This is a genomic window from Rhodococcus jostii NBRC 16295 (assembly GCF_001894825.1).
Taxonomy (GTDB): domain Bacteria; phylum Actinomycetota; class Actinomycetes; order Mycobacteriales; family Mycobacteriaceae; genus Rhodococcus_F; species Rhodococcus_F jostii.
This window is the reverse complement of record NZ_BCWY01000014.1, coordinates 1-55,577: the sequence shown is the minus strand read 5'-3', so window position 1 is coordinate 55,577 and position 55,577 is coordinate 1. Positions and strand designations below refer to the sequence as shown.

59 protein-coding genes and 1 tRNA gene (1 of these 60 running past the window's edge) are annotated in these 55,577 nt (G+C 67.7%); 25 read left to right on the top strand and 35 right to left on the bottom strand.

What is annotated here, in order from left to right; translation table 11 throughout:
• From RJ1_RS11720 to RJ1_RS11685, 8 genes are all read right to left on the bottom strand, one after another.
• Positions 1–814, bottom strand: the beginning of a protein-coding gene (locus RJ1_RS11720; RefSeq protein ID WP_073360089.1) for an ABC-F family ATP-binding cassette domain-containing protein. Its footprint begins 971 nt before the window's first position; the window shows 814 of its 1,785 coding nt (coding positions 1–814); the start codon lies at positions 812–814; the stop codon falls past the left edge of the window.
• Positions 814–1,749: a 4-(cytidine 5'-diphospho)-2-C-methyl-D-erythritol kinase gene (locus RJ1_RS11715; protein ID WP_073360088.1), complete on the bottom strand. Its 936-nt coding sequence runs from the start codon at positions 1,747–1,749 to the stop codon at positions 814–816. Before RJ1_RS11715 ends, RJ1_RS11720 begins: the two co-directional genes overlap by 1 nt.
• A 73-nt stretch (positions 1,750–1,822) precedes the next feature.
• Complete coding sequence (locus RJ1_RS11710; RefSeq protein ID WP_073360087.1) at positions 1,823–2,476, bottom strand: urease accessory protein UreD; 654 nt, start codon at positions 2,474–2,476, stop codon at positions 1,823–1,825.
• The gene (gene ureG / locus RJ1_RS11705; protein ID WP_073360086.1) at positions 2,476–3,165 is read right to left on the bottom strand and encodes an urease accessory protein UreG; all 690 of its coding nucleotides are present in this window, start codon (positions 3,163–3,165) and stop codon (positions 2,476–2,478) included. The genes RJ1_RS11710 and ureG overlap by 1 nt, the downstream gene beginning before the upstream one ends.
• A gap of 33 nt (positions 3,166–3,198) precedes the next feature.
• Positions 3,199–3,831 (bottom strand): urease accessory protein UreF, encoded by a 633-nt coding sequence (locus RJ1_RS11700; protein ID WP_073360085.1) that lies wholly within the window; start codon positions 3,829–3,831, stop codon positions 3,199–3,201.
• On the bottom strand, positions 3,831–5,552 hold the full coding sequence (locus RJ1_RS11695; RefSeq protein ID WP_073360084.1) for an urease subunit alpha: 1,722 nt from the start codon (positions 5,550–5,552) through the stop codon (positions 3,831–3,833). The genes RJ1_RS11700 and RJ1_RS11695 overlap by 1 nt, the downstream gene beginning before the upstream one ends.
• Entirely contained in the window at positions 5,549–5,863 is a 315-nt protein-coding gene (locus tag RJ1_RS11690) for an urease subunit beta (protein ID WP_073360182.1), read from the bottom strand. The genes RJ1_RS11695 and RJ1_RS11690 overlap by 4 nt, the downstream gene beginning before the upstream one ends.
• An 8-nt stretch (positions 5,864–5,871) precedes the next feature.
• A complete protein-coding gene (locus tag RJ1_RS11685) occupies positions 5,872–6,174 on the bottom strand; it encodes an urease subunit gamma (RefSeq protein ID WP_073360083.1) in 303 nt (100 codons plus the stop codon).
• A 152-nt stretch (positions 6,175–6,326) separates the two neighbouring features.
• Here RJ1_RS11685 and dctA point away from each other — a divergent pair, with 152 nt between their 5' ends.
• Positions 6,327–7,712: a C4-dicarboxylate transporter DctA gene (gene dctA / locus RJ1_RS11680; protein WP_073360082.1), complete on the top strand. Its 1,386-nt coding sequence runs from the start codon at positions 6,327–6,329 to the stop codon at positions 7,710–7,712.
• Here dctA and RJ1_RS11675 read toward each other — a convergent pair.
• Positions 7,706–8,548 carry a YdcF family protein gene (locus tag RJ1_RS11675; RefSeq protein WP_073360180.1) on the bottom strand — a complete coding sequence of 281 codons (843 nt, stop codon included), beginning with the start codon at positions 8,546–8,548 and terminating at the stop codon, positions 7,706–7,708. The genes dctA and RJ1_RS11675 overlap by 7 nt on opposite strands.
• A gap of 226 nt (positions 8,549–8,774) precedes the next feature.
• On the opposite strand from RJ1_RS11675, the gene RJ1_RS11670 reads away from it, so the two are divergent.
• Complete coding sequence (locus tag RJ1_RS11670) at positions 8,775–9,743, top strand: helix-turn-helix transcriptional regulator (protein ID WP_073360179.1); 969 nt, start codon at positions 8,775–8,777, stop codon at positions 9,741–9,743.
• 108 nt (positions 9,744–9,851) lie between these two features.
• Positions 9,852–10,286: a hypothetical protein gene (locus RJ1_RS11665; protein WP_073360081.1), complete on the top strand. Its 435-nt coding sequence runs from the start codon at positions 9,852–9,854 to the stop codon at positions 10,284–10,286.
• 94 nt (positions 10,287–10,380) lie between these two features.
• Here RJ1_RS11665 and RJ1_RS11660 read toward each other — a convergent pair whose 3' ends face one another.
• The 4 genes from RJ1_RS11660 to RJ1_RS11645 form a co-directional block, all read right to left on the bottom strand.
• The gene (locus RJ1_RS11660; RefSeq protein ID WP_005255446.1) at positions 10,381–10,584 is read right to left on the bottom strand and encodes a cold-shock protein; all 204 of its coding nucleotides are present in this window, start codon (positions 10,582–10,584) and stop codon (positions 10,381–10,383) included.
• 248 nt (positions 10,585–10,832) lie between these two features.
• Positions 10,833–11,723: a 16S rRNA (adenine(1518)-N(6)/adenine(1519)-N(6))-dimethyltransferase RsmA gene (gene rsmA, locus RJ1_RS11655; RefSeq protein ID WP_073360080.1), complete on the bottom strand. Its 891-nt coding sequence runs from the start codon at positions 11,721–11,723 to the stop codon at positions 10,833–10,835.
• Positions 11,724–11,733: 10 nt separating this feature from the next.
• Positions 11,734–12,861, bottom strand: coding sequence for a resuscitation-promoting factor (locus RJ1_RS11650; RefSeq protein ID WP_073360079.1), 1,128 nt, complete (start codon positions 12,859–12,861; stop codon positions 11,734–11,736).
• Between the two features lie 22 nt (positions 12,862–12,883).
• The gene (locus tag RJ1_RS11645; RefSeq protein WP_073360177.1) at positions 12,884–13,999 is read right to left on the bottom strand and encodes a resuscitation-promoting factor; all 1,116 of its coding nucleotides are present in this window, start codon (positions 13,997–13,999) and stop codon (positions 12,884–12,886) included.
• A 241-nt stretch (positions 14,000–14,240) separates the two neighbouring features.
• Between RJ1_RS11645 and RJ1_RS11640 the strand changes: the two genes are divergently transcribed.
• Positions 14,241–15,710 carry an amino acid ABC transporter substrate-binding protein/permease gene (locus RJ1_RS11640; RefSeq protein ID WP_378379986.1) on the top strand — a complete coding sequence of 490 codons (1,470 nt, stop codon included), beginning with the start codon at positions 14,241–14,243 and terminating at the stop codon, positions 15,708–15,710.
• Positions 15,707–16,477: an amino acid ABC transporter ATP-binding protein gene (locus RJ1_RS11635; protein WP_073360077.1), complete on the top strand. Its 771-nt coding sequence runs from the start codon at positions 15,707–15,709 to the stop codon at positions 16,475–16,477. Before RJ1_RS11640 ends, RJ1_RS11635 begins: the two co-directional genes overlap by 4 nt.
• Before the next feature lie 51 nt (positions 16,478–16,528).
• On the opposite strand, the gene RJ1_RS11630 is transcribed toward RJ1_RS11635, so the two are convergent.
• Positions 16,529–16,969 (bottom strand): DoxX family protein, encoded by a 441-nt coding sequence (locus RJ1_RS11630; protein WP_073360076.1) that lies wholly within the window; start codon positions 16,967–16,969, stop codon positions 16,529–16,531.
• 138 nt (positions 16,970–17,107) lie between these two features.
• A complete protein-coding gene (locus RJ1_RS11625; RefSeq protein WP_073360175.1) occupies positions 17,108–17,950 on the bottom strand; it encodes a TatD family hydrolase in 843 nt (280 codons plus the stop codon).
• A 36-nt stretch (positions 17,951–17,986) separates the two neighbouring features.
• Between RJ1_RS11625 and RJ1_RS11620 the strand changes: the two genes are divergently transcribed.
• Genes RJ1_RS11620 through RJ1_RS11610 form a run of 3 tightly spaced genes read left to right on the top strand, consistent with a single transcriptional unit; the run spans position 17,987 to position 21,774 of the window.
• On the top strand, positions 17,987–18,880 hold the full coding sequence (locus tag RJ1_RS11620) for an SDR family oxidoreductase (protein ID WP_073360075.1): 894 nt from the start codon (positions 17,987–17,989) through the stop codon (positions 18,878–18,880).
• Between the two features lie 52 nt (positions 18,881–18,932).
• Positions 18,933–20,492 carry a methionine--tRNA ligase gene (metG, locus tag RJ1_RS11615; RefSeq protein ID WP_073360074.1) on the top strand — a complete coding sequence of 520 codons (1,560 nt, stop codon included), beginning with the start codon at positions 18,933–18,935 and terminating at the stop codon, positions 20,490–20,492.
• 46 nt (positions 20,493–20,538) lie between these two features.
• Positions 20,539–21,774 carry a DUF2786 domain-containing protein gene (locus RJ1_RS11610; RefSeq protein ID WP_378379990.1) on the top strand — a complete coding sequence of 412 codons (1,236 nt, stop codon included), beginning with the start codon at positions 20,539–20,541 and terminating at the stop codon, positions 21,772–21,774.
• 4 nt (positions 21,775–21,778) lie between these two features.
• Here RJ1_RS11610 and rsmI read toward each other — a convergent pair whose 3' ends face one another.
• A complete protein-coding gene (gene rsmI, locus RJ1_RS11605) occupies positions 21,779–22,609 on the bottom strand; it encodes a 16S rRNA (cytidine(1402)-2'-O)-methyltransferase (protein ID WP_073360072.1) in 831 nt (276 codons plus the stop codon).
• 29 nt (positions 22,610–22,638) lie between these two features.
• Here rsmI and RJ1_RS11600 point away from each other — a divergent pair, with 29 nt between their 5' ends.
• Entirely contained in the window at positions 22,639–24,192 is a 1,554-nt protein-coding gene (locus RJ1_RS11600; RefSeq protein ID WP_073360173.1) for a dolichyl-phosphate-mannose--protein mannosyltransferase, read from the top strand.
• 92 nt (positions 24,193–24,284) lie between these two features.
• Here RJ1_RS11600 and RJ1_RS11595 read toward each other — a convergent pair whose 3' ends face one another.
• The 4 genes from RJ1_RS11595 to RJ1_RS11580 form a co-directional block, all read right to left on the bottom strand.
• Positions 24,285–25,916, bottom strand: coding sequence for a BCCT family transporter (locus tag RJ1_RS11595; protein ID WP_378380010.1), 1,632 nt, complete (start codon positions 25,914–25,916; stop codon positions 24,285–24,287).
• A gap of 90 nt (positions 25,917–26,006) precedes the next feature.
• On the bottom strand, positions 26,007–26,438 hold the full coding sequence (locus RJ1_RS11590) for a DoxX family protein (protein ID WP_073360070.1): 432 nt from the start codon (positions 26,436–26,438) through the stop codon (positions 26,007–26,009).
• Between the two features lie 63 nt (positions 26,439–26,501).
• Positions 26,502–26,876, bottom strand: coding sequence for a GntR family transcriptional regulator (locus RJ1_RS11585; protein ID WP_083400667.1), 375 nt, complete (start codon positions 26,874–26,876; stop codon positions 26,502–26,504).
• Positions 26,877–26,934: 58 nt separating this feature from the next.
• Positions 26,935–27,618 carry an NAD(P)H-binding protein gene (locus tag RJ1_RS11580; protein ID WP_073360069.1) on the bottom strand — a complete coding sequence of 228 codons (684 nt, stop codon included), beginning with the start codon at positions 27,616–27,618 and terminating at the stop codon, positions 26,935–26,937.
• Positions 27,619–27,705: 87 nt separating this feature from the next.
• On the opposite strand from RJ1_RS11580, the gene arsC reads away from it, so the two are divergent.
• Positions 27,706–28,053, top strand: a complete 348-nt coding sequence (gene arsC / locus RJ1_RS11575) for an arsenate reductase (glutaredoxin) (RefSeq protein WP_476705497.1) — start codon at positions 27,706–27,708, stop codon at positions 28,051–28,053.
• Between the two features lie 68 nt (positions 28,054–28,121).
• On the opposite strand, the gene arcA is transcribed toward arsC, so the two are convergent.
• Positions 28,122–29,339 (bottom strand): arginine deiminase, encoded by a 1,218-nt coding sequence (gene arcA, locus RJ1_RS11570; RefSeq protein ID WP_073360067.1) that lies wholly within the window; start codon positions 29,337–29,339, stop codon positions 28,122–28,124.
• 107 nt (positions 29,340–29,446) lie between these two features.
• On the opposite strand from arcA, the gene RJ1_RS11565 reads away from it, so the two are divergent.
• Together RJ1_RS11565 and soxR are read left to right on the top strand one after the other, a co-directional pair.
• A complete protein-coding gene (locus RJ1_RS11565) occupies positions 29,447–29,977 on the top strand; it encodes a heme-binding beta-barrel domain-containing protein (RefSeq protein ID WP_073360066.1) in 531 nt (176 codons plus the stop codon).
• A gap of 42 nt (positions 29,978–30,019) precedes the next feature.
• Entirely contained in the window at positions 30,020–30,499 is a 480-nt protein-coding gene (gene soxR / locus RJ1_RS11560) for a redox-sensitive transcriptional activator SoxR (RefSeq protein ID WP_073360065.1), read from the top strand.
• Between the two features lie 3 nt (positions 30,500–30,502).
• Here soxR and RJ1_RS11555 read toward each other — a convergent pair whose 3' ends face one another.
• Positions 30,503–30,997 carry a DUF2505 domain-containing protein gene (locus RJ1_RS11555; protein WP_073360064.1) on the bottom strand — a complete coding sequence of 165 codons (495 nt, stop codon included), beginning with the start codon at positions 30,995–30,997 and terminating at the stop codon, positions 30,503–30,505.
• Between the two features lie 50 nt (positions 30,998–31,047).
• Entirely contained in the window at positions 31,048–31,491 is a 444-nt protein-coding gene (locus RJ1_RS11550; protein WP_073360063.1) for a GNAT family N-acetyltransferase, read from the bottom strand.
• A gap of 124 nt (positions 31,492–31,615) precedes the next feature.
• Between RJ1_RS11550 and RJ1_RS11545 the strand changes: the two genes are divergently transcribed.
• From RJ1_RS11545 to RJ1_RS11525, 5 genes are all read left to right on the top strand, one after another.
• On the top strand, positions 31,616–33,070 hold the full coding sequence (locus RJ1_RS11545) for a wax ester/triacylglycerol synthase domain-containing protein (RefSeq protein WP_073360062.1): 1,455 nt from the start codon (positions 31,616–31,618) through the stop codon (positions 33,068–33,070).
• Positions 33,071–33,086: 16 nt separating this feature from the next.
• Positions 33,087–35,345, top strand: coding sequence for a glycerol-3-phosphate 1-O-acyltransferase (locus RJ1_RS11540; protein WP_073360061.1), 2,259 nt, complete (start codon positions 33,087–33,089; stop codon positions 35,343–35,345).
• 4 nt (positions 35,346–35,349) lie between these two features.
• Positions 35,350–36,789, top strand: a complete 1,440-nt coding sequence (locus RJ1_RS11535) for an HAD-IB family hydrolase (protein ID WP_073360060.1) — start codon at positions 35,350–35,352, stop codon at positions 36,787–36,789.
• A gap of 106 nt (positions 36,790–36,895) precedes the next feature.
• A complete protein-coding gene (locus tag RJ1_RS11530; RefSeq protein WP_073360059.1) occupies positions 36,896–37,300 on the top strand; it encodes a YciI family protein in 405 nt (134 codons plus the stop codon).
• A complete protein-coding gene (locus tag RJ1_RS11525; RefSeq protein ID WP_073360058.1) occupies positions 37,297–38,553 on the top strand; it encodes an RNA polymerase sigma factor in 1,257 nt (418 codons plus the stop codon). The genes RJ1_RS11530 and RJ1_RS11525 overlap by 4 nt, the downstream gene beginning before the upstream one ends.
• Positions 38,554–38,606: 53 nt before the next feature.
• Here RJ1_RS11525 and RJ1_RS11520 read toward each other — a convergent pair whose 3' ends face one another.
• On the bottom strand, positions 38,607–38,909 hold the full coding sequence (locus RJ1_RS11520) for a hypothetical protein (protein WP_073360057.1): 303 nt from the start codon (positions 38,907–38,909) through the stop codon (positions 38,607–38,609).
• Positions 38,910–39,132: 223 nt separating this feature from the next.
• Here RJ1_RS11520 and RJ1_RS11515 point away from each other — a divergent pair, with 223 nt between their 5' ends.
• Together RJ1_RS11515 and RJ1_RS11510 are read left to right on the top strand one after the other, a co-directional pair.
• On the top strand, positions 39,133–39,801 hold the full coding sequence (locus tag RJ1_RS11515) for a hypothetical protein (RefSeq protein WP_240319948.1): 669 nt from the start codon (positions 39,133–39,135) through the stop codon (positions 39,799–39,801).
• A 45-nt stretch (positions 39,802–39,846) separates the two neighbouring features.
• Positions 39,847–41,889 carry an ABC transporter ATP-binding protein gene (locus tag RJ1_RS11510; protein WP_073360055.1) on the top strand — a complete coding sequence of 681 codons (2,043 nt, stop codon included), beginning with the start codon at positions 39,847–39,849 and terminating at the stop codon, positions 41,887–41,889.
• A gap of 3 nt (positions 41,890–41,892) precedes the next feature.
• Here RJ1_RS11510 and RJ1_RS11505 read toward each other — a convergent pair whose 3' ends face one another.
• Both RJ1_RS11505 and RJ1_RS46710 read right to left on the bottom strand, forming a co-directional pair.
• A complete protein-coding gene (locus tag RJ1_RS11505; RefSeq protein WP_073360054.1) occupies positions 41,893–42,732 on the bottom strand; it encodes an SDR family oxidoreductase in 840 nt (279 codons plus the stop codon).
• A 142-nt stretch (positions 42,733–42,874) separates the two neighbouring features.
• Positions 42,875–43,018, bottom strand: a complete 144-nt coding sequence (locus tag RJ1_RS46710) for a hypothetical protein (protein WP_162850290.1) — start codon at positions 43,016–43,018, stop codon at positions 42,875–42,877.
• Between the two features lie 643 nt (positions 43,019–43,661).
• Between RJ1_RS46710 and RJ1_RS11500 the strand changes: the two genes are divergently transcribed.
• A complete protein-coding gene (locus RJ1_RS11500; RefSeq protein WP_073360053.1) occupies positions 43,662–44,078 on the top strand; it encodes a helix-turn-helix domain-containing protein in 417 nt (138 codons plus the stop codon).
• Between the two features lie 134 nt (positions 44,079–44,212).
• Positions 44,213–45,631 carry a glucose-6-phosphate dehydrogenase gene (locus tag RJ1_RS11495; RefSeq protein ID WP_073360052.1) on the top strand — a complete coding sequence of 473 codons (1,419 nt, stop codon included), beginning with the start codon at positions 44,213–44,215 and terminating at the stop codon, positions 45,629–45,631.
• A gap of 22 nt (positions 45,632–45,653) precedes the next feature.
• Here the strand turns inward: RJ1_RS11495 and RJ1_RS11490 are convergent, their stop codons facing one another.
• From RJ1_RS11490 to RJ1_RS11450, 8 genes are all read right to left on the bottom strand, one after another.
• Complete coding sequence (locus RJ1_RS11490) at positions 45,654–46,667, bottom strand: hypothetical protein (RefSeq protein WP_073360051.1); 1,014 nt, start codon at positions 46,665–46,667, stop codon at positions 45,654–45,656.
• A complete protein-coding gene (locus RJ1_RS11485; RefSeq protein ID WP_073360050.1) occupies positions 46,667–47,167 on the bottom strand; it encodes an ImmA/IrrE family metallo-endopeptidase in 501 nt (166 codons plus the stop codon). Before RJ1_RS11485 ends, RJ1_RS11490 begins: the two co-directional genes overlap by 1 nt.
• A 2-nt stretch (positions 47,168–47,169) precedes the next feature.
• The gene (locus RJ1_RS11480) at positions 47,170–48,036 is read right to left on the bottom strand and encodes a cell surface protein (RefSeq protein ID WP_073360049.1); all 867 of its coding nucleotides are present in this window, start codon (positions 48,034–48,036) and stop codon (positions 47,170–47,172) included.
• Positions 48,037–48,568: 532 nt separating this feature from the next.
• Positions 48,569–48,644 (bottom strand) — tRNA-Ala (locus RJ1_RS11470).
• Between the two features lie 99 nt (positions 48,645–48,743).
• Positions 48,744–49,484: a divisome protein SepX/GlpR gene (gene sepX / locus RJ1_RS11465; protein ID WP_073360048.1), complete on the bottom strand. Its 741-nt coding sequence runs from the start codon at positions 49,482–49,484 to the stop codon at positions 48,744–48,746.
• Between the two features lie 275 nt (positions 49,485–49,759).
• Positions 49,760–50,395, bottom strand: a complete 636-nt coding sequence (locus RJ1_RS11460) for a GNAT family N-acetyltransferase (RefSeq protein WP_073360047.1) — start codon at positions 50,393–50,395, stop codon at positions 49,760–49,762.
• A 25-nt stretch (positions 50,396–50,420) separates the two neighbouring features.
• Complete coding sequence (glp, locus tag RJ1_RS11455; RefSeq protein ID WP_073360046.1) at positions 50,421–51,680, bottom strand: molybdotransferase-like divisome protein Glp; 1,260 nt, start codon at positions 51,678–51,680, stop codon at positions 50,421–50,423.
• A 19-nt stretch (positions 51,681–51,699) separates the two neighbouring features.
• Complete coding sequence (locus tag RJ1_RS11450) at positions 51,700–52,620, bottom strand: UTP--glucose-1-phosphate uridylyltransferase (RefSeq protein WP_073360045.1); 921 nt, start codon at positions 52,618–52,620, stop codon at positions 51,700–51,702.
• Between the two features lie 105 nt (positions 52,621–52,725).
• Here RJ1_RS11450 and RJ1_RS11445 point away from each other — a divergent pair, with 105 nt between their 5' ends.
• The 4 genes from RJ1_RS11445 to mscL all read left to right on the top strand — a co-directional run bounded on the left by RJ1_RS11445 (position 52,726) and on the right by mscL (position 55,080).
• Complete coding sequence (locus RJ1_RS11445) at positions 52,726–53,304, top strand: 5-formyltetrahydrofolate cyclo-ligase (RefSeq protein ID WP_073360044.1); 579 nt, start codon at positions 52,726–52,728, stop codon at positions 53,302–53,304.
• 104 nt (positions 53,305–53,408) lie between these two features.
• Positions 53,409–53,717 carry an FmdB family zinc ribbon protein gene (locus RJ1_RS11440; RefSeq protein ID WP_073360043.1) on the top strand — a complete coding sequence of 103 codons (309 nt, stop codon included), beginning with the start codon at positions 53,409–53,411 and terminating at the stop codon, positions 53,715–53,717.
• Positions 53,718–53,815: 98 nt separating this feature from the next.
• Positions 53,816–54,529 carry an SAF domain-containing protein gene (locus tag RJ1_RS11435; RefSeq protein ID WP_073360042.1) on the top strand — a complete coding sequence of 238 codons (714 nt, stop codon included), beginning with the start codon at positions 53,816–53,818 and terminating at the stop codon, positions 54,527–54,529.
• Between the two features lie 83 nt (positions 54,530–54,612).
• On the top strand, positions 54,613–55,080 hold the full coding sequence (gene mscL / locus RJ1_RS11430) for a large conductance mechanosensitive channel protein MscL (RefSeq protein ID WP_073360041.1): 468 nt from the start codon (positions 54,613–54,615) through the stop codon (positions 55,078–55,080).
• Between the two features lie 68 nt (positions 55,081–55,148).
• Here the strand turns inward: mscL and RJ1_RS11425 are convergent.
• Positions 55,149–55,577 (bottom strand): MspA family porin (locus RJ1_RS11425; protein WP_174694968.1); only part of this gene is annotated, 429 nt, incomplete at its 5' end.

Below are 55,577 nucleotides of genomic sequence, written 5' to 3'. Positions count from 1 at the left end.
CCACGTTGTCGCGGGGCGGCGGGACATCCGCGATCAACGCCTCGGCGGCCTCGATCCGATACTTGGGCTTGGACGTGCGGGCCGGTGCACCGCGACGCAACCAGGCCAGTTCCTTGCGGGCGAGGTTGCGGCGACGTTCCTCGGACGCGTCGGCCTGCCGGGAGCGCTCCGCCCGGGCGAAGATCCAGTCGTTGTACCCGCCCTCGTAGCTTTCGACCTTGCCGCCCACCACTTCCCACGTGCGGTTGGCGACGGTGTCGAGGAACCAGCGATCGTGGGTCACGACCACCAGCGCGCTGCGACGGCTGACGAGATGCTCCGCCAGCCACTGGACACCCTCCACATCGAGGTGGTTGGTCGGCTCGTCGAGGACCAGCAGATCGAGGTCCTGGACGAGCGCGGCGGCCAGTGCGACGCGTCGCCGCTCACCACCCGACAGCCCGTCCACCGACACCTCGAGACCCAGGTTGTCGATGCCGATGCCGGCCAGAATCGACCGGATGCGGGCGTCCCCCGCCCATTCGTGATCGGCCACCCCGAGCGGTCCGAGCACCACGTCGCCGACGCTCGAGCCGGGCGGCAGGACGCCGCGCTGAGTCACGACCGCCATGCGCAGGCCACCTACCCGGCTGACCCGTCCGGAATCGGGGGACTCCACCCCGGCGAGCACCTCGAGCATGGTGGTCTTGCCACCGCCGTTGAGGCCGACGACGCCGATGCGTTCGCCTTCCTGCAGTCCGAGAGATACCGAATCGAGCAGCGGCTTGATGCCGAAAGACTTCGATACCTGCTCGAGATTGATCAGATTCGCCATCAGTGCGATCCCTCCGCCGCGTCGTTGATTATTCGGGCGCCGGGTACGGGTCCGCTGGCGACCCGCACCGTGCGACACACCCCCGCACCAGCGAGTTCTGCACTGACACGGACCGCGGCATCCGCGTCAGCGCACAGAAAAGCACAGGTCGGGCCGGACCCGGAGACGATGCCGGCCAATGCGCCCGCCGACACCCCGGCGCGCAGCGTCCGCCGCAGGCCCGGGTTCAGTGACAGGGCGGCAGACTGCAGGTCGTTGCCCAGCAGGGGGGCGAGCGTTGCGGCGTCGCCCGTCGTGAGCGCATGCATCAGGTCTTCGGCGCCGCCGAGTCGCGGCGGGTTCCCGTCCGCACGCAGACGGTCCAGCTCCCGGAACACCGTCGGTGTGCTCAGTCCGCCCTTCGCGAGCGCGAGCACCCAGTGGAACGTGCTGCGCGAGAGCACCGGCAGAAGTCGCTCGCCGCGCCCCGTCCCGAACGCGGTGCCGCCGTGGAGGGAGAAGGGGACGTCGCTGCCCAGCTTCGCGGCGAACCCGTCGAGTTGCTCCCGCGACAGGTCCAGCTGCCACAGTGCGTTGAGCCCCACCAGCGCCGCCGCGGCGTCGGCGCTGCCGCCGGCCATCCCCCCGGCCACCGGGATCCCCTTGTCGATGGCGATCTCGACGTCCGGCCGCCGCCCCGACTCGGCGGCGAGCATCTCCGCCGCCTTCCACACCAGGTTGCTGCTGTCGGTGGGCACGACGCGGGCGTCCTCGCCGCGCACCGTCACCGACAGCGTCTCCGCGGGAACCACCGACACCGTGTCGCTGAGCGAGAGCGCCTGGAACACCGTGTTCAGCTCGTGATAGCCGTCGTCGCGCAAGTCCCCGACGGCCAGATGGAGATTGACCTTGGACGGGGCCCTGACGACGACGGGGCGAGGAACGACGGAAAGCACAAGGGTAGAGCTTAGGCGCTCCCCGCACGGGTGTGGAAATGCGTACCATCACGCACTTTGCCACTCACCTGCGTCACAGGCGGGGACCGAGCCGCGTGGTGAGGCTGCCACCGCGCGCGAGGGGCAGACGGGTGCGCGCCAACCGGATGTCGCCGGTGACGTCCGCGGGCCTGTCGTCCGGATACCGCAATTCACTCGTGACGGCCGCCGGGCCGTCCAGCACGTCGTGCGAGACGGTGCCGACCCCGAGTTCCAGCTGGTGCCGGAGCAGGGGCAGGGCGCCGAGATCGGCGTTCGTGATGCCCACCCAGCGTCCGCTCTCCTCCCCCGACCGGCCGATCTGCACCCGCTCACGCAGCAGCAACGCGGACGATTCGGCGAGTGCCACCGCCGTCTCGACACGATGCTCCGCGCCGCCCGCGATCACGGTCGGTTCCAGCGCGCAGTCGAGTGACGCGTCGTCCTCGACCTCCACGGACCAGCGCGCCGTGGACAGCGCGCAACCCCGGCCCGGCAGCGCCAGGGACGCCGCGACGCTGCGCAGCGTCAGCCGCGCACCCGACAGCACCCGGACGGTGACGTCCCAGTGGTCGCCGCCGAGCGGGGTCGCGGCAGTGCCGATCACGTGGACCGTGTCACGGCCGGTGATCCGGGCTGCCAGTCCCCCGACCGCGGCGATCCGCGGGCTGCGATCGGGCGACGCGACGATCGTCAGTTCGGTGCGCACTACTCGTGCACGTCGGCGAGCGTGCGCACCTGCTCGCGCACCCACTCCAGCGCCGGCCCGGACGACGGGTCCTCGGTCAACGAGATCAGCGCCGTCGGCCGCCCCTCCCGGACCTGCTCGGCGTCGCGGCGCATCACGCCGAGATCGGCGCCGACCATCGGGGCGAGGTCGGTCTTGTTGATCACCAGCAGATCCGAGAACGTCACACCCGGCCCGCCCTTGCGGGGCACCTTGTCGCCGCCCGCGACGTCGACGACGAAGATCTGCACGTCGATCAGACCCGAGGAGAACGTCGCGGTGAGGTTGTCGCCGCCCGACTCCACCAGGATCAGGTCGAGCGGCGGGTTGGCGGCGATGAGGTCGTCGATCGCGTCGAGATTGGCGGTGATGTCGTCGCGGATCGCCGTGTGCGGGCACCCACCGGTCTGCACGGCGGCGATGCGCTCGTCCGGCAGCACGGCGTGGCGGCGCAGGAAGTCCGCGTCCTCGGTGGTGTAGATGTCGTTGGTGAGCACCGCCAGCGACAACTCCTCGCGCAGTTGCCTGCAGAGCGCGGCGACGAGCGCCGTCTTGCCCGAGCCGACGGGCCCACCGATCCCGATCCGGACCGGCTCCCCCGCCACCCGGACCCGCCGAGGCCGGTCGTGCTGGTGGTCGTGGGGTTCACCATCGATGAAATGTGGTGGCATGGTTGATCTCTCCTTGCTGGATACAGCTGAGTGTCACGACACGAACAGGGGGCGGTCCCGTAGAACGTGCCGCTCGGCGACGACATCCATGAAGGGGTCGGACACGCTCGACAGTCCGGCCACACACTGGTCGGCGATGTCGTCGCACAGGTCGGCCAGTGCGAACGTGCTCGCGGCGACCTGCGCGGGATCGAGGGCGAGCAGGCGCTGCGCGGCGATCGCGCAACCGGTCATGGTGGTGTAGACGACGACCAGCGCCGCCTCCCGGGGTGCGACCGCGGTGACGGTCCCCACCACCCCCGACACGACGGGCAGGTGCGGACGCGTCCCGAGCGGCGACCAGTCGTGGTCGGGCCAGGTGGTGCGGGCCAGGCGCAGCAGACCCCGCCCCTGCGCCCGCGACGACGACCGCGCCGCCGGTGACGGAGTGCGCGCATCCATCTCGGCGTCGGCCCGTTCCGGGGTGAGCCGGCCGTCGCACACCGCCGCGGTGATCGACCCCGCCACGAGCCCTGCGGTCCGGATCCGTCGCCGCAGGAACGCGTCCATCGTGGCGACGTCGCGGACGACACCGCTCGCGACGGCCTCCTCGATGCCGCCCGAATGCACGTGACCACCGGTGGGCAGCCGCGAGTCGGCGAGGGACATCAGGTGAGCGAGGCGCATCAGAACAGGAAGTATCGCTGGGCCATCGGCAGTTCCGCCGCCGGTTGTTCTTCCCACACCTCGCCGTCGATGCGGACGGTGAACGTGTCGGGGTCCACCTCGATCCGCGGCTGCGCGTCGTTGCGGGGCATGTCGGCCTTGCCCCGCGACCGTACGTTCGCGACCGGCACCAGTCGCCGGTTCAGATCCAGCCGATCCGCCAGCCCGTCCTCGAGGGCGTGGGGCGCGACGAAGTGCACGGAGGTGGCGGCCGCCGCCTTGGGCGCCGCCCCGAACATCGGCCGCGGGAGCACCGGTTGCGGCGTCGGGATGGACGCGTTGGCATCGCCCATCGCGGCCCAGGCGATCATGCCGCCCTTGATCACCGCGTGCGGCCGCACCCCGAAGAACGCCGGATCCCACAGCACCAGGTCGGCGAGTTTGCCCACCTCGACCGATCCGATCTCACCCTCGAGGCCGTGCGCGACGGCGGGGCAGATCGTGTACTTCGCCACGTAGCGCTGGACGCGCTGGTTGTCGGCGCCGTTGTCGCCGGGAAGGGAACCCCGCCGCCGCTTCATCACGTGCGCCGTCTGCCACGTGCGCAACACGACCTCGCCGATGCGTCCCATCGCCTGCGAGTCGCTGCCGATCATGGAGATGGCGCCGAGGTCGTGGAGCAGATCCTCCGCCGCAATGGTGGACGGCCGGATTCGACTCTCCGCGAACGCCAGATCCTCCGGGATCGTGGGGCTCAGGTGATGGCACACCATGAGCATGTCGAGGTGCTCGTCGAGCGTGTTCACCGTGTGCGGCCGGGTCGGATTGGTGGAACTCGGCAACACGTTCGCGTGCGCCGCCACCGTGATGATGTCCGGCGCGTGACCGCCGCCCGCCCCCTCGGTGTGATAGGCGTGGATCGCGCGTCCGGCGATAGCGGCGAGAGTGTCCTCGACGAAGCCGGCCTCGTTCAACGTGTCCGAGTGGAGGGCCACCTGCACCCCCGCGGCATCCGCCACGGTCAGGCACGCGTCGATCGCCGCCGGCGTCGAACCCCAGTCCTCGTGCAGCTTGAAACCGGAGACACCGCCCCGCAACTGCTCCCACATCGACTCGGAACTGACCGTGTTGCCCTTGCCGAGGAGGGCGATGTTCATCGGCCACCCGTCGAGCGCCTCCAGCATCCGGGCGGTGTGCCACGAACCCGGGGTGACGGTGGTGGCCTTGCTGCCCTCGGCGGGGCCGGTGCCGCCGCCGATCATCGTCGTGATGCCGCCGCCCAGCGCCTCGTCCATGATCTGCGGGCAGATGAAGTGGACGTGGCAGTCGATTCCGCCGGCGGTGAGGATCTTGCCGTTCCCGGCGATGATCTCGGTGGACGGCCCCACCACGAGATCGGGGTGGACGCCCGACATCGTGTCGGGGTTGCCTGCCTTGCCGAGCGCGACGATGCGTCCGTCCCGAATACCGACGTCCGCCTTGATGATTCCCCAGTGGTCGACGACGACCACGCCGGTGATCACCGTGTCGGGCGCGCCCTCGGCGCGGGTCGCGCGACCCTGACCCATGGACTCGCGCAACACCTTTCCGCCACCGAACACCGCCTCGTCACCGGCCAGCCCCGGCCCGCCGCTGCGGTCCTCGGTGATCTCGATCAGAAGGTCGGTGTCGGCGAGCCGGATGCGGTCGCCGGTCGTGGGACCGAACAGCTCGGCGTAACGTGCGCGGCTGAGTTCGGTCATGACGCGTCCAGCTTTCCGGGAGGAGTGAGGCTCAGCCCGTGCACCTCACGGGTCCCGCGCAGGGGCACGAGTGAAATCGTCTGCGCGATACCCGGTTCGAAGCGCACCGCGGTGCCGGCGGGAATGTCCAGCCGCAGCCCGTGGGCGGCGGAACGGTCGAACTGCAGGGCGTGGTTGGCCTGCGGGAAATGAACGTGACTCCCGACTTGGACCGGCCGGTCACCGGTGTTGACCACCTCAAGTTCGGTGCGGGGAGAACCCTCGTTGAGTTCGATCACACCCTCGGCGCACAAGACTTCACCTGGAATCACGGTCACCCCTACGCAATCGGATCGTGGACGGTGACGAGCTTGGTTCCGTCCGGGAACGTGGCCTCCACCTGGACGTCGTGCAGCATCTCGGGGACGCCCTCCATCACGTCGGACCGGGTGAGCACCTCACGACCCGACACCATCAGCTCCGCCACCGACCGGCCGTCGCGGGCACCCTCGAGGATGTGATCCGTGATGAGGGCCACCGCCTCCGGGTGATTCAACACGAGCCCACGGTTCCGGCGCCTGCGCGCGAGTTCCGCGGCGTAACTCAGGAGCAGACGCTCCTGCTCGTGGGGCGACAAGCGCATGTGTCCTCCTGCGGTCGGTGCGTCGCAATACTGCCACGAACTGCAATGTGGCACCGCCCACGCCCGGAGAGGCCGCCGTTCCCACTCCGCCGTTCTCATCACGGAAACATTCGTGACACGAACCCGTCACAGCCCCTTCCTAGCGTTTGCCCATGGCCATCTCCACTGCCGCCCATCCCCCGCCCGACGGCACCGGGCCGACCACCGAGACGCGATCGCCCTGGTACACCAACCTGTTCGTCCAACTCCTCGTCGGAATCGTCGGCGGCATCACCCTCGGCTGGTTGTGGCCGACGGTGGGGTCGGAGCTCAAACCGATCGGCGACACGTTCATCAAGCTGATCAAGATGCTCATCGCGCCGTTGATCTTCACGGTGGTCGTCACGGGAATCGCCAAGGTCGGCGACGTCAAGGCCGTCGGACGGATCGGCGTCAAGGCGCTGATCTATTTCACCGCCGTCACCGGGTTCGCGCTGCTCTTCGGGCTGGTGATGGGCAACATCGTCAAGCCCGGCGCCGGCTTCGACATCGACCCGGCCACCCTCGCCGACGGCACCGAGCAGATCGCGGAGAAGACCGGCGGCGGCGAACTGCCCGGCGCCGTCGAGTTCCTCATGGACATCGTCCCCACCAGCGTGGTGGGCGCGTTCGCCGACAACCTGCTTCTGCAGGTCCTCTTCTTCGCGGTGCTCTTCGGCATCGCGCTGGCCAAGTACGGCGAGCACGGTCCTCCGCTGGTCCTCGAATTCGTCGACCACCTCAGCCACATCATCTTCATGATCATCGGCTGGATCATGCGGCTCGCCCCGATCGGGGCGTTCGGCGCGATGGCGTTCATCATCGGCCAGTACGGAATCTCCACACTCGGCAGCTTCGCGAAGCTCATCGCCTGCTGCTACCTCGCCGGAGCCCTGTTCGTCCTCGTCCTCGCGCTGATCGCGAAGTTCGCGGTCGGGCTGAACATCTTCACGTTCATCCGCTACACCAAGGAGGAGTTCGGTCTCGCGCTCGGCACCGCCTCGTCCGAGGCGGTGCTCCCCCGCATCATGACCAAGCTCGTCGGCGCCGGGAACTCGCAGGCCGCCACCGGACTGGTGGTGCCGACCGGCTACTCGTTCAACCTCGACGGCGCCGCGATCTACCTGTCCATCTCCACGCTGTTCCTCGCCCAGGCCACCGGCCACGACTTGTCCGTCGCCGACCAGCTCGGCGCGCTGTTCATCCTGCTCCTCACGTCGAAAGGCATGGCAGGCGTACCCGGATCGTCGTTCCTCGCGCTGTCGGCGACCGCGACCGCGCTCGGAATCTTCCCCGTCGCGGCGGTCGCGGTCCTGCTGGGCGCCGACCGGATCATGGACTCGATGCGGGTGTTCGTGAACCTTCTCGGCAACTGCGTCGCCACGTTCGTCGTCTCGAACTGGGAAGGCCAGCTCGACAAGCAGCGGATGCGCGACGCCGTCGACGGAAAGCTCACCCCGGGATCCGCGGACCCCTTCGACCAACCACCCGTCGTGGCCGAGTTCGAGTCACGTCAGTAGCTTGCCGGGATGCCGAATACCCTGATCGCGTCGCGATACATGCCGAGCTGCTGATCCTTGGTCAATGGCATGAAGTCGGCGATCAGCTGACCGGTACTGGTAATCGCGCTCATCGCCCCGACCACCGGCAGTCCGGCGACATTGAAATCGACCGTTGCCCTGCGGATGTGGTTGGCCGACGTCACGAGAATCGCGCCGCCCGCGCCGAGGGAACGAGCGAGCGGGACCGAGTTGAGGGCGTTGCCCACCGTCGATCCGGCGCGATGCTCGGGGTGGATGCGGTCTGCCGGGACACCGTGCGACCGCAACCACCCTTCCATCGCGGCGGCCTCGGTGATGCCGTTCTGCGGGTTGCCGCCGGTGACGATGATCGGCGACAACGGCGACACCCACGACTGGACGAGCGCGGCCTGCAGTCGGTTGACCAACTCGGGCCGCATCGTGCCGTCGGGGAGCAGTCCGAAGCCCAGGACGACGATCGCGGTGGACGGCCCCTGGATGGCCGGTAGTGGATTGGGTGGCGTGAACGACGCGATTCTGATCGCGTTCAGCATGCCGTCGACACCGGCACGCATGCCACCATCCATTCCGCCCAGCCGGGCGAGCGCGGCCTCCCGGGTGATCAGGTCGCCGGCGGCGTCGGCGTAGATGGCTTGCAGGGCCACCGCGTTGGTGTCGCCCGGCTCTCCGGCGACGGCGCCCCCGATGTCCGCGAGCGCGCCGCGGGTGTCGCCGGCGGCGAATCTGCCCTGCGCGCTGTTGAACAGGTCGGCCGCCGACGCGGACGCCGTCGCGGTGGTCGACACCGCGAGGGTCAGGCAGAAGGCGGCGGTCATGACGGTGGCGAGCAGCGCCCGAACTGCTGTGGAGAGGGGCCTGACACGGGTGTGCGTCACTCTGAGACCTTTCCGTCGGATTCTTCACTGAAGTACGTGCGATGTCCGTGGAGCGTCGGCGCCAGTGTAGTGACACTCGTGGGGCTGGTGGGAAAATCGTTACTTACCGTTACCTGCTCTCGATAGAGGACAGAAGATGTCCGCGATCGATGGCATCCTGAGGCGCATGCGGGAAACTTCGGCACGACTCCTCCGGCTGCTCTCCCTGCTCCAGACCCGAAAGGACTGGTCCGGGGCAGAACTCGCCGACCGCCTCGGTATCACCCCACGCACCGTCCGGCGAGACGTGGAGAAACTCCGCGACCTCGGGTACCCCGTCGACGCAACGGTCGGGGTGGGTGGTGGATACCAACTCGGCGCGGGCGCGGAGATGCCACCGCTGCTGCTCGACGACGAAGAAGTGCTGGCCGTCGCACTCGGTCTGCAATCCGGCGCAACCGGTTCCGTCGTCGGCATCGGTGAGGCGTCGATGCGGGCGCTCACCAAACTCCGCCAGGTGATGCCGTCACGGCTGCGGCACCGCCTCGAGGCCCTGCAGGTCGACGTCGTCCACCGCGAGCCCGCGAAGAGCGCCGTGGACGCGCAGGTGCTGTCGGCCGTCGCCTCGGTGTGCCACAACCACGAACGGCTCCGGTTCGACTACCGCACCCACGACGGCACCGAGAGCCGCCGCGAAGTGGAGCCGTACCGGCTCGTCCGGTCCGGCCTGCGCTGGTACCTCGTCGCGTGGGACCTCACGCGCGCCGACTGGCGATCCTTCCGCATGGACCGCCTGACCCCGAAGATCCCGACCGGACCACGGTTCGTGCCCCGCGAACTGCCGCCCGGCGGCGCCGCGGAATTCGTCGCCCGCGGAATCAACCGGGCCGTCACCCGGATCCGGGCGCGCGTGCTGCTGCACGCGCCGATCGACGAGATGGCGACCCTGGTGCACGAAGACTGGGGAACACTCGAGGAAATGCCCGACGGACGGTGTGCGGTCGCGCTCGGCGGCGACTCCGTGCCGTCGATCGCCAACTGGCTCAGCGCATTCGGCGTCGGCTTCACCGTCCTCGACCCTCCTGAGCTGCGCGAAGAGTGCCGACGGGTGGGTGAGCGTCACCGCCTCTTCGCCGACCGCTACGGTAACGCCTGACCGAGACGCCGTTCAGCCGTCCCCGTGGACCGACAAATCCGTGGAACCGAACGGTTCTGCGCGGCGTCCAACCAGGTGACGGACAAGGAAAGGTCGGGGTAGTCGGGGATGCAGCACACGATTGTCGAGGAGGGGCGCGCGCGGGCGCCAGCGGGGGCGGGAACAGTCGGGAAGGTGCTCGTCGGGGGCCATCTGGCGCTCGGTGGCGCGACGGTGGTGATCATGGCGTTCTCGTTGGCGTTCGTGTGCACTCTCGACAACGGAACCCAGCCGTGGACGTGGCCGAGCAGATATTCGACGGCATGGTTCGTCGCTGCCGCAATCGGTGCCACCACGCTGTGGGCGCTCTTCGTGACGGGCATGGTCATCTTCTCGTCGAGACCCAGGCGGGCACTCGGCACGGCCACCCTCTTCGTCGCCACCGCGCTCGGAGCGGCCGCGGTGATCGGACTGTTCGGACCGTCGGAGAATTCCGCGCTGCAACTGTGGCTGGTCTGCGCCATGAATCTCGGCTACCAGGCAGCTCACCTGCGGTCCGGGTAATTACCGACCACAGACGAGACAAGGCCCCACTCCGTGACGAGTGGGGCCTTGCTCGAACGTCATGTCCCGGCGAACCGGGAAGTCATGGCCGTTCTCAGATCAGGGTGACGCCGGTGGCCTGCGGGCCCTTGTTGCCCTGGCCGATCTCGAACGAAACACGCTGATTCTCCTCGAGCGTGCGGAAGCCGCCGCTCTGGATCTCCGAGTAATGGACGAACACGTCAGCGCTGCCGTCCTCGGGGGCGATGAAGCCGAACCCCTTCTCGGAGTTGAACCACTTCACGATGCCCTCTGCCATGTAAATCTCCTCTAACACAGTAACTTCTTCAGGCAACCGGCTCGGTTACCAGGGTCATTGACACGACCGTCTACGACAATTCCTGTGGAGGACGTCCAAACGCTCGCAACCATCGATTTGCGAGCGTGGGAAACACAAACACAAAACTTACGACCTCCAATAGTGAACCACACATCTGGTCGGTTGTCTCCCCCAGGGTGCGGTTCCCGCCCGTGAGTACTTGTTAACCGCCCGCGGTTGACAAGTACTCACGGCTGGGTGGAAGCGAGGCGGACGAACGCGGCGGCGTCGAGAGTCTCGCCACGTGCGGACGGTGCGATACCCGCCTCGAGCAGTCGGCGTTCGGCTTCCGCCGGCGAGCCCGCCCATCCGCCGAGAGCGGCTCGTAACGTCTTGCGGCGCTGAGCGAAAGCCGCGTCGACCACGGAGAAGACGCGGCGCCGGTGTGCGTCGTCGACCGGCCACGGCGGTTCGGCGTAACGGTCGATGCGCACGAGACCCGACTCGACCTTCGGGACGGGCCAGAACACGGCGCGCCCGACGGCACCCGCGCGGCGGACCGAGCCGAAGAAATTGGCCTTCACGCTCGGCACGCCGTAGATCTTGCTGCCCGGGGACGCCGCCAGGCGGTCCGCGACCTCGGCCTGCACCATCACCAGAGCGGTGCGAAGACTGGGCAGTTCGGAGAACAGGTGCAGCAGCACGGGCACCGCGACGTTGTACGGCAGATTCGCGACGAGCGCGGTGGGTTCGCCGGGAATCTCGGAGGGCTTGACCCGCATCGCGTCCGCGCCGACCACCGTCAGCCGGTCCGCGAGGTCCGGCGCACGATCCGCGACCGTGACCGGGAGACGCGCGGCGAGGTTGGGGTCGATCTCAACGGCGATCACCTTGTCGACGACGTCGAGCAACGCCAACGTCAGCGAACCGAGTCCGGGGCCGACCTCGAGGACGGTGTCGTCGCGCCCCACCCCGGCGATCGCGACGATGCGACGCACCGTGTTGGCGTCGTGCACGAAGTTCTGCCCCAACTGCTTGGTGGGGCGCACACCGAACTCCTCGGCTAGTGCGCGCACCTCGGCGGGGCCGAGCAGTGCTGCCTGACCTCGAGCGGCGGGGGGTACTTCGGCGTCGGACACCAGCCGAACTTTAACGCACGCCGAGCCTGCCCGAGCACGTCGGCCACGCTCCCCAGCCCTGCGTCTTCTGCGTCTTCGACGCGACGGCGATCTGCTCCTCGCGGGTGGCGAGGTCGGCGCGCGGTGCGTACTTCAGACCGCCCTGGCGCTCCCAGGTGTTCTGGTCGAACTGGACGCCGCCGAAGAATCCGTTGCCGGTGTTGATGGCCCAGTTACCGGTGGCCTCGCACTGCGCGAGGGCGTCCCACACCGAACCGTTCTCGACCGGCGGAACCTCGGTACCCGGCTTCGCGCCGACCCGGATCACCTTCGGCTGAGCCGGCGTCGTGACCGTCGCGGACACCTGGTTACGTCCGATCTCCTTGCCGTTGACGGTGTTGACCGCGAACGTCACGTCCTGGACGCCGGGAAGTCCCGGGTTCTCGAGCACGGTGCGGGTCATGTTCATCGTCGGGTCCTCGATGCGCTGCTCCTCGGGAGCCAGCGGCAACGTCTCGACCTTCGTCTCGGTGCGGTCACGGGTGACGGTGACGTCCATGCCCTCGGTCAGCGGAGTGTCCGCGGACGGAACGACGGTGTCGGCCTGCTCGAGCGGCGCGCCGTGGGCGGCGAGGAACTCCCCGACCGTCGGCGCGGCCATGCGCACGTCGGTGACCGGCAGGGCGCCGTCGGTGAGCTCGACGACGAGCGGATTGAGCACGTCGAGTGCCGCACCGTCGAGAGGAAGTCGCTGCGAGCGGGATGCGGACACGTGGACGTCCTCGCCGAGGTCGAACTGCTTCAGTGCGTCCTCGACGGTGAGCGCGGTGGTCCAGACCGTCTTCGGCTGACCGTCCACGGTCAGCGACACCTCGCGTGCCCGGCGCAGCACCACGGTGTCGCCGTCGGACAGGGTCGCGTCGCGCTCGGGCGCCACCACGTCGCGGTCACTGATCGAGTACCCGGCGTCGGACAGGGCGGCGTCGACGCTCGTGGTCATGGTGCTCAGCGAGATCGTCTCGCCGTCCACGTCGAGCGTGACGGTCTTGTGCCGGACCACGGCCATCACTCCGCCGGCGATCAAGGTGGCGAGAAGCAGGGCCACCACTGTGTACAGCAGCGGCGAGCGGGCCGAGTTGATCTTCGCGAAGGGTGACATCGGGTTCCTTTACTTCAGACCGTCAGCGGAGTCCGAGCTTGCTGGTGCAGGCGGGCCAGGCGCCCCAGCCCTGCGCCGCCTGGACCTTCTCGGCGACGGAGATCTGCTGTTCGCGGGATGCGAGGTCGGCGCGGGCGGCGTACTGGGATCCGCCGAACGCTTCCCAGGTGCTCTGGGTGAACTGCAGTCCGCCGAAGAATCCGTTGCCGGTGTTGATGGCCCAGTTGCCGGTGGCCTCGCAGTGCGCGATCGAATCCCAGGTGGAGGCATTGGAGATGGCGAGTTCCTTCACACCGACCTTGACGAGGGCCGGCGCGGGCTCGCGGAGCACCTGCGAGCTGAGCTCCTGACGTCCGGCCTCGACACCGTTGACGGTCTTCACAGTTGCGGTGACGGTGCGCTCGCCGGGAACTCCGGGGTTCTCGACGACGGTCTTGCCCTTGTCGAGCGCGGGATCCTCGACGCGGTTCTCGGGCGGCGCGATGGGGAGCGTCTCGGTGCGCGTCTCGGTGCGGTCGCGGGTCACGTGGATCTCGGCGCCCTCGACCACCGGGGCGTCGGCCGGGGGCACGACGGTGTCGGCCTGCTCGAGCGGGGCGCCGTTGGCCGCGAGGAGCTCACCCACGGTGGGGGCGGCCAGACGGACGTCGGTAAGGGGGGCGCCGCCGTCGGCGACCTTGACGAGCTTGGCGTTGACGACCTCGAGCGAGGTGCCCTCGAGCGGCAGGCGCTCCGAGCGCGACGCCGAGACGTGGACGTCGTCGGCGAGTTCGAACTGCTTCAGTGCGTCGTCGACGGTGAGCGCGGTGGTCCACACGGTCTTGGGCTGGCCGTCGACGGTGAGGCTCACCTCGCGGGCCCGGCGCAGCACCACGGTGTCGCCGTCGGAGATCGACGCGTCGGCGGACGGAGCGACCGCGTCACGCTCGTTGACGGAGTACCCGGCGTCGTCGAGTGCGCCGCTGACGTCGGAGGCCATCGTGCCGAGCGAGATGGTCTCGCCGTCGACGTCGAGCGTGACGGTCTTGTGCCGCGCCACTGCCAGCGCACCGCCCACGACGAGCGTCGCGAGCAGTGCTGCGACGACCACGTAGAGAAGGGGCGATTTGGCGTTGTTGATTCTGGCGAAAGGCGACACGTGAAATCCCAAGGCTGGCGAATGTTTGATCACGGTACGGTAACGAATCGGCGTTGGTCTGGCAACTTTGCCGCTACGACCTGCGTCCGAGATCACGAAAAGGTTGAGATCGGGGACAGTTTTCACTTCACCGGAATGAATCGCTTCTGGTCCGGACCACGTCCGGAACGCAGTATCTTGCGACATGCACCAAGAAGCCCGGAAGCGACCGGGCACTACTGACTGAGAAAGCTGGGGTTCCGTGCGCAGCAGATCCGATCGACTTCTGAGACTCGTCAGACGTCCGAGAGTGCCCGCGGTGATCGCCGCGCTGACGCTGCTCGTCACACTCGTGGCGCCCGGTCTCGCCGGCGCTCAAGAGCCCGCTCCGGGCAACAACTACAACATCGCCACCGACATCACGTTCGCCCCGTTCGAGTTCCAGGACGAGAGCGGCAAGCTCGTCGGAATCGACATGGACCTGCTCGCCGCCATCGCCGAGGACCAGGGGTTCACCTACCAGGTCAACGCCGTCGGCTTCGACGCAGCGCTCCAGGCGGTCACGGGCGGTCAGGCCAACGGCATGATCGCCGGCATGTCGATCACCGACGCCCGCAAGGCGACGTTCGACTTCTCCGACCCCTACTTCGAGTCGGGCGTGCAGATGGGTGTGCTCGAGAGCAACGACTCGATCACCTCGTACGAGGACCTGCGCGGCAAGTCCGTCGCGGTCAAGAACGGCACCGAGGGCGCCACGTACGCGGAGTCGATCAAGGATCAGTACGGATTCACCACCAAGTACTTCGCCGACTCGTCGAGCATGTTCGACGAGGTCCGCACCGGTAACTCGGCAGCGGTGTTCGAGGACTACCCTGTCCTCGCCTACGGCATCAAGCAGGGCAACGGTTTCAAGACGGTCACCGACAAGGTCCCCGGCGCCAGCTACGGCTTCGCCGTCGCGAAGGGCCAGAACGCGCAGCTCCTGCAGGAGTTCAACGCCGGACTCGCCAACCTGAAGGCCAGCGGCCAGTACGACGAGATCCTCGACACCTATCTCAACTCCGACGCATCCGACGACGACAACTCGATCCTCGGCCTCATCAAGAGCACCTACCCGCTGCTGCTCGAGGGACTGTGGCTCACGATCGTCCTCACCGTGGTCTCGATCGCCATCGCACTGGTGCTCGGCGCGATCTTCGGCCTGTTCCGGGTGTCGACCAACATCGTCCTGCGCGGCATCGGCACCACGTACGTCGACGTGTTCCGCGGCACCCCGCTGCTGGTGCAGGCCTTCTTCATCTACTTCGGCATCCCCGCGGCTCTGGACTTCCAGATGTCGGCGTTCACGGCGGGCATCATCACACTGAGCCTCAACGCCGGCGCGTACATGGCCGAGATCGTGCGCGGCGGCATCCTGTCCGTCGACAAGGGCCAGATGGAAGCGTCGCGGAGCCTCGGCATCAGCTACCTGAAGTCGATGCAGAAAGTCGTGATGCCGCAGGCCGTGCGGACGATGATCCCGTCGTACATCAACCAGTTCGTGATCACGTTGAAGGACACGTCGATCCTGTCCGTGATCGGGCTCGCCGAGCTCACTCAGACCGGGCGGATCATCATCGCCCGCAACTTCCAGTCCTTCAACATGTGGCTGATCATCGGCGTGATGTATTTCATCATCATCATGGCGTTGACGAAGCTGTCGAACCGGCTCGAGAAGAGGATCAACAAGTGACCGAGACACCGGTGACGGACAACAAGGCCGAGACCGCCGACCCGAAGATCCGGGTGAAGGGTCTGAAGAAGTCGTTCGGCGACAACGAGGTCCTCAAGGGCATCGACGTCGACATCGCGAGCGGTGAGGTGGTCTGCGTGATCGGACCGTCGGGCTCCGGCAAGAGCACGTTCCTGCGCTGCCTCAACCGGCTCGAGGACATCACCGGCGGCAACGTCGTGGTCGACGGCTTCGACGTGAGCGACAAGAAGATCGACATCGACCGCGTGCGCCAGCACATCGGCATGGTCTTCCAGCACTTCAACCTGTTCCCGCACATGACGGCGATCCAGAACGTGATGCTCGCGCCCGTGCAGACCAAGCGGGCCTCCAAGGAGGAGGCGCGGGCGACGGCGGTCCGGCTGCTCGAGCAGGTCGGGCTGGCGGAGAAGGCGGACGCGAAGCCGGCGAACCTGTCCGGTGGGCAGAAGCAGCGCGTCGCGATCGCCCGGGCCCTGGCGATGAACCCCGACATCATGCTGTTCGACGAGGCCACCAGTGCTCTGGACCCCGAGATGGTGGGCGAGGTGCTGCAGGTTCTGCGCGACCTCGCGAAGGGCGGCATGACGATGGTCGTGGTCACGCACGAGATGGGCTTCGCCCGCGAGGTGTCCGACCGCGTGATCTTCATGGCCGACGGGTACGTGGTGGAGGAGGGAACCCCGGAGCAGATCTTCGGCGACCCGCAGCAGTCCCGCACCCAGGACTTCCTGAACAAGGTCCTCTAGGTACGTGAGTGGCGAAGCGTGCCGGGGCACACTTCGCCATTCACATACGGGTCAGACGGAGGCGGGTTCCTTCGCGGCCCACGGCAGCTTGTCGCCGAGCAGTCCGTCGACACCGAATCGGCCCGATCCGACGACGGCGAGCAGCAGCGAGCCGACGCCCAGAGCCAGCACCAGCTCGTAGCCGCCCTCGCTCGCGAAGATCCCCTTGTCGACGTGGACGAGGAAGAAGGCGCCGACCATGTCGAGAAAGAGCAGGATGCCGAAGATCGGGACGGCCGCCCCGATGATGAGTGCGATTCCGCCGATCAGCTCGATCCACGTCGCGAGGAACGCCGAGACGCCGGGAAGCGGAACCCCCATGGCCTCGAAGCCGGCGGTCGTGGCGTCGAGTCCGTTGGTGACGGCCTTCTGCCATCCGTGGGCGAGAAAAATGATGCCGATGCCCACCCGGGCGACGAGGATTCCCAGGCTTCGAACTGCGGGGTTGTTCATGGATGTGCCTTTCATCGAGGTGTCCCCGCGCGACCGGGACGACCAGTGGTTGAACCGGCCACGATCCTAAGTTGGTTAAGTTGAAACTTCAACTTAGGGCCTGCGGCCCTGTGCGCGCTCAACGAGTCCAGAGACTCGCTAACCACTCACGGGCCGGAGGCCGTAGACGCGCTCGGCGGTCGCGGTGGACGCCTTCGCCAGTTCCTCCGGGTCCTCGCCGCGGATCTCGGCGAGCGCCCGGACCGTGTACGGGAGGCAGTACGGCTCGTTGGGCGCGCCCCGGAACGGGTGCGGGGTGAGGAACGGCGCATCCGTCTCGACGATGAGCTGATCCGACGGCACCAGCGGCGCCGCCTCCCGCAGGGCCTTCGCGTTCTTGAAGCTGACGGTGCCGGAGAAACTGAGGACGTAACCGGCGTCGACGCACTCGCGTGCCACCTCGGCGTCCGAGGAGAAGCAGTGGAAGATCACCGTCTCCGGCGCCCCCTCCTCACGCAACACCTGCAGCAGCGCCTGGTCGGCCTCGCGGTTGTGGATCATCAGCGTCTTGCCGAGCCGCTTCGCGAGGTCGATGTGCCAGCGGAAACCCTCGGTCTGCTCGGGGATCGTGGCGCAGCCGTCGAGTTTGCCGGGCCAGTAGAAGTCGAGCCCGGTCTCGCCCACCGCGACCACCCGCGGATCGCCGGCGAGCCGCTCGATCTCCGCCCTGGTCGCGTCGTCGAGCACGTTCGCCCGGGTCGGGTGGATGGCCACGGCCGCATAGACGCGGGGATCCCAGTGCGCCGCGTCGACGGCGAACTGCGCGGCCGCCAGATCGTCGGCCACCGTGACCACCCGCTCCACCCCGACCGCGGCGGCCCGGTCGACGATCGCCGTGACGCTCGCGGCGTCCGACGCGCCACACGCGTCGAGGTGGGTGTGCGAGTCGACGAGCGGGAACAGCGGCGCGGGGGCTTCCGGGGCGGGACGGTCTTTGCTCATGCGGACATTGTCGACGCCCGCCGCCGCGTGTGTCACATGCGGTACTTTCACCCCGACGGGGAGGGAGCCGTGTCCATGACTTCGAGCTCGATGAACGGCCGCGTGATCGCGGTGACCGGCGGTGCGAGGGGTATCGGGCGGGAAATCGCCCGACATCTGACGCTCGCCGGCGCACGGGTCGCGATCGGCGACGTCGACGGCGCCGCCGCCCGGCGGACCGCGGAGGAACTCGGCCGGGCGGGCGGAACGGTGGAGGGCCTCGAACTGGACGTCACCGACACCGAGTCGTTCTCCGCGTTCCTCGCGGGGGTCGAGGATCACTGGGGACCGATCGACGTGCTCGTCAACAACGCTGGCGTCATGTGGGTGGGGCGGTTCGACGAGGAACCCGAGTCCGCGGCCGACCGGCAGCTCGCGGTGAACCTGCACGGTGTCATCCGCGGGGTGAAACTGGCGGCCCCGGCGATGCGTGAGCGCGGCCGCGGTCAGATCGTCACGGTGGCGTCGGCCGCGTCGAAGGTCGCACCGCCCGGCGAGTCGACGTACGCCGCGACGAAGCACGGCGTGCTCGGTTACCTGACCGGCGTCCGTGAGGAGCTGCGCGGGTCGGGGGTGCAGATCTCGGTGATCATGCCGGGTGTCGTCGACACCGAACTCGCGGCCGGGACCGCGACGGGCGCGGCGAAGCTGCTGACCCCCGCCGACGTCGCGGAAACCGTGGTCGCGGTGATCCGGCGTCCCCGGTTCGAGGTCACCATCCCCCGCTACGTCGGCCCGCTCGCCCGGCTGGTCACCGTCTTTCCGCAGTTCGCCCGCGACTTCGCGATCCGGCGGATGGTTCCCGACCAGGTGCGGTCCACGGACAAGTCGGCCCGCGCGGCGTACGAGTCACGCGCCGTCACCGACGAGGACGGCGCCGGCCGGGACTGAACCCGAATCTGCGCGTCACGAAACGGCGGCGCGCAGATAGAGTGGTCGCACCATGAATGCTGCTGATTCCACCGCCTCGCGGCCACCTTTCTATCTGACGACGGCGATCGCGTACCCGAACGGCGTCCCGCACATCGGCCACGCCTACGAGTACATCTCCTCCGACGCCCTCGCACGGTTCAAGCGTCTGGACGGTTTCGACGTCTTCTTCATGACGGGAACCGACGAGCACGGTCTGAAGATGCAGCAGACCGCCGCCAAGGAAGGCATCGACGTCCGCGAGCTCGCCGCGCGGAACTCCGACGTGTTCGAGGCCATGGACAAGACCCTGAACATCTCGTTCGACCGGTTCATCCGCACCACGGATGCCGATCACGAGGAAGCCAGCAAGGCGATCTGGCAGAAGATGCTCGACAACGGCGACATCTACCTCGACACCTACTCGGGCTGGTACTCGGTCCGCGACGAGGCGTTCTACACCGAGGCCGAGACGACGCTGCAGGAGGACGGTTCGCGCCTGTCCACCGAGACCGGCACGCCCGTGGAGTGGACCGAGGAGTCCACCTACTTCTTCAAGCTGTCCGAGTACCAGGACAAGTTGCTCAGCCTGTACGAGGAGCACCCCGACTTCATCGCGCCCGCGACGCGGCGCAACGAGATCGTCAGCTTCGTCAAGGGCGGCCTCAAGGACCTGTCGATCTCCCGCACGACATTCGACTGGGGCGTTCCGGTGCCCGGACATCCCGACCACGTCATGTACGTGTGGGTCGACGCGCTCACCAACTACCTGACGGGCGCCGGATACCCGGACACGGACTCCGAGCAGTTCGGCAAGTTCTGGCCCGCGAACCTGCACATCATCGGTAAGGACATCACCCGGTTCCACACCGTGTACTGGCCGGCGTTCCTGATGTCGGCGGGAATCGAGTTGCCGAAGCGCGTCTTCGTGCACGGATTCCTCTACAACAAGGGCGAGAAGATGTCGAAGTCGGTCGGCAACGTCGTCGACCCGGTCGCCATGGTGGAGCAGTACGGACTCGACGCCGTCCGCTTCTTCCTGCTCCGCGAGATCTCCTACGGTCAGGACGGCAGCTACAGCCACGAGGCCATCGTCACCCGGATCAACGCCGACCTGGCGAACGAACTCGGCAACCTCGCCCAGCGTTCGCTGTCGATGGTCGCGAAGAACTGCGATGCCCAGGTCCCGACACCCGGTGCGCTGACCGAGGACGACACGGCCATGCTCGCGCAGGCGGATGCGCTGCTGGAACGGGTGCGCGCCGAATACGACGTCCAGGCACTGCATCTCGCACTGGAGGCGATCTGGTCGGTTCTCGGCGAGACCAACCGGTACTTCTCCAAGCAGGAGCCCTGGGTGCTGCGCAAGACGGACCCGGAGCGGATGGCGACGGTGCTGTACGTGACGCTCGAGGTGGTGCGGATCGTGGGCATCCTCGTGCAGCCGGTGATGCCGGACGCCGCGGAGAAGATCCTGGACCTGCTGGGTCAGAAGAGCGACGCGCGGCAGTTCAGCGACCTTCCGACGCGCATCGTGGCGGGCACACCGCTGCCCGCGCCGTCGGGCGTGTTCCCGCGTTACGTGGAGGACTGATCCGCGCGGGGTCGTTCTTGTCGGACCCTGCATGCACACTCTCCTCATGACGCCGAATAGAACATACATTCGATCTTTTCACGGTGGATTCCGGAACGGAGCGCGCGTGTTCGACGACGAAGTGAGCCTTCAGGCCGCGGCGGCGGTCCATACCCTGATGGGTGAGTTGTCGGCCGCGTACGAGCGTGGGTGGCAGCCCGCCGACGTCCTGCATCTGGCGCGGAGATCGAAGGAGCCGTCCGACGCGGCGCTCGCGGCGGCTGTGGTGTTGCACGAGGCGGAACGCACGCGTGCCGCGCACCGGGCGCCGCGCGACTGGGTGGAGCAACTCCGCACCATCGGGGAGCAGCACCCGGGCGCGTCGCGTCTGGCGGCGCGGGTCCCGGTCGACGGTCCCGATGTTCGGGCGCTGGCCGCCGGATTGTTGTTCGAGGACCCGTATCACTCCGTCTATCAGCTCACCGACCTGTCGGTGACGTGGACGAACCTGCCCGGCTGGACGGTGCTCACTCCCCCGCCGTCGACGTGGCCGGTAGTGCGGGTCGCCGACCCGGCCGCGGCGATGTCGGGCGAGACCGAGGCCGACGCGAAGGTGCTCAACCGAATTCGCGGCCTCCTCGCCAAGGCGGAGGCCACCGATTTCGCGGAGGAGGCGGAGACCTTCACGGCGAAGGCGCAGGAGTTGATGACGCGCTACGCGATCAACGCCGCTCTCCTCCACACCCAGAACGGTGCCGGCAACACGGCGGTGCACAGTCGGCGGATCCACCTGGAGAATCCGTACGTCAAGGAGAAGGTGCACCTCCTCACCGAGATCGGCGACTCCAACCGGGTGCGCACGGTGTGGTTCAGCTCCCTCGCCATCGCGACCGTGGTCGGGACCCCACTCGACCTCCAGCAGGTCGACATGCTCTTCACCTCACTGCTGGTGCAGGCCACGCGCGCAATGCAATTCGCCGACGCCGACAGTCGCAGCGGCTCACGCACCACGTCGTTCCGGAAGGGGTTCCTCGCCGGCTTCGCCAGCCGCATCGGGCAGCGGTTGCGCGACGCCGACAGCAGGGCCACGGCCGAGGCGGCCGACGAGGCGTCGATCCCCGTCGACGACCTCCTCCCGATTCTGGCCACCAAGTCCGAGGCCGTCGACGCCGAGTTCGACCGCCTGTTTCCGCGCACCCGTAAGGCGCGTGGCCGGGCCGTCGACGCCAACGGCTGGTACGCCGGGCAGGCTGCCGCCGACGACGCCTCGCTGGCTCCCGGCGAGCGCGCCCTCCGACGCTGAGCCTCTAGCCTTTTCGGGACGCCAGCACCGATTCGTAGAGTTCCCGCTTCGACACACCGGTGGTGGCGACGAGCGCGCACGCATCCTTGAGCCGGGTGCCGTCCGCGACGAGTCGCTCGACCTCGTCGACCAGGTCGGCGGGGTCGGACGCGACGAGGGTGGCGCCTTCCAGCACCACCGTGATCTCGCCGCGGACACCGTCGGCGGCCCATTCGGCGAGTTCGGCGAGGGTGCCGCGGCGGACCTCCTCATACGTCTTGGTCAGCTCGCGGCAGACGGCGGCGCGGCGGGTGCCGCCGAGCACTTCGACGGCGTCGGCCAGGCAGTCGGCGAGCCGGTGCGGCGCCTCGAAGAACACACAGGCCCGCTGCTCGGCCACCAACGCCTGCAGCCACGTCTTGCGCTGCCCCTGTTTCCGGGGCGGGAAGCCGTCGAAGCAGAACCGCTCGACGGGCAACCCGGACAGGGCCAGCGCCGTCGTCACCGCCGACGGTCCGGGCAGGCACGTCACCGCCAGATCCTCGGCCACGCACGCGGACACCAGCCGGTACCCGGGGTCGCTCACCGACGGCATACCCGCGTCGGTGACGAGGAGAACCGTCTTGCCGGACGCGACGTCCGCGACGAGCGCCGGAAGTCGGGCGGTCTCGACCTGGTCGTAGAAGCTGACGACCTTCCCGGTGATGGTCACGTCGAGCGCGGAGGCGAGGGCTTTGGTGCGGCGGGTGTCCTCGGCGGCGACGACGTCCGCTGTTTCCAGCGCCGTACGCAGCCTCGGCGAGGCGTCACCCACGTCCCCCATCGGTGTTGCGGCGAGCACTAGGCGACCAGTCATGACCCACAGCCTACGATTGCGGCGTGACGATGCTGACGGACGAGCGACCGACGCCCTCCGCACGACAGCCGTCCGTGATCGGTCCGGCGCCGCTCGTGCCGCCGCCGGACTTCGGTCCCGTCGACCGTGCCCGCGGCTGGGTGGTCACGCTGTTCGTCACCGCGATCGCGGCGATCACCCGGTTCACGATGCTCGGTTACCCCACCGACGCGGGCACTCCGGTGTTCGACGAGAAGCACTACGCGCCGCAGGGCTGGCAGGTGCTGACCGGCGGCTGGCTCGAGGACAACCCCGGCTACGGGCTAGTGGTGCATCCGCCGATCGGGAAACAGCTGATCGCGATGGGCGAGGCGATCTTCGGCTACAACGGCTGGGGTTGGCGATTCGCCTCCGCGGTGGCTGGCACGATCATGATCCTGCTGGTGATCCGCATCGTCCGCCGGCTCACCCGGTCGACGCTGATCGGCGGCCTCGCGGGGATCCTGCTGGTCGCGGACGGCGTCACGTTCGTCTCTTCGCGGCTGGGCATGCTCGACATCTTCCTGGCGCTGTTCGCGGTGGCCGCTCTCGGCTGCCTGATCGTGGATCGCGACCAGGTTCGCGAACGCATGGCGAGGGTCTACGACGAGGGACGGATCGGCGACAGCGACTGGGGTCCGCGGCTCGGTGTGAGGTGGTGGCGTTTCGGCGCCGGAATCATGCTGGGTCTGGCGTGCGGCACCAAATGGTCGGGCATCTACTTCATCGCTTTCTTCGGGCTGCTCAGCGTCGCATTCGATGTGTCGGCGCGACGCGCCTACGGGGTGCGTCGCCCGTGGCTGGGCGCCGGCGTCCGCGACGTCGGCCCCGCGCTGTACGCACTGGTCGTCGTGCCGCTGTTCGTGTACCTCGCCAGCTACTGGGCGTGGTTCGCCAGCGAGACGGGGGTGGACCGACATGCGGTCGGCAACGAGATCGGAACGGACGGCACCTGGTCGTTCGTGCCGGGCGCGCTGCGGTCGCTGTGGTACTACAGCGGCAACGTCCTCGATTTCCATTCGGGTCTCACCAATTCGGCGGGCAACCATCACCCGTGGGAGTCGAAGCCGTGGACGTGGCCGATGGGTCTGCGCCCGATGCTCTATTACTTCGCCGAGGGTGATCACGTCACCGGTTGCGGCGCGGCCAGTTGCGTCAAGGCCGTCATGCTCATCGGGACGCCCGCCATGTGGTGGCTGGCGCTGCCGATGCTCGGGTGGGCCCTGTGGCAGACGGTGGTGCGGAAGGACTGGCGTTACGCCACCGTCCTCACCGCGTACGGCGCCGCGTTCCTGCCGTGGCTGACCACCCTGGACCGCCAGATGTACTACTTCTACGCGGTGGCGCTGGCGCCGTTCATGGTGATGGGTCTCGCACTGGTGCTCGGCGACATCCTCGGCAGCGCGAAAGCGTCGTTCGAACGACGCACCACCGGTCTGCTCGCCGTCTGCCTGTACGTGGGTCTGGTGGTGGCCAACTTCATCTGGCTGTGGCCGATCCTGACGGCCGTCCCCATCACCCCGGAGACGTGGCAGCATCAACTGTGGCTCCCCAGCTGGCGTTGACACCTCCCACATGAGTCGAGCCGCCCGGGTCCAGTGGGGACACCGAGCGGCTCGAGGAGGCCGAAGCCGACCGTTTCGATGTACCTGTTCCTCTAGCGGGATCGGATCCGGTCGCGACGACGCTTCGCCGCCACACTCCGCATCTCCCTCCGCATTTCCCGGCCGTCGACGATGAGCTGGTCGCGGGACAGGTCCTTGTAGAGCGAGAAGCACAACCCGATCATCACGAGGACGAACGGCGCCGCAGCGATGATCGTCATCGTCTGCAGTCCGTCGAGGGCGGTGTCACCACCGGTCCACAGGATGAGCGCGGCCACGCCTCCGGTGAGCACACCCCAGAACACGACCACCCAGCGCTGCGGTTCCAGCGACCCACGCTGCGACAGCGTGCCCATCACCATCGACGCGGCGTCCGCTCCGGAGACGAAGAAGATTCCCACGAGGATCATCACGAGGACGGTGGTGATGCCGGTGAGCGGCAGGTGGTCGAGCATGCCGAACAGCTGCCCCTCCTGGGTGTCCTGTCCGGCGAGGTCGATTCCGTCACGCTGCTCGTTGATTCCCGCACCACCGAAGATCGCGAACCACACGAGGCTCACAGCACTCGGCACCACGATCACGCCGACCACGAACTGGCGGATGGTCCGGCCGCGGCTGATGCGCGCCAGGAACATGCCGACGAACGGGGTCCAGGAAATCCACCACGCCCAGTAGAAGATGGTCCACGACGACAACCATTCACCGGTCGCCGGATCGGACGATGCCCCGGTACGGGCCGACATCTGCGCGAGCTGCGCGGCGTACGCGCCGATCGTCGTCGGCAGCAGGTTGAGGATCAGGACCGTCGGACCCACGACGAACACGAACAGGGCCAGGATGATGGCGAGCACCATGTTGGTGTTCGAGAGCCACTGGATGCCCTTCGCCACACCCGAAACGGCGGACGCCACGAAGGCCAGGGTCAGCAGGGCGACGATGGCGACCAGCAGGAAGGTACTGACCTGCGACATCCATCCGACGACCTGGAAGCCGGAACCGATCTGCAGTGCGCCGAGGCCCAGCGAAGCGGCGGTGCCGAACAGTGTCGCGAAAATTGCGAGCACGTCGATGAACTTGCCGATCGGGCCCTCCGCGCGGCGACCGAGCAGCGGGATGAACGCAGAGCTGAACAGTTGCTTGCGTCCCTTGCGGTACGAACCGTACGCGATCGACAGTCCGACGACCGCGTACATCGCCCAGGGGTGCAGGCTCCAGTGGAACATGGTGGTGGCCATGGCAGTTCCGATGCCACCGTTCGAACCCGGAGGGGGTGTCACGTAATGCGCGAGCGGCTCGGCGACACCGAAGAACATCAGTCCGATGCCCATCCCGGCGCTGAACATCATCGCGATCCAACTCACCGTACGGAACTCGGGCTTCTCGCCGTCCTTGCCGAGCGGAATGTGACCGAACTTGCTGAACGCGAGCCACAGTGAAAAGAGGACGAACCCGGACGCCGACAGGACGAACAACCAGCCCATGTCGGTGACCAGCCAATCGAGCGCCTTACCGGTCGTGGTGTCGAGATTGTCGGGGGACAGGAGCCCCCAGACGACGATTGCCGAGACCGCAGCGGCGGCCACGGAGAACACGACGTAATCGGTGCGTACACCGACCCGTTTGAGCCCTCCGCCGACGTCGGCGTCCGCGGTCTCGGAACCTTGATCAGGCAGATCAGTATTCATTGCCATGAACAACTACGTTGGTCATTTTCGGTGGTAAAAGCAAGCTAGCCCACCGCTTCACACCGAATCGATACCCCGTGGGCGGTATCGTTACGCTGCGATTTTGCCCCATCCCGAGCCTCTTCCGAGAAGCCCGTCGATGCTGAGCCGTCCGGCACCGATCACAGCCAGAAGTAGCGACCCGACGCCGAGCGCGACGACGAGTTCGTACCCGCCGTTCGTGACGAAGACACCCTTGTCCGCATGCACCAGAATCAGCGCGCCGAGCATGTCGAGAAACAGCAGGATTCCGGCGATCGGTGTGGCCACCCCCACGATGAGAGCAAATCCACCCGCGAGTTCGATAGTGGCAGCCGCAACAGCCGAGACGTCGGGTAGCGGAACGCCCATGTCGGCGAACGACGCCTGCGTGGCCTTCACCCCGTAGTCGAAGAACTTCTGCCAGCCGTGCGCGACGAAGACCACGCCCAGTCCTATCCGTGCAATCAGCAGTGCGAGGTCGCGGAAGAGTGCGGAAGCCATACCGAGCGTCTACCTTTCTGGGTCACACCTCATGGGTCACACCTTCTGGATACGGCGCCGTCCTCATTCGGCGCCGCGAAGCGCGGACTGCACGAAGCCGAGGATCTCCTCGTCGGAAACCCCCAGCTTCCGCAGTTCCTGCACGTACCCTGTCGCGGCCTTCTCGGCCCCGGCGCGAATGGGGTCACCGCCGCTCGCAATGAACGTGCCCTGCTTGCCACGGGTTTCGATCACACCCTGCTCGCCGAGTTCCCGGTACGCCTTCGCGACCGTGTTCGGCGCGAGACCGACCTCGACCGCGAGCGCGCGGACCGTGGGGATCTTCGTTCCCGCGATCAACTGCCCGCTGCGCACCTGTTCGATGATCTGCAATCGCAACTGATCGAACGGGGCGGTCGACGAATCCGGATCGATGTCGATGTACACGGCCGGCGCCACCTCCGTTGTTCCACGCGTTGTATCAGACCGTAGTTGCGCGGTTGCGGCGCCGCAATGGTTACACCGCGGCGACGGCTTGATCGATCGGCGTGGGACCGGACGTGAGCATGAGCGTCTTCTTCGCCGTGTTCGGGTTGTCCAGAAGCGCCGCGACCACCGCGGCGACGTCGGCGCGCGTGACGGTGCCCCGTTCGAGGGGAGGCGCGGTGAGGGTGACGTGACCTGTCGGGTCGTCGTCGAGCAGCCCGCCCGGACGGATGATGGTCCAGTCGAGGTAGGTGCGGGCGCGCAGATCTTCCTCGGCGGCCGTCTTCGCGACGAGGTAGGCGGCGAACACGTCGTCGGTGCCCTCGGGAATCGGCTCGCCGGCCCCGAAGGAACCGACCTGAACGAATCGGCGCGTACCCGCCTTCTCGGCGGCGTCGGCGAGGAGGACCGCGGCCCCGCGGTCGACGGTGTCCTTGCGGGCGACACCGCTGCCCGGACCGGCGCCGGCGGCGAACACCGCGGCGTCCGCACCCACGAGGGTTTTTGCCACGTCGTCCGCGGTCGCCGTCTCCAGGTCGATCACCACCGGTTCGGCGCCGAGCGCCGCCACCTCATGCTCGTGGTCGGGGTTGCGGATCAACGCGACCGCACGGTCTCCACGCGCGGTGAGAATCTTGATGAGGTGACGGGCGATCTTCCCGTGTCCACCCGCGATGACGATGCGCCGCGGAGTCGCGTCCCTGTGCTCGGCCATGATCGATCTCCTCTTTCGTCGACGAGTTACTCCCCTGGTTCAGCGCTCCGTGCGGGCGCGTTTGTTCCCCGGTGCAGAATGTCGGGTATGGCGAACACCGCGACCATCTACCACAACCAGCGATGCAACACGTCCCGCACCGTCCTCGGACTGATCCGGGACGCGGGCATCGAGCCGACCGTCGTGAAGTACCTCGAGACCCCGCCCTCGCGGGACGGCTTGCGCAAACTTCTCGACGACGCCGGGCTGAAGCCGAGCGAGGCGATCCGCAAGAAGGAGGCCGTCTTCAAGGAACTGGGGCTCGCGCAGGCGTCCGAGGACGAACTGCTCGAAGCCATGGTCGACAACCCCGTCCTCATCGAGCGGCCGATCGTCGTGACGGACAAGGGCACCGTCCTCGCCCGCCCGGCAGAGAAGGTCAGCGAGGTCCTCTAGGCGCTGCGCGCTCGTGCGCGGTTGAGGAGTCCCTGCACTCGTCAACCACGCACGGGCGGCGGAGCCGCCTACAACGGGTCGCGGGCCACCGGACAGGACATGCAGCGGGGGCCACCGCGGCCGGAGCCCAGTTCGGAACCGGCGATTCGCAGCACCTCGATGCCCGACGCCTCGAGCCTGGCGTTGGTCTCGACGTTCCGTTCGTACGCGACGACGACGCCGGGTGCGAGCGCGAGTGTGTTGTTTCCGTCGTCCCACTGTTCGCGTTCGGCGGTGACGTTGTCGAGTCCGGTGTCGATGACGCGCAGTTTGCCGATGCCCATGGCCTCGGCGGCGGCGGTGAGGAACGGATCGGCCCCGCGGATCGACACACCCTTGTCCTCGCGGTGAATGGTGAACGCCGACAGCGTGTCCTGGATGATCGGGTACATCACGACGGCGTCGTGATCGACCATCGTGCACACGGTGTCGAGGTGCATCGATGCGCGGGCCTGCGCGATGGGCACCACCAGCACCGTGTGTGCGAGTTCATCCTCGAAGACGCTGCGCGCCAACGCCTCGGCGCCGGCGGGTGTGGTGCGCTCACCCACCCCGACGGCGACGACGCCCGGCGCGAGGAGCAGGACGTCGCCGCCTTCGACGGGAGCGGTGTGGGATTCGTAGGCGCGCCGGGCGCCGCGGAAACGCGGGTGGTGGGCGTAGATGATGTCGGTGAGGGACGTCTCGCGGACGCGGGCGGGCAGCGCCAGCGACGTGATGGCGACGCGGGGGCCGATCCAGAACGACGAGTCCCGGGTGAACAGCAGGTTGGGCAGCGGGTCGATGACGAAGTCGCCGCCGTGGTGCATGCGTCGGACCAGCGACGCCGTGTTGGCGGCGACAGGAAGTTCGTCGAAGGTCATGCCGGCGGTGAGGATGGTGGAGAGTTCGTCAGCGGGGACGCCGCGGAGGTGGGCGGCCAGTTCCTGCGCCAGGGTGTGCCCGAGTTTGCGCGGGTCCACAGCCGCGCCGATGCCGTGGATGCGGGCGGCGCCGCTGGCACCGAGCGTCTCGGTGAGCAGGTCGGACAGCAGCAGGACCTCGACGCCGCGGCTGCGGAGCAGGTCGGCGAACGCGTCGTGCTCTTCCTGCGCGCGGTCAACCCACGGCAGTCCGTCGAAGAGGAGTTGGTCGTTGTTGCGGGGCGTCAGCCGCTTCAGTTCGTCCCCTGGACGGTGCAGGAGGACGGCACGAAGCTGCCCGACTTCGGAGTTGGCCCCCAGCGGTGCAGAACCGGACGCGTTCATGTCTAGACGGTAATGCCGGCGGGCCCGGCAGGCACGCTCAAACACTCCGCCGCCGAACGTGTCCCTCGGCTTCCCGGGCGAGTACCGTGAAACGGCGGAGGTATCTCATGGACGAGAACTCGACTCTCTCGCCGGCGCACTCGGATGCGGCGGCGAGTTCGTGTGCGAACGCACTGCCACTCCCCTCCGTGCCGGACGCGCTGGCTCCGTTCGCCGGTCTCTGGCGCGGCGAGGGCGAGGGGGCCTACCCGACGATCGACGAGTTCGCGTACACCGAGGAGATCGAGTTCTCCCCGACCGGTAAACCGTTCCTGGCGTACCGGTCTCGGACGTGGGAGGTCGGCAGCGGGCGGCCACTGCATTCGGAGTCGGGGTATCTGCGACTCGTCGCCGAGGACGAGGCGGAACTTGTCGTCGCCCAGCCCACCGGTTTCGCGGAGATCCACCGCGGTCAGATCAGGGAGGGAATCATCGAGTTGTCGATGGTGTCGCTGTGCGCGTCGCCGGACGCCAAACCGGTGCACAGCATCCGGCGACAGTTGTCGGTGCGCGGCGGCGACCTCACGTACGACCTGTGGATGGCGCACGACCTGACGCCGCTCACCCACCACCTCCACGGCCATCTCCGCCGCGACTGACCTCGAGTATTGTTGAGGTAACCCGGTGAAAGGTTGCCCGTCGTGGAGATGCCCGAGTGGAGAGCGAAGGAACTGACGCCCGGACAGCTGTCGGAGCGCAGCGGCGTAGCTGTCTCGGCGTTGCACTTCTACGAGCGCGAGGGGCTGATCTCCAGCAGGCGGACGTCCGGCAACCAGCGGCGCTACCGCCGGGACACCCTGCGACGGGTGGCGTTCATCCGCATCGCCCAGCGCGTCGGGATTCCGCTCGCCGAGATCCGGGAGGCCCTCGCGACCCTGCCGGAGGCCCGCACGCCGAACCGCAAGGACTGGGAGAAACTCTCGACGCGGTGGCATGCAGATCTGGATCAGCGGATCGAGCAGTTGATCCGGCTCCGCGACAACCTGACCGGCTGCATCGGCTGCGGGTGTCTGTCGCTCGGCAGTTGCGCGATCGTCAACTCCCACGACCGTCTGGGCACGGCGGGGCCGGGTGCCCGCACACTGGACGTCGAACTCGACCGCCCGGCGTCCGGGGTGTGAGCGTCAGCGGTCGCCGAGCCACTTCTCGATCGCGTCGCGGTCCTGCCCGACCATGTCGCCGACGAGCTTCCTGACCAGGGATTCGATCTGCCCGCCGACCAGCGGAATCTTGACCTGCACCGACCCGGTGAGGCGCAGGACGGTGACATCGCCGGATGCGCGGAGCACCGCCGTGCTCTCGATCTTCACCGGGATGCCGGTGGAGCTGCCACTGACCCGGCCGTCGGCGTGGTCGCCGTCGAGGGCGCCCCACTCGTCGGCGCGCTCGACCTTCAGCTCACCCGACACGACCTTGCGGACCAGCCCGGGGAGGGAGGACGCGCCGATGGTGTCGCGCATCGTCGCGGTCAGCGTGCCGGGGCCACGGCTGTCGTCGAGGGTGAGTTTCTCCGGCGCCTCTTCGAACCGGTGCTGCCAGAACGCCGGATCCGTCACCGTCGCGTGCACCCGGTCGATCGGGTACGCGACCTCTTCGGAGTAGTCGAAGCTTTTCGCCATGACGGCAGCCTACGACAACTCCGTGCGTGGTGAAGGAGTCCGGGGACTCGTCAACCACGCACGGGCGCGGAGCGCCTCATCGGCAGGTGGTCGATGCCGGCCTCGAGGTAGTTCTCGCCGGTTCTACGAAAACCGTAACGGCCGTACCAGTTTTCGAGGTAGGCCTGGGCGGAGATCTCGATCGGACCCGGGAACTGCTCGAACACGGCTTCGAGCAGGAGTCCCGCGAGTCCCCTGCCCCGCGCGGGGGCGGCGGTGGCGACGCGTCCGAGATGCAGGACCGGCTCGTCGGCGAGTACCCGCAGTGTCGCGAGGACCTCGCCGTCTTCCTCGGCCCAGAACTGCGTGGTGGTCGGCTCGAGATCGCGGCCGTCGAGTTCGGGTTCCGACACGATGCCCTGTTCGAACACGAACACGTTTGTCCGCAGCACCATGATCCGGTAGAGCGTGGCCGGGTCGATCCTGTCGAGCGTCGCGTGGTGGAGAGTCGGCACGCCCTCACCTTGGACAGAAAGTCCGGAGCGCAATCCGCCGGAACCAGGGACGCGATCTGCGGGGCGGGTCCACACTGGAAAAGCAGCAGCTGAGGGCAACTCGAGCAACCGAATGAGGGTGGGCATGGCCGACGGCGAACCTCTGATACCACCGAGTGCCGTCGACGTGGATTTCTCCGACGTCGCCTGGGGAGCGGACCGCACGATGTCCGACTTCGAGACGGGGATGTGGCGGATGGAGGAGGTGCAGCCGAAGCTGCGCTCCCCGATCGTCGCGGTCGACGTCCTGGACAAACCGCCGGACTGGGAGCGGCTGGTGCGCGCCCACGAGTGGGCGTCGCACATGGTGCCCCGCATCCGGATGCGGGTGGTGGAGCCGACGTTGCGGCTGGGCAACCCGATGTGGTCGGTCGACCCCGAGTTCGACCTCGACTATCACCTGTCGCGGGTGCGGCTGCCGGAGCCGGCGACATTCGACCATGCGCTGCGGATGTGCAGGCACATGGCGACCGAGCCGTTCGACCGCGCCCGCCCGCCGTGGAGCGCGATGCTCATCGAGGGACTCGACGACGGCCGCGCCGTCTACGTGGTGAAGACGCACCACAGCATCACGGACGGGCTCGGCGGCATCCAGTTGATGACCCTGCTGCACAGCAGGCGCCCCGAACCGTCACCGGACAAACCGGATCGGCCCGCGCCGCTGCCGGAGCAGATGTCGGGCGGCGGGGCCCTGTTCGAGCAGGCACTCGACACTGTGCGCAGCGCCCCCGGCCGGATCGGCGGCCTGATCCGCGGCGCGGTCCGCACGGCGAGGACCGTCGTCTTCGACCCGGTGGGCAGTGTCACGGAGGTCGCCGGGTACGCGAACTCGATCCGCCGAGTGGTGACCCCTCCCCCGACGACGGGTTCGGACCTGCTGCGCGACCGCGGGCTGGGACGCTGGTTCGGGGTGCTCGAGGTGAGTGTCGACGAACTACGTTCCGCCGCTCACGTCGCCGGCGGGTCGTTGAACGACGCGTATGTGGCCGCCCTGCTGGGCGGTTTCCGCCGCTATCACGAATCGTTCGGCCACGACCTCGACACGATTCCGGTGGGGATGCCGGTGAGCATGCGATCGGCGTCGGATCCGACCGGCGGCAACCGGTTCGCCGCCGCCCGATTCGCGGGGCCGGTCGGTGAGCGCGACCCGATCGAACGGATCCGGAAGGTGCGCGCGATCATCCTCGGATTGCGTCAGGAACCCGCGCTCGGACTGCTGGATTCGGCCGCCCCGATCCTGGTCCGGCTTCCGACGGTGGTGCTGGCGAACTGGTACCTCTCGCAGTCGACGGGTCTCGATCTGCAGGCCAGCAACGTCGCCGGTGTGCCGGTGCCCGTGTATCTGGCCGGAGCCCGGATCGAGCGGATGTTCCCGTTCGGCCCGGCCCCCGGCTGCGCTGTGATGGCCACCCTGGTCTCCCACGTCGGCACGTGTTGCATCGGCGTCAATCTCGACACCGCCGCCGTCACCGAGCCGGCGCGGTTCATGTCGTGCCTGCAGGAGAGTCTCGACGAGATCGTCGAGCTGGGCCGTGGGTGAAAGGAAGGCTGGCGCGATGGACGAACAGAGGACGCGGCCGCGGGTGTATCTCATCGAGACGATGAGCGACATGGAGGACGACGTTCTCCGGACGTGGCTGGAGCGGCAGGCGAACGACACCGGGCAGCCGCCGCCAACCGTCCGCGTCACCGATCAGGCTCTCGCCGATCTCGCACGGCGGAAGGATGATCCGCTGCTCACCCCGCTCCGGGTGGTCTGGCTGCCGAAGGAGACCCATCCCGACGGCGCGCAGCGGTTGCGGGAGACGCTGTCGCTGCGCGACCCGCTGCATCCCGGGCAGAACACGCAGCGCCGCGTGATGCGCGACGACCCGGCTCGGTGCCACGTCCTGGAGGGTGACCCGGCGCCGCTCAGCGACCTCGAACGCCGGCTCGCCGAGAACGGCGGCGGGTCACTTCCGGATTTCATCCGCCGCCAGGCCGCGCTCACCCTCGAACGGGCCGAACGCACGCTGCTGGGCACCCAGTACAAGGTGTCGAAATTCGTCGTCGACGAGATCACCGACGCCAGCCGGTATCACGACGGCACCCACGCACTGTCGGGCAAGTTGAATCTGCCCGTCGCCGAGGTGGATCGCCGCGCCCGCGGCGCACTGGACGAGATGGTCGCCGCCCAGAGCAGGCGGGCCATCGCGCTGTGGGACCAGTTGGGCCGCTACTTCTCCCGCGCCTACCGCCTCGACGTCGACACCACCCGGCTCGACGAACTGCGGGAGTTGAACAAGGAGCATTCCCTGGTGTTCCTGCCGAGCCACCGCTCGTACCTCGACCCGCTGGTGCTGCGGCCGGCACTGCTGGCGAACGACCTTCCGCTCAATCACGTGATGGGCGGTCTGAACATCAACTTCTGGCCGATCGGACCGATCGGCAAGCGCAGCGGCACCGTGTTCATCCGCCGGAAGATCGAGGGCGACGAAATCTACAAGTGGACGCTCCGCGAGTACATGCGCTATCTCCTCACGAAACGGTTCAACCTCGAGTGGTACATCGAGGGCGGGCGCAGCCGCACCGGGAAGTTGCGGCCGCCGCGGTTCGGTCTGCTCAACTACCTCGCGAAGGCCTTCCAGGACAGCGGGATGTCGGACGTGTACCTGGTGCCGGTGTCGCTGACCTACGACCAACTCTACGAGGTCGGGGCGATGGCGGCGGAGGCGCACGGCCAGGCGAAGAGCAAGGAGAGTCTGCGCTGGCTCTTCGGATACGTTCGGGCGCAGGGGCAACGGCACGGTGTCGCGCACGTCAACGTCGGCAGGCCGATGTCGCTGGCGGACTACCTCGGCCAGGAGGACGACCTGCGGCTGGCGGTGCAGAAGACGGCGTTCGAGGTGTGTCACCGCATCAACGAGGTCACCCCTGTCACCGCGTCCTCGCTCGTGATGCTCGCGTTTCTCGGAATCGAGGATCGGGCGCTCACCGTCGCCGAGGTCGGCGCTGTCCTCGGGCCCCTCGTGGACTACATCACCGCGCGCTCGTTGCCGACCGCGGGCGACGTCGACCTGACCGACCCGCAGGTGATCCGCAAGGCGGTGCGCACGCACCTCGATTCCGGTGTGCTGCGCAGTTTCGATCAGGGCAGCGAGCGGGTGTTCTACCTCGGGCGGGATCAGCACCTCGTCGCAGCGTTCTACCGCAACAACACCATTCATTTCCTGGTGATGCGGGCGATCGCGGAGATGGTGCTGCGGGCGGCGGTCGACCAGAAGTTCACCGATCCGCTGAACGACGGATGGGATCTGGCGCTGCGCATGCGCGATCTCCTCAAGTTCGAGTTCTTCTTCAGCGAGAAGGACAGCTTCCGTAAGGAACTGCGTTCCGAACTGGATCTGATCGACCCGGCGTGGGAGTCGAACCTCGGTGACCCGCAGCATGCGGCGAACCTGTTGTCCGGGATGCGGATTCATCTGGCACACCGGGTTCTGCAGCCGTTCCTGGAGGCGTACGCCGTGGTGGCGGCTCAGTTGCTCCGGACCCCGGTGGACCGGAAGTTCGACGAGAAGGCCTTCATGACGTCGTGCCTCGCGCTCGCCGAGCAGCGGCGTCTCCGGCAGCAGATCGGGAGCAGCGAGTCGATTTCGGCGGAACTCTTCACGACCGCGCTCAAGCTGGCACGCAACCGGGGCCTGGTCGAACCGAATGCCGAGAACATGGCGGCCCGGCGGGTGGAGTTCGACGCCGAACTCCAGACCCTGATCGATCAGGTGCTCCGCATCCGGGCCATCGCGCACGAGAATCTCGACCAGATGGGTGGTAGGTGAGTAGATGAGCGATCCCCGCAGTCTCCACGACGACATCGCGGCCGCGGTTCCCGGCCCGGCCACCCTCGCGGCGTTCGATCTGGACGGCACACTGATCAGCGGGTACTCCGCGAGCGTCGTCTACCGGGACCGACTGCGCCGCTTCGACATCAGTGTGGCCGAATTGCTGCGCACCACGGGCGCCGCGGTGGACACCCGGTTCCGGGGTGCGGATGTCGGCAATCTGATGCGCATCGGCGTGGAGAGTCTGGCCGGGCGCATGGAAGACGAGCTCCAGGAGTGGGGGCAGCGGCTGTTCCGCCAGGAGATCGCGCGGATGATCTTCTCGGAGGTCCGTGGTCTGCTCGCCGCGCACCGGCATGCCGGTCACCGGGTGGTGATGGCCACGTCCGCCACCCCGTATCAAGCGCTGTCGGTGGCCGCGGACCTCGACATCGACGTCGACGACGTCCTGTGCACGCGGCCCGCGGTACTGGACGGCATGCTCACCGGGAAGCTCGAATCGCCGGCGCTGTGGGGCCCCGCCAAGGCCGAGGCCCTGCGCGAGTACGCGGACGAGCACGGCGTGGATCTGGGCAACAGCTTCGCGTACTCCAACGGCGCGGAGGACGTTCCGATGCTGAAATCGGTGGGACATCCGGTGGCGCTGAATCCCGACCGCAAGCTGGCGGCCACGGCGCGGCAGAACGGATGGCCGTCGGTGAATCTGCGGCCTCCGGAGAGCGGCGCCGACCCGATGTCCATCGCGCGCACCACCACGGCCATCGGCGCCCTGATGGGTGCGGCCGCGTTCGGCGTTTCCGCCGGCCTGCTCACCCAGAACCGGCAGACGGGCGCCAATCTGGTCGGCAGCTTCGGACCCGATCTCGCACTCGCGATCTGCGGGATCAACGTGCGCATCAAGGGCAAGGAGAATGCGTGGTCGGCCCGGCCCGCGGTCTTCATGTTCAATCATCAGAGTTCGCTCGACATGCTGGTGATCGGCAGCGTCATCCGACGCGATGTCACCGGTGTCGCGAAGAAGGAGGCCGCGCGCGACCCCCGGTTCATTCCCGTGGGCGCGCTCCTCGACGTGGCGTACATCGACCGGACCGACAGCACGAAGGCCAGAGCCGCACTCCGCCCGGCCGTGGAGAAACTGCAGTCCGGCATCTCCATCGCGATCGCCCCCGAGGGCACCCGCTCGGCGACCCCGCGCCTCGGCAAGTTCAAGAAGGGCGGGTTCCACCTGGCGATGCAGGCGGGGGTGCCGATCGTGCCGATCGTCATCCACAACGCGGGTGAACGGATGTGGCGGAACTCCCTGGTCGCGCACCCCGGTACGGTCGACGTCGACGTGCTCGCACCCGTGCCGACCGACGGGTGGGACCTCGCGGATCTCGATCGGCACGTCGACGAGGTGCGCACGCTGTTCGAGGACTGCCTCCACGCCGGTCACCGCTGAAAAATTCTTCGAAGAAAATTCTCGAAGCATGTCGAGAACCTCGGTTGTGCTCCGTCCTGTTCGTGAAAGCGCCAGAATGGGCGCCACACCGGGTGAGGAGACAGAGATGCCGAAGTTCATGTTGCTGCAGCACTACGAGGGCGGCGCGGGATGCGATGTGCCGATGACCGAGTGGACACCGGAGGAGGTGCAGGCGCACATCCGGTTCCAGCAGGACCTCAACGCGGAACTCGTCGCGAAGGGCGAACTCGTCGACGCGCAGGGACTCGCCGGGCCCGACGTCGCGAAGCGCGTCACGTTCGACGGCAAGGGCGCTCCGGCGGTGACCGACGGACCGTTCCCCGAATCGAAGGAACTGCTCGCCGGGTACCGCATGATCGACGTGGAGTCCGAGGCCCGGGCGCTGGAGATCGCCGCACAGACATCGGCGGCACCGGGCCCGGGCGGGGCGCCGATCCAGCAAGCGATCGAAGTGCGGCAGGTGATGGGCGCGCCCGACACCGATCTGTGAAGACCGACCCTGCCACCCTGGACCTGCTGCGCGAACTGGCGCCGCAGGTCCTCGGTGCGCTCGTGCGGCGGTCCGGTGACTTCGAGGGTTCCGAGGACGCGGTGCAGGAGGCGCTGCTCGCGGCCGCCGAGCACTGGCCGCGAGAGGGACTGCCGGACAACCCACGCGGCTGGCTGATCCAGACCGCCACCCGCAAGATGACCGATCAGATCCGCAGCGAGATCGCCCGCCGCACGCGGGAGGACGTCGTTGCCCGGCAGGCACCGCCGTCCAGGGACGTGCCGGATCGGGACGACACCCTGCTCCTGCTGTTCCTGTGCTGCCATCCCGCTCTGACACCGGCGTCGGCCATCGCGTTGACGCTGCGCGCAGTCGGGGGTCTCACCACCGCGGAGATCGCCAACGCGTTCCTGGTCCCGGAATCGACCATGGCTCAACGGATCAGCCGAGGAAAGCAGCGCATCACGACGTCGGGGATACCGTTCCGGCGGCCGACGGGTGACGAGTGGACGGAACGCCTGCGGTCCGTCCTGCACGTGCTCTACCTGATCTTCAACGAGGGGTACGCCAGCAGCATCGGCGACCATCTGCACCGCACCGAACTGTCCGCCGAGGCGATCCGGCTCACCCGGGCCGTGCACGCGATGCTGCCCGACGACGGTGAAGTCGGTGGGCTGCTGGCATTGATGCTGCTGACCGACGCCCGTCGTCCCGCCCGCACCGGTCCACACGGCGAGTTGATCCCGCTGGCCGAGCAGGATCGCACGATGTGGAACCGGGAGTTGATCGTCGAGGGTCAGCGCGTGGTGCTGGACGCCGTCGCCCACGGCTCGGTCGGGGCCTATCAACTGCAGGCCGGAATCGCGGCGGTCCACGACGACGCGGACCGGGTCGAGGACACCGACTGGGCGCAGATCCTCACGCTGTACGGCCTGCTCGAGCGGATGTCCGACAATCCGATGGTGACGCTGAACCGTGCGGTGGCCGCGGCGATGGTGCACGGTCCGGCCACGGGACTGACGATGCTCGAGCCGCTCGACGAGGCGCTGGCCGGGCACTACCGACTCGACGCCGTCCGGGCCCATCTGTTCGACTTGGCAGGCGACCCGGAATCGGCCCTCGCGCACTACCGGGCGGCGGCGAACCGCACCACGAATGTGCCGGAGCAGCAGTACCTCGCGGCGCAGGTGGCCCGGCTCAGCACTCGCGACTCGGGGGACCCTCCACCACCGCAGACCCGTAGCCGAACCTGATTGTCGCCGAGAGCAATCGGTACCGGTTCCCGACTTTCCACTCTCCGACTACGCTACGTTCCCGCCTTCACACTGCCGGTGAAGAAGAACGGCGCCGTGGTGCCGAAGCAGAACACCGTCACGTCGGATCCCGCCGCGAAGCCGCCCACATGGCCCACGCCGCCTTTGAGTCCGAAGTTCGAGTCGAGCGCGAGGCAGTTCCAGCTTTCCCCTGTGGGTACCTCGATGACGATCGTGCCCGTCGCGCCTGCTGTGAGGATGGGTGCTGCTGTCGCGGTGCCCGCTCCTGCGCCCAGGAGCATCACCGGGGCGATCACGGCCGAGGCGACTGCCGTGCGGAGTGCGATCTTGTTCATTGTGCTCACCTTCGATTCCGAGTGTCCCCGACGCCGACGGTGAACGGTGACGCTCGGCGACTCCGGTGCCGCCTCGAAAGCGATCATCGATCACCGCTTACTTCACATATCGCACCGACCCCACCCAAGGTTTCACGACTCGCGTAGTCGGCTACTCGCGACGCGGCCCGGATCGCACGGAAAAGTCGGTTTCGACCGGTAGCGCACGGAACGGAGCGGGACGATGGACGAGCATGGACGCGGCGGCGGTGACCGGCGAGTTCTCGCCGAAGATCTCGACCGCACGGACGTGCCACGCCCCGACGCGCGGCGTCACGAGTTCCGTCTCAGTCTGCTGGTCGCGGCGATCGCCGTCGTCGGCACGCTGATCGGTTCCCTGTGCGGAGGAGTGTTCACCCTCCTGAACACGTCGAATCAGGTCGAGGCGACGGTGTTCCAATCCGAGAACGAGTTCCTGCGAACGCAACGGCAGCAGATCTACTCGGAACTCCTGACCGCGGCCAACGAGGTGCGCCTCACCTCGGGTTCGGTCTCGATGGCGTTCGACCGCTTCGACGGGCCGATGCTGCTGGCCACCGTGCAGGACATCATCACACCGCTGCACGACCAGGAGGTCGTGTTCACCTCGAAATTCGCGGCGGTGGAGTTGATCGGATCCGCACCGGTGGTGGAACCCGCACGGCGGATGGTGGTGGAGTATTCGTCCGGAACCGAGACCGTCAGCTGGCTGACAGTCGACCTCGCAGAAGACGACACCGTGCCCGCGGACACCCTGTCCACCCGCCAGCAACAATTCGTCGACCACTTCCAGGCCGGGATGAAGGCCCAGGAAGAGTTCCTCACCGCCGTGCGAGACGAACTCGGCATTCCCGATCACGGCAACCAGCCGTAACCGAATCTGCTCGCCAGGACTGCGGCGGATGGGCACGATGGGGAGATGCCCGCGACCGGTCCCACATCCACGCAGCAGGCCCCGTCGGTTGACGACGAGCCTTCGCTGTTGCCTCGTATCTGGGCGCTGCTGCGTCCCTACCGCGGGTGGCTGGTGCTCGTCGCGGCCGCGATCGTCGTGTCCTCCCTCCTCGGCATCGTCAATCCCTTCCTCACGAAGGCGGTGTTCGACCGCGCGCTGTTTCCCACTGACGGCAGCGGTGTCCATCTGACGCTGCTGCTGTGGCTGGTGCTGGCCATGATCGCGGTGACGCTGGCGGGTTCGGTGATCGGCGTCGGCCAGAGTTACCTCACCACCAAGGTCGGCAATCTGTCGATGGCGGATCTGCGGGAGCGGTTGTTCGCTCATCTCGAGAAGATGGAACTGGCGTTCTTCACGTCCACCAAGACCGGTTCCATCCAATCGAGACTGGCCAACGATGTCGGTGGGGTGCGCTCGGTACTGACGTCGACGGCGTCGAACATCCTGTCCAACGTCGTCACGGTCGCGGCGTCCCTCATCGCGATGGTGCTGCTGTCGTGGCAGCTGACGCTTCTCGCAGTCGCGCTGCTTCCCGGCTTCGTCTACCTGCAGCGGCGGGTCGGCGCCCGGCGACGGGTTCTGGCACGCAAGACGCAGGAGTCGTTGTCGGACATGACCGCGATCACCGAGGAAGCGCTGAGCGTCTCGGGTGTGCTGCTGACGAAGGTGTTCAATCAGGCCGACACCGAACTCGACCGGTATCGGACCGAGAACGCCCGGCAGACCGAACTTCAGGTGCGGCAAGCCATGACCGGTCAGGGCTTCTTCGCCGTCGTCAGCTCGTTCATGGCGATCACTCCTGCCCTCGTCTACCTTTTGGCGGGGTATCTCGTCAGCGGCGGTTCCGCGGCGCTCTCGGCGGGCACGCTCGTCGCATTCTCGACTCTGCAGGCCCGGCTGCTGCAGCCACTGGTCTCGCTGATGCGGGTTACTCTCGACGTCCAGACGTCGATGGCGTTGTTCCGCCGCATCTTCGAATACCTCGACCTGCAGCCCGCGATCGTGAATCGCCCGGACGCCGTCGAACTGCCGGCGGACTCGCCCGGGCGGGTGGAGTTGGACGACGTGTACTTCGCGTATCCCGCGCCCGTCCGGCTGGCCACCGCCGATCCCGACCCGGTGGCGCTGCGCAGCCTGGGTCGCGGCGGCGGAGGCGGCGGCCTGCGCGGCGTCTCGACCGTCGCCACTCGCCTTCCGGCGGCGGCGGCGCCCGAAACCGAACCGGCGGAACGTCGGAGCCGGCGCTGGGCGGTGGCGGGCACTTCCCTGGAAATCGAGCCGGGTCAGCTCGCCGCGTTCGTCGGACCGTCCGGCGCAGGAAAGACCACGCTCTGCTACCTTGTGCCGCGACTGTACGAGGTGGACAGTGGCTCGGTCCGGGTCGACGGCTACGACGTGCGCGACCTGACCATGAGCTCCCTCGCCGAGGCGGTCGGAATGGTGACCCAGGATCCGTACCTGTTCCACGCCTCGATCGCCGACAACCTTCGCTACGCCAAACCGGACGCGACCGATGCCGAACTGCAGGACGCCGCGGTGGCCGCCAACATTCACGACCGCATCCTCGGATTCGACGACGGATACGACACATTGGTGGGCGAGCGAGGATTCCGCCTGTCCGGCGGCGAAAAGCAGCGATTGGCCATTGCCCGGGTGCTGCTGAAGAACCCCCGCGTGCTGATCCTCGACGAAGCGACGTCGGCGCTCGACACGGTCTCCGAGCGACTCGTCCAGAGAGCCCTCGGTGAGGTGATGCGCGGACGGACGACCCTCGCGATCGCCCACCGCCTGTCCACCATCCAGCACGCCGACGTGATCTTCGTGATCGACGAAGGAACACTGATCGAACGCGGCACGCACACCGAACTCCTTGCGCAACAAGGACTGTACGCACGACTTCACGCGGAACAATTCGGCGGCGGCCAGGTCGAATGCCGATGCACCGACGGCGTGCGATTCACCGACGGGACGGTGCTGGCCCCGAGTTCCCGCACCGGCACGCCCTAGCTCCTACAGGAACTTGCTGAACTGATCGTTGGCCTTCTGCATCACGTAGTCGTAGGGCGGCGAAAACTTGCGGGCCCACCAGTAGCCGAACCGGATATCCGGCGAGGTGTACACCATGTACCGGTCCTTCTTGATGCCGGCGATGATGCACGACGCGACCTTCTCGGGCGTGACGGCGCGCTTCTCGAAGCGGTGGATCGCCTTCTGGATGCGCGGGTCGTCACGGTCCACTCCGGCGATCTCGACGGTGCCCACCAACGGCGTCTTCACCGCCCCGGGAACCACGAGGCTCACCCCGATGCCGTGCCGTTTGAGGTCGAACCGCAGAACCTCGGACACCCCGCGGAGCCCGAATTTGCTTGCGCTGTACGCCGCGTGCCAGGGAAGCGCCAGCAGCCCCGCCGCGGAAGATACGTTGACGAGGTGACCGCCGCGCCCCGCGCGCACCATCGGGGGCACGAAACTCTCGATGACGTGGATCGGACCCATCAGATTCACGTCCACCATGGACTTCCAGTGACGGTGTTCGAGGTTCTCGACCGTGCCCCACGCAGAGATTCCCGCGACGTTCATGACGACGTCGAGGCTTCCGAACTGTTCGTGGACATCCGCGGCGAATGCGGCCACGGCGTCGTAATCGGACACATCGAGCGCACGGGAGAAGCTGACGGTGCCGCCGCGGCCGCCGACCTGTTCCACCGTCTGCGCCAGGCCGACCTCGTTGATGTCGGTGAGGAACAGTTCGGCGCCCTCCGCCGCCGCCGACAGGGCTGTCGCGTGCCCGATGCCGCTACCTGCACCCGTGATCAGGCACTTCTTGCCGTCGAGCGTCTTGATCGCCATAGTCGTGCGAGCCCCCGTCGTCACCGATCCGTGTCGGCTGGAAGTCTACGCACGCAATCTGTTTGCGCGCACGCGACTACGAAGGCGCTTTTCGCACGAACACACACGAGCCGGCCCCGCTGTGGGGTCGGCTCGTGACAGTTCACAACCGCTGGGTCATTTCTTCCTGATAGGTGCGAATCGTCTTCTCGATTCCGTTGGCGTCGTCGTCGTGTCCTCGATGCCGGGCGTCGTCGGCGCGCTCGCGCAGAACTCGAATCGCCTTCCGAAGCTCGGCGTCACTCATTCTGTGTTCCATATCACAATCATCCCCGACGGCTTCAGATTTGACCAGACTCGGGGGCGTGACGAGGTGCCGAAACCCGGGCTGAGCTGGACAATAGTCCAACACCGGCGAACGAACTCGCGCGTCGGACGGCGCCGCGACCGGGTCGGACGGCCGCGCAGACTCCGCCGCCCGTGCGGATGCCACTCCTTCGCAGTAGTGTTCACGAGGCCCCTCAGTCCGCGAGCGACATTCGGACGTTGCGATGCGCAACGCAACACATTGCCCCTGAGCTGGGTGTATGAGCAGGTTCGCTTCACAGCGCACACCCCCGCAACCCTGCCAGCTAACTCCCAGTGATTGAAGGAGCAACCATGCGGTTGCCCCGGCCGGCACATCAGTTGCCACAGGCGCACCACGCCGCACATCGGCGGCTCTCTTGAACTTTCAACAGTAAGGCGTGCGTGACGAGCGCAGAGGGCCCCCTCGGCGACATCGAGCAGTAAGCATGCGCCGCGCAGTCGTTGAAACATATAAGAAATACGAATGGTGCATTCTGGCGACGTTTTGCCTCTATCTGCGTGAGTTATCAATCGGTTATCATCGTGGTACGGTGTCGTTCACACGACTGACGCCCGCACGAGAGAGGACCCGGCGGCTCACAATGGCAGATTTTGCTGCGCGGTTGAACAAGCTCTTCGACACGGTCCACCCTCCGGGACGTAAACCGCATACCAACGCTGAGGTCGCGGCCGCACTCATCGCAGACGGACATCAGATCTCGAAGCCCTACATCTCCCAACTCCGGTCGGGACAACGCACCAACCCCTCCGACGAGACGGTTGCGGCTTTCGCCCGCTTCTTCAAGGTGAAGCCCGACTACTTCTTCAACGACATCTACGCCGCGAAGATCGACCACGATCTCGAGCTTCTCTCGCAACTCCAGGGATACGGGCTCCGCAAGCTCTCAAGCCGCGCGTTCGACCTCTCCGAAGAATCACAGAGTCTGCTCACCACGATGGCCGAGAAACTGCGGGCCAGCGAGGGCCTGCCGGAGGTCCCACCGGACGCGTCGCGCTAATCACCGGAATGCCTGGGCCACAACGAGTTCGGTAGAAGTTCGCACCGCGCGTCCGGATATCGCTCACTGGACGCGTCCGGCAACGGCTCCGGAAATGCCCCGCCCGGCGTGCGCACGTGGCGCATGATGGAGCAATGGCTGACAGACCGCAGCTCGGTCCCACGATCTTCGTCCTCTTCGGCGCCACCGGGGACCTGTCCAAACGGATGGTCCTCCCCGCCTTCTTCCAACTTGCCCAATCGGGTCTGCTGAACTCCGAATGGATGCTGATCGGCACCGGACGCGGCAACGTCTCCGACGATCAGTTCCGCGACCACGTGCGCGACGTCGTGAACCAGTTCGGAGTGCCCCACGACGACGCCGACTGGGATGCCTTCGCCCGGCGGCTCAGATTCGCCGGCGGCGGATTCACCCCCGACAACCCGGGAACGCTCCCCACGGCGGTGCAGCAGGCCCGCGACGACCTCGGCGCCTCAGACGCGCAGTTGGTCCACTACCTGGCCCTGCCACCCGTCGCGTTCGCCGAGACCACACGCGCGCTCGGCGCGCACGGCCTCGCCCGGGGCGCACGCGTCGTGTACGAGAAGCCTTTCGGGACCTCGCAGGAGGCATTCACCGAACTAGACGAGGCCGTGCACCACGTCCTCGACGAGAAGCAGATCTACCGAATCGATCATTTCCTCGGCAAGGAGAGCACCCAGAACCTGAACATCCTGCGCTTCGCCAACGGAATGATCGAGGGCGTCTGGAACCGCGAGCACGTCGAGCAGGTGCAGATCGACGTGCCCGAGACTCTCGACATCGACGACCGCGCCCGGTTCTACGACGCCACCGGCGCCGTCCTGGACATGCTGGTGACCCACCTGTTCCAGGTCGCGGCCGAGATCGCGATGGAGCCGCCGGCCACGTTGGGCGCCGACGACCTCCAGTCCGCCCGTGAATCCGTGATCGGGGCGTTCCGTCCCCTCGATCCGGCCGAGGTGGTGCTCGGCCAGTACGAGGGATACCGCGACGTCGACGGTGTCGCGGACGATTCGACCACCGAGACGTTCGTCGCCGCCCGGCTGTGGGTCGACACCGACCGCTGGCGTGGAGTGCCGTTCCTCCTCCGGACCGGAAAGATGCTGGGCGTCAGCCGGCAACAGGTGAGCCTCGTCTTCCGAAGTCCCGAAGGCCCACTCACCGACATTCCGCCGGACGGCGCCGTCCTGTCCTTCGACCTGTCCGGGGACGGTGAGATCGACATCGCCATGGTCGTAAAGGAACCCGGACCCGACGACACGCTGTCGGTGGGGCATCTGGGTCTTCCCCTCGACACCGTGCCGCTCGCCCACGCCCTCGCCCCGTATTCGCGGCTCATCCTCGACGTCCTGCACGGTGACCGGTCGCTGTTCACCCGCCCCGACGGACTGGCACACGTGTGGACCGTCGCCGACGCACTGCTCCGGGACCCGCCCCCGGCCAAGCCGTACCCCGCCGGGTCCATGGGACCTCCGGACGCCGACAGCCTCGCCACGCCCTGCGGGTGGCTGGTCACCGATTCTCCGAACTGACCGGCGGCAGGAGCCGTCTGGGTTACTCCGTCGCCGATTCGACGGTGTCCGCCTTCGCCGGGGCGGGACTGGTCTCGAGGAAGTCCTCGTACGCGTCGGCGAGATCCAGCACCCATCGGCGCGGCGACACGCCCTGCGGCGGCGCGATCCACTCGGTGTCGAGAACGTCCGAGTTGACCGGGTCGTCGATCCAGTGGGCGAGGATCCGGGCACGGTCCGCAGCCGATTCCGGAAGTTCCTGTTCGTCCGTGTCGAGCATGCCCGCACCCGACTGCAGGTACAGCGCATCCATGACGTGGGCGACCGCGTCGGAGGCGCGGAGAACGGTCGTGCTCCCCTTGCCGTCGCCCTCGACGACTTCCGGGAAGCGGGAGACGAGCACCGAATGGAGTGTGCTCATGCGGCGCAGATCCTGCCGTGCGCGCAGCCAGGTTTCGACGAGCACCCAGACGGTACCGACCGACACCACGACGGCCGCGACGGTGTACGCCGGCGCGGAGCCCACGGTCCACATCTGCCCCGAGACCTCACGCACGAGCCCCACGGCCGCCGCGACCAGGACGATTGCGGACCCGATGACGATCAGCGAGATTCCGCGACCGAGCGGAGTCCACGCGACGTGCCGGACCCCGGTGACGACCACCGCTGTCAAGGCGATCACGACGAACACCAGCGCGGGGACGGGATATCCACCGGCGAGCCCGATTCCGAGCACGACGGCCACGGTGTACACGACGACGGCGACCGCCCGCAGGGCCGGACGCGGGAGGATCGGCCACACCGACACCGCACCGACCGCGCTCGCGGCGGCGAACAGTGTCCAGGCCAGCTCGATGAGGATCTCCGACAGACCGGCGGTCGGGGCCAGCGTGTCGAGACGCTCGGCGACGTCCGAAATCGCCAGCGTCGACGCGAGTGCCGCGCTCGACACCGCTACCACCATCGCCACACGCAGCGGCGTCGGCTGACGTGCCGCGACCCGGCCGATGCGGGCGCCGGCGGCAGTCCAGACGACGAGCGCTACCAGCCAGCCCATCAGCCGATCGCCTCGTCGTAGCGGAGCACGGACACGGGAGTTCCGCGTCCCTGCATCGTCTTCAACCGGATGAGCAGCATCGACGCGAACGTCTCGGCCTCCCACTCCGCCACCTCGCCGGACGGCTGTTCGTCGTCCCGACGCCGCGACCGCTGGCTGAGCATGTACGCGATGAGATCGTCACCGGCTTCGAGTGTCGCGGCAACGATCTCGGCGCCCTCGTGCCGAAACACGATGTGACCCAGCTCGTGCGCAAGCGTGCGGTCGAGGTCCGGCAGCCCCGGCGCCAGCACGATCACGTCCCGGTCGGGGTAGGCACGCCGTTGACCGCAGACGCCGGGCGCCATCGCCGTCGTGAAATCGAGTTCGATGGGACGCTGTCGTTCGCGGGCCACCGCGTCCACGACGTGCCGGAGTGACACTGCTTCGGCACGGGCCGCCGCGTCGCACACCGCGTCCACGGCCGCCGCGACTCGCCGATGAGATCTGTTCGCCCCCACGACTACACCCCTGCATTCGAAGCGGGCGGGAAGAACTCCGCCCGCGCGGTTGCGATGCGCGCCTGTTGTGCGCGAGCGCCCTTGAACGTCAACGCACCCGCTCCCCCGGCACAGCAGAGGAGGACGCCGACCCCACCGAGAACGGTGATCGCAGGCAACGGCTCGCTGTGGACCACGGGAACCATTCCCGGCGGCGCAGCATCCGGATCGCCCTGGGCGGGTGACTGGGCGGCAGGCGAGGACCCGTCACTGTTCGGGGGATTCCCGGCGGGGCGATCCTCCGGTGCCGAATCCGCGGGCCCACTCGGGCCGGGCGCGGCGGCGGCGCCGGAACCGGGACCTCCGGCCGGTGCTCCACCACCCGCTGCTCCCTCGGAACCCGGGGGCGAGGTGCCCACGTCGGCACCCAGGTCGTCTCCGGAATCGTCGTCCCCGGACGAGTCGGGACGGGAGAACTTCGGCTCCGCCGCCGACGGCAACTGGATCGGGGGCGGCGGCGCGACCACGACACGTGACGTCGACGGAGTCGAGGTCTTCGTCGGTTCGGTGGTCTCGGACGGTTCGGTGGTTTCGCTCGGCTCAGCCGTCTCGCTGGGTTCCCATGTCTCACTGGGCTCCCACGTCTGGCTGGGCTCCTGTGTCTCGCTGGGTTCCCCAGTCTCACTGGGCTCTCCGCCGCATCCGCGCAGGCTCTCGCACGGCGGATCTGGGTGATGGGGCTTGCCGCCGCCGGGGGATTCCGGGGATCCGTCGTCGCACCGACTGCCGGCGCATTCGTGGTACTGGGGGTCGGCGGCGGCATCCGACGGGAACGCCGAAACGGTTACCCACCCGAGCCCGGCCAAGAAGGCCAACGCCAGCCCGACCATGGTCAGCCTTCGAACAACACGACGCGCGCCCACTGTGCACCCCCCTTGTATTCACGACACGACACCACATCTACGGCGACGCTGCCGCTGCCATGGTATCGAGCGAACCGACCGGAGGTGCTGGTGGTGCCGGTGTCGGGGGACCGGCACCACCAGCGATGCCCGAGCCAGGTGGGACTCGAGCAGTATGTGGGAACCCCTACGGGTTCGGTGTCGTCGCCTGGAGGTGCTGATCGGTCAGCGGAAGTCCGGTGTCCCGGGCGGCGCCGGAAGGTCGGCCGGAGTTCACAGCACGTTCACCAGCAACATCGTCGCGGTGATGGTCGCGACCACCGTCACCGGCTCCAGGAACTTCGAGATCTTGTCCATTGCCTGCATGTTCCCCCACCCCGTGTGGCCGACCCCGTGACGACCTACGGACAGTACACAGCATGCAGTTACCATTTGGCAAATTTCGTTTCCGGTGACGTCATCCACCTGGGCAGGAACGCAGAAAAGGCACCCCCTCCGGATGGAGAGAGTGCCTTTTCGGTGGTGGAGCTGAGGGGAATCGAACCCCTGACCTCTTCGATGCGAACGAAGCGCGCTACCAACTGCGCCACAGCCCCGTTTGCGAATCCTGCGATCCGCTCGGCAAACTCTAGCAGGCCACCCACGCGGGGAGCGAATCGCCTACACCGACGTGGCTTTCGGCCCGAATTGCCCGGCTACTCACCGGCTGCCCGGCGCATCGTCGCCTGTTGCATCGGCTGGTCGTCAAAGTGCTCGAGGTGATCGAATTCGGGGTCCTCGTCGTCCACTTCGAGGACGACAGCCCCCGGACGCCGCAACCGGGCGGGAATGAGGCGCAGCTCCTCGTCGCTGTGGGATTCGACGCCCAACCGCGAGCGGTTGAGGCGCGCCGTCCGCCGACGCCGGATCTCCTGCTCGATCTGAACCTGCCGGCGCAGATATGCCATGTACCCGAACAGGCCGGCCACGCCCGCCGCGAACGCCCACCACATGAGCGGGGAGATGATCAGGCCGAGTGCCGCAGACATGATCGTCGCGAACACCAACCCGAGCACCGACCTCTGACGAAACGCGTACCTGGCCTCGCGAGCGATCGCGTCGGCCTCGGGATCGAAGCCTCCGCGTCCCCGGCGAACCGGCACGTACTCGCCGACCGGTGCCCGCTCACTGTCGAAATCGTCTTCCTCTGCGTGAGTGTCCACAAGGTCCTCCGCGTCGTAGCCGTAGTGGTCCGGTTCCGGTTGCCAGTACGGGTCGCTGCGGTGTCCTGCGGCGGGTCCACGCTGCACGGGACGCTTGTCACCGCGGTGCAGCACGCGCGTAGCGAGTGCTGCGTCACTGGTTTGCCGAATCCGGGGGCGGTTGTTCACCAGCATCGGGACCAGGACGAAGAGCCATACGACGACGAGCCCGATCCAGAGAAACGAGTTCGGCATACGGCGACCTCCTCCCAATCGTCTACCAGCATGGATACCGCTGTTGACCCACCCAGGCTAACCGCATGAACACGCACATCTTCGCAGACGCGCCGATCTCACCATACTCAGGTGTCACATGCGTAACGCGAAAATGTGGCGCTCGACATGGCGCGAACAGGGTGAGGAAACGATCCGGCAAAGAGTTGCCGAAAGCGGAGGGCCCGGTCAGGAACCTTTGATACCGTAAAATAACTGCCGCGTAGCTGGACGATTGTCCATGTCCGTTTCGGCGGTCACGCCCACGTGGCTTTGCCACTGCGCACGAGCGAATCAGACACCGTGCCGGGCACGTCCTCGACCGTCATGCCGACCAGGATGTGGTCACGCCACTGTCCGTCGACGTCGAGGTAGCGCTTGAGCAGACCCTCCTCGCGGAAGCCGACGTTGCGCAGCACCGCCTGGCTCGCCAGGTTCTCCGGACGGACGGTGGCCTCCACGCGGTGCAGCCCCACGGGGCCGAAAGCGTGATCCAACCCCAGCGCGAGGGCACCCGTGGCCACGCCCAGGCCGTTGACGTCGCTCGCGACCCAGTATCCGATCCAGGCGGAGCGCAGCGCACCCCGCACCACGTTGCCGATCGTGATCTGGCCGCAGAAGTTGCCGTCGAGTTCGATGGCCATCGGCAGCATGCGACCCTTCCGGGCCTCCGAACGGAGACTGCTGCACAGCCCGGGCCATCCCGAGATGTGGTGGCGCGCTTCCCACGGCGCCTCCCCCGTCGGTTCCCACGGTTCGAGGTGCGCACGGTCGCGAGTCCGCAACCGACTCCACGCGGACGCGTCACGCAACCTGATGGCGCGCACGGTGACGACGCCACCCTTCACCCGCAGGGGCCCGAGATGCGGCGGCCAACCCGGATGCTGTGTCATCCCGTCTCACACTGTCGCGGCGTCATCAGCCCCGCTGCGCCAGGAAGGCCACATCCACCTGGTCACCGGTCCGGACCTCGGTGACCTCGGGATCGATGAGGACGAGACAGTTGGCCTCGGCCAGCGTGGCGAGAAGGTGCGAGGACGCGCCCGGCGCTCCGCCGAGAGCTTGGACGAGGTACTCCCCCGTCGCCTCGTCGCGCATGAGCTGACCACGAAGGAAACCCTTGCGGTCCTCGATGGATGTGATGGGTGCGACCGTGCGGGCTGTGACGACGCGCCGCATCGGCTGCCTGCGCCCGAGGGCGATGCGGATCAGCGGGCGCACCATCACCTCGAACACCACCAGGGCGCTCACCGGGTTGGACGGGAGCAGGAACGTGGGGACCTCGTCGCGGCCCAGCTGGCCGAACCCCTGGACGGATCCCGGATGCATCGCGACCCGGTCGACCTCGAGGTCGCCGAGATCGGCGAGTGCGTCGCGGACGTCCTCGGAGGCACCGCCACCGACCGCCCCCGCGATGACGACGATCTCGGAGCGGATCAGCTGACCCTCCACCACCTCGCGCAGTCGACGGGCGTCGGCGTTCGCGATCCCGACCCGGTTGACGTCGGCGCCGGCGTCACGGGCGGCGGCGGCCAGCGCGTAGGAGTTGACGTCGTAGACCTGCCCCGGACCGGGGGTGCGGTCGACGTCGACGAGTTCGCCTCCGACGGAGATGACGGACAACCGCGGCCGCGGATGCACGAGCACCTTGTCGCGACCCACGGCTGCCAGCAACCCCACCTGGGCCGCCCCGATGATGGTGCCCGCGCGGACGGCGACGTCTCCCGGCTGCACGTCGTCGCCGGCACGGCGCACGTAGTCGCCGGAGCGGACCGGTTTGTAGATCTTGACGCGAGCACGGCCGCCGTCCGTACGGTCGAGCGGAAGGACGGCATCGGCGAGCGTCGGGAGAGGTGCGCCCGTATCGACCTTGACGGCCTGACGGGGCTGCAGCCGGATCGGCTGCCGCGAACCAGCCGTGACCTCACCGACCACGGGCAGCGACAGTTCCACGGACGCGCCGTCGTCGTCCCGGATGTCGGTTCCGGCCGCCTGGACGTCGACGCTGCGGACGGCGTAGCCGTCGATCGCGGCCTGGTCGAAGCCAGGAAGGGGACGCTCGGTGACCACCTCTTCGGCGCACAGCAGCCCCTGGGCTTCGGAGATCGCCACACGGACCGGCCGCGGCGCCACCGCGGCCGCGGTCACGATCGTCTGTTGCTCCTCGACCGACCGCAAGTTGTTGCCTCCCGAGCTTCTAGGAATCCGTCCGCTTCAATCGGTCGATCAGCCATTCGCGCAACGACGGGCCGTACTCGTCCATGTCCAACGCAAAGTCAACCGCAGCGCGGAGGTAGCCGCCGGGATTTCCGAGGTCGTGTCTCGTGCCTCGGTGCACGACGACGTGAACGGGATGGCCTTCCTTGATGAGGAGAGCAATGGCGTCGGTGAGCTGGAGTTCGCCTCCGGCGCCGGGTTCGATCCGTCGCAGCGCATCGAAGATCGCGCGGTCGAGGAGGTAACGGCCTGCGGCGGCGAACGTGGACGGCGCGTCCTCGATGGCAGGCTTCTCGACCATGCCGGTGACCTTGAGGACGTCCGGGTTCGTGGCGTCGGGAACCGTCTCGACCTCGAAGACGCCGTACGCGCTCACCTGGTCCTTGGGGACGTCGATGGCGCAGAGGACGGTACCGCCACGCTTGCGGCGGACTCGCGACATCGTCTCGAGCACTCCGCGCGGCAGCACCAGGTCGTCCGGGAGGAGCACGGCGATGGCGTCCTCGTCGTCGTCGAGGACCGACTCCGCGCAGCCGACCGCGTGGCCCAGGCCGAGAGGCTCGTCCTGAACGACGGACTCCACCTCGAGCAGGCCGGGAGCCTTCCGCACCTTCTCGAGCAGGTGATACTTGCCGCTGGCCTCGAGCTTGCTCTCGAGAACGAGGTCCTCGACGAAGTGGGCGACCACTCCGTCCTTACCCGGCGACGTCACGATCACGAGCCGGCCGGCGCCCGAATCCGCGGCCTCTCCGGCCACGAGTTCGATACCCGGCGTATCCACCACCGGGAGCAGCTCTTTCGGCACGGTCTTGGTCGCGGGGAGGAATCGCGTACCCATTCCCGCTGCGGGCACGACAGCCGTGCGAAAGGCGCTGGCGGTGTGCGGTGCGGCGTCTGTCATGCCCACACCATAACGGTGCGGACCTACTCTTCAGTCACCAAGATCCTGACAGTGACCTCCGGGAACCGGTCGAGGGCCCTCCGTGGACGGCCTTAGGGTTGGGGCATGCAGGCACGAACAAAGGCCGAGTGGCGTGAACTGGTGCTCTCCGGGCGGCGCGCACTGACCCCCGAACTCCGCGCATCCGAGGACCAGGCACTTGTCGGACTCGTCACAGTCGGCGTCGCCGACGGATCGACGGTCTGCGCCTACGTACCCACCGCACTCGAGCCCGGCTCACTGGAGTTCCTCGACGCCCTCCGCCGGGTGGCTGGCCGCGTCCTCGTCCCGATCACTCGAGGTCCGGGGCCCCTCCACTGGTCGGAGTTCACCGGGGCGGACGATCTCGCCGACGCGAGTTACGGCCTGCGCGAGCCCACGGGACCCGCCTGGGACCCCGACGAGATCCGTTCGGCCGGAACCATCTTCGTCCCCGCCCTGGCTGTAGACCGGCGGGGCGTGCGACTCGGCCGCGGTGCGGGCTTCTACGACCGGACCCTCGGCCTCGCGGCACCCGACGCGCGGCTGATCACCGTGGTCCGCGACGAGGAGCTGGTGTCCGAACTGCCCGAGGACCCCCATGACATCCGTATGGGGTGGGCGCTCACACCCGGCTCGGGCCTCATCCCCCTCGGGGAGGAGTGAGAACGGCGTCGATCCCGGAATAGTTCTCTGATTAGCGTTGTTGGCACTGTCGGCTGTAGAGTGCTAAAACCTGCGGTTTGACTACACAGTGCGGAGGAACCCCAGTGCCCACCTATTCATACGCGTGTACGGAATGCGACAACCGTTTCGACATCGTCCAGTCGTTCAGTGATGACTCGCTGACCGTCTGCCCCGCGTGCTCGGGCAAGCTGCGCAAGCTGTTCAACTCCGTCGGCATCGTCTTCAAGGGCAGCGGCTTCTACCGCACCGACAGCCGTGGCACGTCCGGCGCGGCCAGCGAGCCGGCCAAGACCGATTCCGCGCCCGCCGCCAAGACGGAAAGTTCGTCGAAGGCCTCGTCCAGCTCGACGAGCACCGCGACCGCCGCACCGGCCAAGGCTGCTGCCAGCTAGTTCACGCGTCACCCCCGGGTTATCCACAACTTCTCGTCCATCCACAGGCGGGCCTTTTCCGGGCCTCCGAAGGCGTGCCGGTCTCCTAGCGTCGAATCATGTCGTTCGAGCCTGTCCAGACCGGTCGCCGCCGGCCGAACCGAGCACACCGAAGCCTGCGCCCGTCCTGGGCCGACCGGCTGTCGGATCTCACCCATCCCGGTTGGGCCCGCACCCTCGTGGCCCGACGCGTGCTGGCCGCCGCACTGGTCTGCCTCGCGTTGGGTCTCCTCGCCCGCGGAGACCCGAACTCCGCACGTTCCGCGGTCGTGGTGGCGGCCCGGGATCTGCAACCGGGCGTCGTGCTCACGGACGCCGACGTCGAACTGGTGGAACTCGAAGCGGGGAGCCTTCCCGACGGAGCCGTCACCGCCGTGGCCGACGTCGCCGGACGCACCCTCGCCGGACCGGCCCGTGCCGGCGAGACCCTCACCGACGTCCGGGTGCTGGGACCGCGTCTGGCCGCCGCAGCAGCAGGCATCGAGGACGCCCGCATCGTCCCCGTCCGGCTCGCCGATCCCGCCGTCACGGAACTCCTGCGTAAGGGCGATCGCGTCGACGTACTCACGGTCGATCCCGACACACCAGCGAACCCGGACCGGCGGTCCGGCGCCACCGTGCTGGCATCGCGCGCGGTCGTGGTGTTGGTGACACCGTCCGAGAACGGGCGCGACCAGCGAGAACGCGTCGTCATGCTGGCCCTTCCGGCATCAGACGCCACGGCGGTGGCCGCGGCATCCCTCACCAGCGCGATCACCGTGACCTTTCAGTGACCCGTCATGCGGAGCCGCGCTGAACTAGGCTTTTCTGCCAGACAGTGCTGGATGACTTGCCACCCACTCGAGGAGACGACGACATGCTCAAGGGATTCAAGGACTTCCTGCTCCGGGGGAACGTCCTCGACCTCGCCGTCGCGGTCGTAGTCGGAGCCGCGTTCACCGCGATCGTCACATCGTTCACCAACAACGTGATCAATCCGCTGATCGCCGTTGCGGGCGGTGCCAACGATCTGGGTTGGGGTTACCAGATTCTCTCCGACAACCCTGCAACCTTCATCAACATCGGTGCCGTCATCACGGCAGTGATCAACTTCGTGATCATCGCCGCGGTCGTGTACTTCATTCTCATCGTCCCGGCCAACGCCGCGAAGAAGCGGTTCATCACCGAGCCGGCCGACAAGAAGGCCAGCGAGGCCGACCTGCTGATCCAGATCCGCGACATCCTCGAAGTGAGCCTCCAAACCGACGGGGCAGCAGCGAGTTCCGACGGAGCGCACGCAATGCCCGCTGAGAAGGCGGCAAACCTCGATAAGACCCGCGAATAGCGCTTCGACGACTCCGGGCCCGTGCAGCAGCTGCGTGCACGGGCCCGGAGTCGTTGGTGGAACGAATATCACCCGATGCTGAAGGGCTGTCCCCACAGGGTGACGGTGCTGCTCACGTTGTCCGTCTCGACAGACACGTTCACGTACGACCGCGCCTGCGCGTAGCCGGCGCACCCGCTCACGCCGAGGGTCGAGTCGGCCCAGGTGACCGAACCGTCGGTACCCTCGAAGCTGTTGTACGCCGAGTGCGACTCTCCGCCGTAGGCGTCGGCCGACTCGAGGTCGATGATGTCGACGCTGACCGCCTCGCCGGGGCCGAGGGTGACAGCACCGCTGCCGCTGGGCGTAACGGGAAGGGAAGTGGCGGCCCCGGTGACCAGATCCACGAGGTTCCCCGATTCGACGCCCCCGCCGGCTTCTGCCCCGAAGTCGACCTGGCACGCAAGCACGTAACCGGGCTGGATGTCCGCGCCGGTCGCTCCGGCGCCTTCGAGGTG

Excerpts from the sequence above, each read along its gene's own strand:
- rsmI (WP_073360072.1), bottom strand. The coding sequence starts at position 22,609 with ATGACTGGTCGCCTAGTGCTCGCCGCAACACCGATGGGGGACGTGGGT.
- RJ1_RS11515 (WP_240319948.1), top strand. The coding sequence starts at position 39,133 with ATGGACGAGCATGGACGCGGCGGCGGTGACCGGCGAGTTCTCGCCGAA.
- RJ1_RS11500 (WP_073360053.1), top strand. The coding sequence starts at position 43,662 with ATGGCAGATTTTGCTGCGCGGTTGAACAAGCTCTTCGACACGGTCCAC.
- RJ1_RS11600 (WP_073360173.1), top strand. The coding sequence starts at position 22,639 with ATGCTGACGGACGAGCGACCGACGCCCTCCGCACGACAGCCGTCCGTG.
- arcA (WP_073360067.1), bottom strand. The coding sequence starts at position 29,339 with ATGAACGCGTCCGGTTCTGCACCGCTGGGGGCCAACTCCGAAGTCGGG.
- RJ1_RS46710 (WP_162850290.1), bottom strand. The coding sequence starts at position 43,018 with ATGAGTGACGCCGAGCTTCGGAAGGCGATTCGAGTTCTGCGCGAGCGC.
- RJ1_RS11665 (WP_073360081.1), top strand. The coding sequence starts at position 9,852 with ATGCAGCACACGATTGTCGAGGAGGGGCGCGCGCGGGCGCCAGCGGGG.
- RJ1_RS11650 (WP_073360079.1), bottom strand. The coding sequence starts at position 12,861 with ATGTCACCCTTCGCGAAGATCAACTCGGCCCGCTCGCCGCTGCTGTAC.
- RJ1_RS11505 (WP_073360054.1), bottom strand. The coding sequence starts at position 42,732 with ATGGCGATCAAGACGCTCGACGGCAAGAAGTGCCTGATCACGGGTGCA.
- RJ1_RS11610 (WP_378379990.1), top strand. The coding sequence starts at position 20,539 with ATGACGCCGAATAGAACATACATTCGATCTTTTCACGGTGGATTCCGG.
- ureG (WP_073360086.1), bottom strand. The coding sequence starts at position 3,165 with ATGCCACCACATTTCATCGATGGTGAACCCCACGACCACCAGCACGAC.
- RJ1_RS11630 (WP_073360076.1), bottom strand. The coding sequence starts at position 16,969 with ATGAACAACCCCGCAGTTCGAAGCCTGGGAATCCTCGTCGCCCGGGTG.
- RJ1_RS11480 (WP_073360049.1), bottom strand. The coding sequence starts at position 48,036 with ATGGTCGGGCTGGCGTTGGCCTTCTTGGCCGGGCTCGGGTGGGTAACC.
- RJ1_RS11660 (WP_005255446.1), bottom strand. The coding sequence starts at position 10,584 with ATGGCAGAGGGCATCGTGAAGTGGTTCAACTCCGAGAAGGGGTTCGGC.
- RJ1_RS11590 (WP_073360070.1), bottom strand. The coding sequence starts at position 26,438 with ATGGCTTCCGCACTCTTCCGCGACCTCGCACTGCTGATTGCACGGATA.
- RJ1_RS11530 (WP_073360059.1), top strand. The coding sequence starts at position 36,896 with ATGCCGAAGTTCATGTTGCTGCAGCACTACGAGGGCGGCGCGGGATGC.
- RJ1_RS11445 (WP_073360044.1), top strand. The coding sequence starts at position 52,726 with ATGCAGGCACGAACAAAGGCCGAGTGGCGTGAACTGGTGCTCTCCGGG.
- RJ1_RS11685 (WP_073360083.1), bottom strand. The coding sequence starts at position 6,174 with ATGCGCTTGTCGCCCCACGAGCAGGAGCGTCTGCTCCTGAGTTACGCC.
- RJ1_RS11625 (WP_073360175.1), bottom strand. The coding sequence starts at position 17,950 with ATGAGCAAAGACCGTCCCGCCCCGGAAGCCCCCGCGCCGCTGTTCCCG.
- RJ1_RS11670 (WP_073360179.1), top strand. The coding sequence starts at position 8,775 with ATGCGGGAAACTTCGGCACGACTCCTCCGGCTGCTCTCCCTGCTCCAG.
- arsC (WP_476705497.1), top strand. The coding sequence starts at position 27,706 with ATGGCGAACACCGCGACCATCTACCACAACCAGCGATGCAACACGTCC.
- metG (WP_073360074.1), top strand. The coding sequence starts at position 18,933 with ATGAATGCTGCTGATTCCACCGCCTCGCGGCCACCTTTCTATCTGACG.
- sepX (WP_073360048.1), bottom strand. The coding sequence starts at position 49,484 with ATGCCGAACTCGTTTCTCTGGATCGGGCTCGTCGTCGTATGGCTCTTC.
- RJ1_RS11510 (WP_073360055.1), top strand. The coding sequence starts at position 39,847 with ATGCCCGCGACCGGTCCCACATCCACGCAGCAGGCCCCGTCGGTTGAC.
- dctA (WP_073360082.1), top strand. The coding sequence starts at position 6,327 with ATGGCCATCTCCACTGCCGCCCATCCCCCGCCCGACGGCACCGGGCCG.
- RJ1_RS11435 (WP_073360042.1), top strand. The coding sequence starts at position 53,816 with ATGTCGTTCGAGCCTGTCCAGACCGGTCGCCGCCGGCCGAACCGAGCA.
- mscL (WP_073360041.1), top strand. The coding sequence starts at position 54,613 with ATGCTCAAGGGATTCAAGGACTTCCTGCTCCGGGGGAACGTCCTCGAC.
- RJ1_RS11675 (WP_073360180.1), bottom strand. The coding sequence starts at position 8,548 with ATGACCGCCGCCTTCTGCCTGACCCTCGCGGTGTCGACCACCGCGACG.
- RJ1_RS11460 (WP_073360047.1), bottom strand. The coding sequence starts at position 50,395 with ATGACACAGCATCCGGGTTGGCCGCCGCATCTCGGGCCCCTGCGGGTG.
- RJ1_RS11545 (WP_073360062.1), top strand. The coding sequence starts at position 31,616 with ATGGCCGACGGCGAACCTCTGATACCACCGAGTGCCGTCGACGTGGAT.
- RJ1_RS11520 (WP_073360057.1), bottom strand. The coding sequence starts at position 38,909 with ATGAACAAGATCGCACTCCGCACGGCAGTCGCCTCGGCCGTGATCGCC.
- RJ1_RS11695 (WP_073360084.1), bottom strand. The coding sequence starts at position 5,552 with ATGACCGAACTCAGCCGCGCACGTTACGCCGAGCTGTTCGGTCCCACG.
- RJ1_RS11565 (WP_073360066.1), top strand. The coding sequence starts at position 29,447 with ATGGACGAGAACTCGACTCTCTCGCCGGCGCACTCGGATGCGGCGGCG.
- RJ1_RS11540 (WP_073360061.1), top strand. The coding sequence starts at position 33,087 with ATGGACGAACAGAGGACGCGGCCGCGGGTGTATCTCATCGAGACGATG.
- RJ1_RS11495 (WP_073360052.1), top strand. The coding sequence starts at position 44,213 with ATGGCTGACAGACCGCAGCTCGGTCCCACGATCTTCGTCCTCTTCGGC.
- RJ1_RS11490 (WP_073360051.1), bottom strand. The coding sequence starts at position 46,667 with ATGGGCTGGCTGGTAGCGCTCGTCGTCTGGACTGCCGCCGGCGCCCGC.
- RJ1_RS11535 (WP_073360060.1), top strand. The coding sequence starts at position 35,350 with ATGAGCGATCCCCGCAGTCTCCACGACGACATCGCGGCCGCGGTTCCC.
- RJ1_RS11620 (WP_073360075.1), top strand. The coding sequence starts at position 17,987 with ATGCGGTACTTTCACCCCGACGGGGAGGGAGCCGTGTCCATGACTTCG.
- RJ1_RS11580 (WP_073360069.1), bottom strand. The coding sequence starts at position 27,618 with ATGGCCGAGCACAGGGACGCGACTCCGCGGCGCATCGTCATCGCGGGT.
- RJ1_RS11555 (WP_073360064.1), bottom strand. The coding sequence starts at position 30,997 with ATGGCGAAAAGCTTCGACTACTCCGAAGAGGTCGCGTACCCGATCGAC.
- RJ1_RS11595 (WP_378380010.1), bottom strand. The coding sequence starts at position 25,916 with ATGAATACTGATCTGCCTGATCAAGGTTCCGAGACCGCGGACGCCGAC.
- RJ1_RS11450 (WP_073360045.1), bottom strand. The coding sequence starts at position 52,620 with ATGACAGACGCCGCACCGCACACCGCCAGCGCCTTTCGCACGGCTGTC.
- RJ1_RS11700 (WP_073360085.1), bottom strand. The coding sequence starts at position 3,831 with ATGCGCCTCGCTCACCTGATGTCCCTCGCCGACTCGCGGCTGCCCACC.